General features: G+C 48.4%; 33 protein-coding genes, 28 tRNA genes and 2 pseudogenes. 57 read left to right on the top strand and 6 right to left on the bottom strand.

All coding sequences use genetic code 11. The features are described 5' to 3' along the window. Nucleotides 1-9: 9 nt before the first annotated feature. The 4 genes from BLT02_RS13465 to BLT02_RS13450 all read right to left on the bottom strand — a co-directional run bounded on the left by BLT02_RS13465 (nt 10) and on the right by BLT02_RS13450 (nt 3,148). Nucleotides 10-231 carry a hypothetical protein gene (locus BLT02_RS13465; protein WP_092996521.1) on the bottom strand — a complete coding sequence of 74 codons (222 nt, stop codon included), beginning with the start codon at nt 229-231 and terminating at the stop codon, nt 10-12. Between the two features lie 158 nt (nt 232-389). Next, complete coding sequence (locus BLT02_RS13460; RefSeq protein WP_242869816.1) at nt 390-1,343, bottom strand: DUF5131 family protein; 954 nt, start codon at nt 1,341-1,343, stop codon at nt 390-392. A 46-nt stretch (nt 1,344-1,389) separates the two neighbouring features. After that, entirely contained in the window at nt 1,390-2,142 is a 753-nt protein-coding gene (locus BLT02_RS13455; protein WP_092996518.1) for an SOS response-associated peptidase family protein, read from the bottom strand. Nucleotides 2,143-2,185: 43 nt separating this feature from the next. Beyond that, nucleotides 2,186-3,148 (bottom strand): XRE family transcriptional regulator, encoded by a 963-nt coding sequence (locus BLT02_RS13450; RefSeq protein WP_092996515.1) that lies wholly within the window; start codon nt 3,146-3,148, stop codon nt 2,186-2,188. Nucleotides 3,149-3,574: 426 nt separating this feature from the next. On the opposite strand from BLT02_RS13450, the gene BLT02_RS13445 reads away from it, so the two are divergent. From BLT02_RS13445 to BLT02_RS13415, 8 genes are all read left to right on the top strand, one after another. Continuing rightward, complete coding sequence (locus BLT02_RS13445) at nt 3,575-5,908, top strand: hypothetical protein (RefSeq protein WP_139187625.1); 2,334 nt, start codon at nt 3,575-3,577, stop codon at nt 5,906-5,908. 610 nt (nt 5,909-6,518) lie between these two features. Further along, nucleotides 6,519-6,677 carry a hypothetical protein gene (locus tag BLT02_RS17275; RefSeq protein ID WP_175453842.1) on the top strand — a complete coding sequence of 53 codons (159 nt, stop codon included), beginning with the start codon at nt 6,519-6,521 and terminating at the stop codon, nt 6,675-6,677. Between the two features lie 210 nt (nt 6,678-6,887). Continuing rightward, the gene (locus BLT02_RS13440; RefSeq protein WP_092996509.1) at nt 6,888-7,577 is read left to right on the top strand and encodes a sigma-70 family RNA polymerase sigma factor; all 690 of its coding nucleotides are present in this window, start codon (nt 6,888-6,890) and stop codon (nt 7,575-7,577) included. 257 nt (nt 7,578-7,834) lie between these two features. Next, nucleotides 7,835-15,142 (top strand): SpaA isopeptide-forming pilin-related protein, encoded by a 7,308-nt coding sequence (locus BLT02_RS13435; RefSeq protein ID WP_092996506.1) that lies wholly within the window; start codon nt 7,835-7,837, stop codon nt 15,140-15,142. A 626-nt stretch (nt 15,143-15,768) separates the two neighbouring features. Then, nucleotides 15,769-15,957, top strand: a complete 189-nt coding sequence (locus BLT02_RS13430; RefSeq protein WP_092996503.1) for a hypothetical protein — start codon at nt 15,769-15,771, stop codon at nt 15,955-15,957. A gap of 16 nt (nt 15,958-15,973) precedes the next feature. Beyond that, the gene (locus BLT02_RS13425; protein WP_092996500.1) at nt 15,974-17,122 is read left to right on the top strand and encodes a radical SAM protein; all 1,149 of its coding nucleotides are present in this window, start codon (nt 15,974-15,976) and stop codon (nt 17,120-17,122) included. Nucleotides 17,123-17,136: 14 nt separating this feature from the next. Then, complete coding sequence (locus BLT02_RS13420; RefSeq protein ID WP_092996497.1) at nt 17,137-19,275, top strand: ATP-binding cassette domain-containing protein; 2,139 nt, start codon at nt 17,137-17,139, stop codon at nt 19,273-19,275. A gap of 493 nt (nt 19,276-19,768) precedes the next feature. Then, nucleotides 19,769-19,857 (top strand) — tRNA-Tyr (locus BLT02_RS13415). Between the two features lie 199 nt (nt 19,858-20,056). Here BLT02_RS13415 and istB read toward each other — a convergent pair. Beyond that, on the bottom strand, nt 20,057-20,842 hold the full coding sequence (gene istB / locus BLT02_RS13410) for an IS21-like element helper ATPase IstB (RefSeq protein ID WP_092996494.1): 786 nt from the start codon (nt 20,840-20,842) through the stop codon (nt 20,057-20,059). Further along, nucleotides 20,839-22,419: a Mu transposase domain-containing protein gene (locus BLT02_RS13405; RefSeq protein WP_092996491.1), complete on the bottom strand. Its 1,581-nt coding sequence runs from the start codon at nt 22,417-22,419 to the stop codon at nt 20,839-20,841. Before BLT02_RS13405 ends, istB begins: the two co-directional genes overlap by 4 nt. Before the next feature lie 342 nt (nt 22,420-22,761). On the opposite strand from BLT02_RS13405, the gene BLT02_RS17270 reads away from it, so the two are divergent. The 49 genes and pseudogenes from BLT02_RS17270 to BLT02_RS13190 form a co-directional block, all read left to right on the top strand. After that, nucleotides 22,762-22,848 (top strand) — tRNA-Leu (locus BLT02_RS17270). Between the two features lie 5 nt (nt 22,849-22,853). After that, nucleotides 22,854-22,926 (top strand) — tRNA-Leu (locus BLT02_RS13400). A 4-nt stretch (nt 22,927-22,930) separates the two neighbouring features. Next, a tRNA-Ser gene (locus BLT02_RS13395) sits at nt 22,931-23,017 on the top strand. A gap of 47 nt (nt 23,018-23,064) precedes the next feature. Beyond that, nucleotides 23,065-23,153 (top strand) — tRNA-Ser (locus tag BLT02_RS13390). Between the two features lie 11 nt (nt 23,154-23,164). Continuing rightward, a tRNA-Ser gene (locus tag BLT02_RS17265) sits at nt 23,165-23,248 on the top strand. Nucleotides 23,249-23,255: 7 nt separating this feature from the next. Beyond that, nucleotides 23,256-23,342 (top strand) — tRNA-Ser (locus BLT02_RS13385). A 569-nt stretch (nt 23,343-23,911) separates the two neighbouring features. Continuing rightward, entirely contained in the window at nt 23,912-24,160 is a 249-nt protein-coding gene (locus BLT02_RS13380) for a helix-turn-helix domain-containing protein (RefSeq protein WP_092996488.1), read from the top strand. Between the two features lie 108 nt (nt 24,161-24,268). Continuing rightward, nucleotides 24,269-24,340 (top strand) — tRNA-Asp (locus tag BLT02_RS13375). A gap of 5 nt (nt 24,341-24,345) precedes the next feature. Continuing rightward, nucleotides 24,346-24,414, top strand: a tRNA-Pro gene (locus BLT02_RS17260). Between the two features lie 221 nt (nt 24,415-24,635). Then, nucleotides 24,636-24,708 (top strand) — tRNA-Asn (locus tag BLT02_RS13365). A 23-nt stretch (nt 24,709-24,731) separates the two neighbouring features. Then, nucleotides 24,732-24,802, top strand: a tRNA-Ile gene (locus tag BLT02_RS13360). Nucleotides 24,803-24,806: 4 nt separating this feature from the next. Further along, a tRNA-Thr gene (locus BLT02_RS13355) sits at nt 24,807-24,878 on the top strand. Between the two features lie 17 nt (nt 24,879-24,895). Next, a tRNA-Arg gene (locus tag BLT02_RS17255) sits at nt 24,896-24,967 on the top strand. A 2-nt stretch (nt 24,968-24,969) separates the two neighbouring features. Continuing rightward, nucleotides 24,970-25,041 (top strand) — tRNA-His (locus tag BLT02_RS13350). Nucleotides 25,042-25,107: 66 nt separating this feature from the next. Then, nucleotides 25,108-25,178: transfer RNA gene (locus BLT02_RS13345), tRNA-Ile, on the top strand. A gap of 4 nt (nt 25,179-25,182) precedes the next feature. Then, nucleotides 25,183-25,254, top strand: a tRNA-Thr gene (locus BLT02_RS13340). A 7-nt stretch (nt 25,255-25,261) separates the two neighbouring features. Continuing rightward, nucleotides 25,262-25,334 (top strand) — tRNA-Gly (locus tag BLT02_RS13335). A gap of 27 nt (nt 25,335-25,361) precedes the next feature. Further along, nucleotides 25,362-25,433, top strand: a tRNA-Gly gene (locus tag BLT02_RS13330). Nucleotides 25,434-25,435: 2 nt separating this feature from the next. Beyond that, a tRNA-OTHER gene (locus BLT02_RS13325) sits at nt 25,436-25,507 on the top strand. 6 nt (nt 25,508-25,513) lie between these two features. Next, a tRNA-Ala gene (locus BLT02_RS13320) sits at nt 25,514-25,586 on the top strand. A 47-nt stretch (nt 25,587-25,633) separates the two neighbouring features. Further along, the gene (locus BLT02_RS17250) at nt 25,634-25,771 is read left to right on the top strand and encodes a hypothetical protein (RefSeq protein WP_175453841.1); all 138 of its coding nucleotides are present in this window, start codon (nt 25,634-25,636) and stop codon (nt 25,769-25,771) included. Nucleotides 25,772-25,925: 154 nt separating this feature from the next. Next, nucleotides 25,926-25,996: transfer RNA gene (locus tag BLT02_RS13315), tRNA-Gln, on the top strand. Between the two features lie 4 nt (nt 25,997-26,000). Then, a tRNA-Lys gene (locus tag BLT02_RS13310) sits at nt 26,001-26,073 on the top strand. A gap of 11 nt (nt 26,074-26,084) precedes the next feature. Continuing rightward, a tRNA-Glu gene (locus BLT02_RS13305) sits at nt 26,085-26,159 on the top strand. A gap of 7 nt (nt 26,160-26,166) precedes the next feature. After that, nucleotides 26,167-26,242: transfer RNA gene (locus tag BLT02_RS13300), tRNA-Glu, on the top strand. A 45-nt stretch (nt 26,243-26,287) separates the two neighbouring features. Then, nucleotides 26,288-26,406, top strand: a tRNA-OTHER gene (locus tag BLT02_RS17245). A 101-nt stretch (nt 26,407-26,507) separates the two neighbouring features. After that, nucleotides 26,508-26,580, top strand: a tRNA-Phe gene (locus BLT02_RS17240). A 166-nt stretch (nt 26,581-26,746) separates the two neighbouring features. Then, nucleotides 26,747-26,818 (top strand) — tRNA-Arg (locus tag BLT02_RS13295). Nucleotides 26,819-26,821: 3 nt separating this feature from the next. Then, a tRNA-Lys gene (locus tag BLT02_RS13290) sits at nt 26,822-26,893 on the top strand. A 564-nt stretch (nt 26,894-27,457) separates the two neighbouring features. Beyond that, nucleotides 27,458-27,682 (top strand): hypothetical protein, encoded by a 225-nt coding sequence (locus tag BLT02_RS13285; protein ID WP_139187623.1) that lies wholly within the window; start codon nt 27,458-27,460, stop codon nt 27,680-27,682. Beyond that, nucleotides 27,666-27,992, top strand: coding sequence for a hypothetical protein (locus BLT02_RS13280; RefSeq protein WP_092996478.1), 327 nt, complete (start codon nt 27,666-27,668; stop codon nt 27,990-27,992). The genes BLT02_RS13285 and BLT02_RS13280 overlap by 17 nt, the downstream gene beginning before the upstream one ends. A 24-nt stretch (nt 27,993-28,016) precedes the next feature. Continuing rightward, a complete protein-coding gene (locus BLT02_RS13275; RefSeq protein ID WP_092996475.1) occupies nt 28,017-28,814 on the top strand; it encodes a phage antirepressor KilAC domain-containing protein in 798 nt (265 codons plus the stop codon). 7 nt (nt 28,815-28,821) lie between these two features. Next, nucleotides 28,822-29,370, top strand: coding sequence for a PcfB family protein (locus tag BLT02_RS13270; RefSeq protein ID WP_092996472.1), 549 nt, complete (start codon nt 28,822-28,824; stop codon nt 29,368-29,370). A 178-nt stretch (nt 29,371-29,548) separates the two neighbouring features. After that, nucleotides 29,549-30,106 carry a type IV secretory system conjugative DNA transfer family protein gene (locus BLT02_RS17570; protein ID WP_207649413.1) on the top strand — a complete coding sequence of 186 codons (558 nt, stop codon included), beginning with the start codon at nt 29,549-29,551 and terminating at the stop codon, nt 30,104-30,106. 84 nt (nt 30,107-30,190) lie between these two features. Further along, nucleotides 30,191-32,938: a recombinase family protein gene (locus BLT02_RS13260; protein WP_092996469.1), complete on the top strand. Its 2,748-nt coding sequence runs from the start codon at nt 30,191-30,193 to the stop codon at nt 32,936-32,938. After that, a complete protein-coding gene (locus BLT02_RS13255) occupies nt 32,925-33,224 on the top strand; it encodes a hypothetical protein (RefSeq protein ID WP_092996466.1) in 300 nt (99 codons plus the stop codon). Before BLT02_RS13260 ends, BLT02_RS13255 begins: the two co-directional genes overlap by 14 nt. Nucleotides 33,225-33,366: 142 nt before the next feature. Continuing rightward, nucleotides 33,367-33,567, top strand: coding sequence for a helix-turn-helix domain-containing protein (locus BLT02_RS13250; RefSeq protein WP_092996463.1), 201 nt, complete (start codon nt 33,367-33,369; stop codon nt 33,565-33,567). Nucleotides 33,568-33,600: 33 nt separating this feature from the next. Further along, nucleotides 33,601-34,257 (top strand): type II restriction-modification system restriction endonuclease, encoded by a 657-nt coding sequence (locus BLT02_RS13245; protein WP_092996460.1) that lies wholly within the window; start codon nt 33,601-33,603, stop codon nt 34,255-34,257. Next, nucleotides 34,247-35,776, top strand: coding sequence for a methyltransferase (locus BLT02_RS13240; RefSeq protein WP_092996457.1), 1,530 nt, complete (start codon nt 34,247-34,249; stop codon nt 35,774-35,776). The genes BLT02_RS13245 and BLT02_RS13240 overlap by 11 nt, the downstream gene beginning before the upstream one ends. A gap of 483 nt (nt 35,777-36,259) precedes the next feature. Beyond that, complete coding sequence (locus tag BLT02_RS13235; RefSeq protein WP_092996453.1) at nt 36,260-37,510, top strand: plasmid recombination protein; 1,251 nt, start codon at nt 36,260-36,262, stop codon at nt 37,508-37,510. Between the two features lie 77 nt (nt 37,511-37,587). Next, the gene (locus BLT02_RS13230; RefSeq protein WP_242869815.1) at nt 37,588-38,325 is read left to right on the top strand and encodes a CHC2 zinc finger domain-containing protein; all 738 of its coding nucleotides are present in this window, start codon (nt 37,588-37,590) and stop codon (nt 38,323-38,325) included. Continuing rightward, a complete protein-coding gene (locus tag BLT02_RS13225) occupies nt 38,231-39,556 on the top strand; it encodes a virulence-associated E family protein (RefSeq protein WP_092996450.1) in 1,326 nt (441 codons plus the stop codon). Before BLT02_RS13230 ends, BLT02_RS13225 begins: the two co-directional genes overlap by 95 nt. 227 nt (nt 39,557-39,783) lie before the next feature. After that, nucleotides 39,784-40,104, top strand: coding sequence for a hypothetical protein (locus tag BLT02_RS13220; RefSeq protein ID WP_092996447.1), 321 nt, complete (start codon nt 39,784-39,786; stop codon nt 40,102-40,104). Beyond that, entirely contained in the window at nt 40,088-40,279 is a 192-nt protein-coding gene (locus BLT02_RS13215; RefSeq protein WP_242869814.1) for a transposon-encoded TnpW family protein, read from the top strand. The genes BLT02_RS13220 and BLT02_RS13215 overlap by 17 nt, the downstream gene beginning before the upstream one ends. Nucleotides 40,280-40,392: 113 nt before the next feature. Then, a pseudogene (locus tag BLT02_RS13210) lies at nt 40,393-40,827 on the top strand (type IV secretory system conjugative DNA transfer family protein); the annotation flags it as partial. 471 nt (nt 40,828-41,298) lie between these two features. After that, complete coding sequence (locus tag BLT02_RS13205) at nt 41,299-43,167, top strand: recombinase family protein (protein WP_092996441.1); 1,869 nt, start codon at nt 41,299-41,301, stop codon at nt 43,165-43,167. Nucleotides 43,168-43,248: 81 nt separating this feature from the next. Beyond that, nucleotides 43,249-43,554: a DUF3847 domain-containing protein gene (locus BLT02_RS13200; protein WP_175453840.1), complete on the top strand. Its 306-nt coding sequence runs from the start codon at nt 43,249-43,251 to the stop codon at nt 43,552-43,554. Nucleotides 43,555-43,879: 325 nt separating this feature from the next. Continuing rightward, nucleotides 43,880-45,478, top strand: coding sequence for a MobQ family relaxase (mobQ, locus tag BLT02_RS13195; protein WP_092996435.1), 1,599 nt, complete (start codon nt 43,880-43,882; stop codon nt 45,476-45,478). A gap of 99 nt (nt 45,479-45,577) precedes the next feature. Further along, nucleotides 45,578-47,239, top strand: a pseudogene (locus BLT02_RS13190) (AAA family ATPase); the annotation flags it as partial. Between the last annotated feature and the right edge of the window lie 299 nt (nt 47,240-47,538).

The raw sequence follows: 47,538 nt of genomic DNA, 5'->3' as shown, positions 1-47,538 counted from the left end.
TCATTATGCCTATGACCTCCTAAACGCAAGACGGAATACTTTCGTCATAAGCAGGGGGTATGTTCCTGCAAATAAACAGGCTGCAGCTCCAATAGCCTTCTTCTTATGTTTTTCAGGAATCTTTGTCCCTGCTGCCAGTCCCATCGAGAACAGGCAAATCTTAACAAGTGCAAAATCCTTCCAAGTGCTTTCTCTTGCGTAACGATTGCCAAAATCAAACAATTTATTCATAGCCGGCCTCCCTTCCCATTCCATTCTCAAACATATTGAAAGTAAGCATCAACGCTGCCTCCACAAACTTCGATTTGCGCCTCTCTTCTTATTGTTCACATTAAATATTACTACGAAAGTATTCATCGATAATATACCTGATTAGATGAATACCAGGTTTAATTGCTTCCCTCTTCTTCTGGCTCTTTACATACAGAAGGACTGTCTGCTGAAAGGCAGGCAGGGATCTCAATTCCTCCGCCATAGTCCAGCCCTGCTTTTTCTGCCTGTGTATGCTGGTATTCCCGCGGGATCTCGTAGATTTTCTGAATGTGACCGCCATGTCCGTCCGGGACAGATCTGCGGAGCCTGGCGCCTGTCTGGTGAAAATGGAAGGGGACGCCGTATTCCACGCATTGGATGTGTGTATTCAGGACCCAGCCGTAATCACAGATACGGGCTTTGGGGCCGGATTCTCCCCCGCAGGAGACGGACTCCAGGATACGGCTGCCATTTTCATTCATGCTGTTCCCGTACTCTGCCAGATACTTGCGTATATCAATGGCTTCCAGCATCGGCTCATGCGTAATGGATTTGTGCCGGATCGGAAGCTTGAGAAAGACCGGAAGCCGGCGGTCAGCCCGGGTTTGATCTTCGCAGGTACAGCTGATATGGACATGATCCCATCCCTTGCCCCAGTCTGCAGGGAGGCATTGAAGGATCCGCTCCGGGCGCTTGGTGATCATAAAGAATGAGCAGTCAAGCCGGCGGCGGATCATATCCCAGGCTTCCGGACGCCAGTCATCCGCTTCTTCGATGAAGAAGTCGGAAGTGAAGCAGGTATAGAACAAAGATCCCGCCGGGATCCGATTGAGTCCTTTATACGGTCCTGAGCGGTACTTCCGGACCGGCAGGCTGAAGCTGGATGTCTTGTGAACATTGGTGGGATCTTTTCCGTATTCCTCATCCCTGCGGAACATGTAGCAGTTCGCACATCCGGGACTCACTTTTTTGCAGCCGTGCCACAGGTTCCACGTCACCGTGACCGGTAGACGCGGATCGTCCTGGATTGTTTCTGTAAGCGGGTCATCATTATCATGGAACAGGTCCATCTGCTGATATGTTTCCATCATGAACCTCCCGAAAATGGCATCTTAGCCTGAACTGCATGGATCTTTTTCAGCACTTCTCAAAAACTATGTTTGTCGCGGCACTGTCCATGACCCGGTCCAGTATCCAGGGCATAGTGCCGGGATTGATCCACTGCTGGATATGGGACTGCCTGTCAGCCAGAGTATCGTTTGCAAAGAAGCTTGCGGGTAATGGCTGTGCGGGGTCAAGCATAACTGGCATCCGGTCATGGATGAAGGAGATCTCTTCCGTTGCATCCCGGGTCAGGATCACAAAATGAGGGAACTTTGTGTCACCCGATTCCTCGATCCGGTAAAGCCCTGCCATGAGCATGTGGGTGGTGCCTGCCGGCTGTATCATATATTTCTGTCCCTTTCTGCTGCCGTTAGCACCCGTACGGGCACGTATAGCTTCCGGGAGCTGGCTGTTTGAAGAGCCGGCTGCAGAAGGATCCCTTGAGATCTGCAGGTGTTCGTAATCATAGTACCATGATGCCGGGATCAGGCAGCGTCTGCGCTCCCAGGAATCCCTGAACAGACTGCTCTCACTGGCGTTCTCCACCCTTGCAGTCGTAATGATCGATTTATTGCTGGTATAACCCCATACCATGGGAAAGATGGAGACCTCCCCTTTGCGGTCCGGAGCCAGCACCGGGACAATGTCCGCAGGCTTTACCCGCCCCTGGGAGACGAATGGCCTGCCGAAGAAGTTCATCATATGATGTGCCAGGCGTGTGTGGCCGGCTGTATATGCGATGTTCTCCAGGGATGGGGAATCTTCAAGAAAATAGCTGCTGCACATTTGAGAGTGTCCTCCATGCTGCTCTTTACCGGAAATTTCTTTTTTACCAGAGATACCTGTCAATAAACTCCCTGCACACTACTTCGCCATCATCTCTGCCGCCGGCCTGCAGGGAAGGATCCGGCTCATGGATCATCCTGTACATATCGATATCTTTTGCCGTTGCGATGCATTCCGGATCCAGTTTTCCCAGTACCCGCCCGATCAGATATACATCTGCTTCATCTTCAAAGCGCATCAGGGGATAACGGGGATTGAGGGAGATCAGACCTTCTTCCGAATATTCCTTGATATAGGTCTCGTTTCCCATGATGAAGGCACCGATCTCTCCTGCGTCCAGGTGCGGAGCATCCGGTATGCGCTCGACGAGCACCATGTCGCCGCTGTGGAACCTGGGTTCCATGCTGTCGCCGTTGACAACGAAGACGCAGTCCGCCCTGCGGCTGATGCCTGAACCGGCGGTATTTCTGAACCGGTCCATATACAGGAAGATGGGCATGCCACGCCCCTCGATCTCTGTGGGGTCGCCTTTTCCTGCGGAAAGGGCTTTGCGGTAAAAGAGGAGCCTGCCAATCTCGGGCTTGTCCTCCGCTTCCTGCACACCCAGCATGGTATCGATCATGGAGTCGACGACGGCTTTATTGCCCGGACGAAGCCGGTTGTATCTGTCGAGCAGGCCCTGTTCCCGCGGAGCAAGCCTGCTCTTTCCTTCCTCCGGATCTTCTATGCCGAAAAGCTCAGACAGGCTGACCTGCAGTGCTCCGCAGATCGCAGGGATAAGGTTGATGTCGGGCCTTGAACGTCCAGTTTCCCAGTTGCTGATGGTATTGGGGCTGATGCCGATCTTTTTCCCGAGCTCCTTCTGTTCGATCCCGGCAAGTTCCCTGAAATACCGGATCCTTTCGCAGATGACCGGTATGGACGGAGGGCTCACGGGCATCCCTGTCTTCATGTCAATGACGGAGCTTGTCTGTGGAACTGACCTGACTATCTTTCTGCGGGGCATGGTGTTTCCTTTCTGTCTTCAGCGGATGTCCCCGTATGTGCGGGCAGCAGATCTGCTGAGTGTATTGATAGTGGTGTAATTTCTGCGTATATCGGAATAAGATCTATACCGCTTTATAACATAAAAATACATATACATATCAAAATAACTATTTACAAACATAATAATACATGATATTTTGGTGTTTGTAAAGAACATATGTTTGTCTTATGCCTGATTCTCAGCGGCTGGAGGAAGGGAGGGGACAAAACTGACTGACTGAAATACCGCGGGAAGTCCGCAGCCGGTCGGCACAGGAGATTGCTGACAGGCCGGACGGGGAAAGGTGATCCTCCCTGCCTGACAATAACGAGAAACTGCGGACGGACCATTTTTTTGCACATCTACATTCACACAGTTATTGACTTTGAAGAAGGCTGCAGAAAGATGAAAAAAGAGAGAGAAAGAATTATATGTGCTATACCAAAAGGAGATATTTACCATAATACCGTTAATACTGACGAAAAGAGTCCTGCAGGCCAGGCAGAAAGTGATCTGCAGGCAGAACTGTCTGAGAAGGCAGCTGTACAGCCGGAAGCAGAGGACTGTTCGATCGACATCATTCCGGATGTTACAAAACCTGGTGCAGTTCCCACAGGATCATGGGAGAAAAGTGAAGGCTCGATAAAGAGCACTTGCGGAAGGCTCCTCGTTCCCGATGTCATTTCCATGACAAAATACCTGTGCAGTAACCACAGGCTGATCATATATTCCTATCTGAACCAGTGCCTGAAGGACGGGAGCCTGTCAAAAACTGCAAAGCTTGATATCAGGGATACATGGCTGAACAGGAAATCCTGTGAACTCACGGAGTTTTCCTACTGGAAGATCGACCGTATCAGCTTTTATACGGATGTACTGGTAACGCTTCATCTGAAGACCGGAAGAGGTACAGTGTCATGGCAGGGGACTGTCGCTATATGGTGCAGTTTTGAGGAAGAAGAGGAGGCGGGAAAGGAAGAGAGTGGCAGCTGGTCCTTCTACAAAAAAGAAGGGGACGATGGTTTTATATATATGGTCGAGGAACTGGTACCGAATGTCCCGGACCGCAGCGAATTTGTCCGATTGAGTCCCTTCCTTGTGCCTTATTATAAGAATGCCAGGGTGGACGAAGTGGCGGAACATATCTGGGCGAGGTTCCTGCCCGAAGCACTGTCTGATCCGGAAATGAGGGATGCCTTAACGCTTGCCAAAAGGATGGGACTGTCAATCTGGTATCTGCCGGTACACAGGCACAAGAAGATCAACAGCATCCTGTTTTTTAAGGCGGATACGATAGAGTTATTGGAAGAAGGTTCCCGCCCGGAAACTGTGCCGCAGGCTATCCGGATCCCTGCCAATACCATTGTCATCAATACGAACGCGATAAGGCAGGAATATTCGTCATTCGATATCTTCCACGAATGCATCCATTATGAGGAGCATTATCTTTTCTACTGTCTCCAGAAATTAAACAGCAATGATGTAACGAAAGTCCCTTCGATCGAGATCGATCCGGAGGAAGGATCTGCCAGGAAGCTGGCTGGTCCGGATGACACTGGGATCCGGGAACACAGCGGAACAACAGCGGATAAGACAGTTTTCCCTGACGGAAAGAATACAGGCTCTTCTGCAGAAGGAGATCAAAAAAAGGATCAGAGTGCACAGAAAAAGGCGTGGAAGGATCCGATCTATTTCATGGAAAAGCAGGCGAACCGTGGTGCAAGTGCACTGATGATGCCGGCAAGTGATACCCGCTCCCGTATCCTGGACGAGAGTATAAAGGCACAGGAAACCATCAGGAAGACTATGGGCAGGCCCAGCCGCCATCTTGGAGAGCTCTATGAAGAGGTGGGAAAACAGCTTTCAAAAAAGCTGGGAGTTCCCCACTTCCGTATCCGCGCCAGGTTTATCCAGCTGGGTTACGTTGAGGCAAAAGGATCCCTCAACTATGTTGAAAAGAAACTGATCCAGCCCTTCGCGTTTGAACCGGATTCCTGGCAGGAACCGACCCATACATTTAATATCGACAGGAGGACGCTCCAGAACCTCATGATCGCGAATGAAGATCTGCGGAAGGTCATGGAGAGCAAAAGATATGTATATGCGGACGGCCATGTTGTCAGGAACGGGAGCCGCTTCCTGGAACTGAAGAAGGACTGGATGGGGCTGGACAATCTGGTGCTCTCAGACTGGGCGAACCGCCATGTCGACGAATGCTGCCTGCGTTTTGTCCGTGTCTACATGCAGGAAGGGATCGGCCAGTACGTCTTTGGCCGGATGTACTATGACGCGGAGTTCGTTGCAAGGACAAGGTTCTATATCGATGACTTCCTGAACAGGGAAAAGATCGGGGATATCGACGACATCGAAGCCAGGATGCTGTACAAGCAGCGCTTCCCCAAAAAGTTCGCAGAAGCCTTCCAGTTCCTGCGGGTTGCAAACGGGACCAAAATGATAGAAATGGCAGATGCACTGGGACTGACTGAACAGCAGCTCAGGAGATGGCTGGATATGCCCACTAAATACAGGAATGAGGATTTCCTGACCGCTGTCGCACTTGTCCTGGAACTTCCTGATTGGATCAGCAGGCTCCTCTTCAAGCGTGCCGGTCTTGTCCTCGATGATGAAAATGCCAGGCATGTTGCCCTGGACCACATCCTCCGGGCGCAGAGCTGTGACGGGATCCCTGCGGCAAACAGCTATCTGGAAAGACACAACCTGAGTGCCCTCACTTATTAAAAGAATTTGATACTTACCGGAACAGGATATATTCCGATCATCTGTCAGCTGATGGATGGTCGGTTTTTTTATCCCCGGATATCATCCGTCCTGCCCGGCACATGTCCCTGCCATGTACTGCAGGCCAGGGAATAAAAGAATAAAAAATTTTTAGCAGCTGCGGACGAAAACTATCAAAAAATGATACTTTTTCCTGTCCTAAATGAATAAGAAAAGCACCTGTATTCACTATTTCAAGGGATATTCCGCCTGAAACATGCATATTTCATGGTTTTTATTGCAGTTTCACCTTTCAAATTTTGATAAGGAAATCGGGATCCGCCTCTGTTATCATGATCTTGCCGGCGGGAAAGAGAAACGGAAAAAACCGATCATACGGTTCTTCAGGCCGGCATCAGGACAGTCCACAAAACAATTCCACATACTGAAGCTCCCCGGGGAAAGGCGTACTTTTTTGCGACACCTTTCCCGGAGCTCCCAAGGGAGAGCGCCAACGGCACTTTTGTACCAATGGCTCTTTGCTTCAGCAGGCATGGTTTGTTTTGAAGGACTGTTTTTTTTATGCCCTTTTTCAATCATTCAACGATCCGTACAGACGAAGGAGGAAAAAATGATGGCTTCATGGAACAGAGAGGATCTTCCCTACGACGCAATGGGTGATTTCAGTACATTCGAATTTGAAGGAACGGAGGAGGCATCCTGCGCGCAGGACAACCATGCCGGTGAAATAAAACCGGCAGTAATACCGCAGATGCTTTGCACCCGGTAAAGCAATGCGGGGAATCTGTATCTGAAATCTGAAGAAAGGTCTGTGCACTGCAGCTCTGGCAGGAATGTCAGGACGGCCCCGGCGCACCGGTTTAAAAAAACGGGTGTGCCGGAGGCCTTTTTTCAGTGCCTTTCTAAAGATCCTGGATCCGAAAGCGGCCGCCCGCAGCCAATGAGGCAGAAAGGTGGTCGCATGACATTGCAGGAATTAATGGATAAAGTCGAGACAGCTCCCTGGAGGGAAAGAGTCCCTTCAGAGGTTATGATCAGGGAATCAGGATCCCCCGTCGTTGCAACGGAGCAGATGGGGAGCGAGATCAAGATCACCATTTACCAGAATGGATATGTAGTGTATCAGAACGGAGAGACGACGACAGTGTTTCCCGTCCACAAATGCGGGGATTTTGTGGAACACGACAGGACCGGACGTGAACATGTCATGCCGTATGAAGTGTTTGCAGACCAGCCGTGGCAGATGAGGATCTATCTGGAAGGGGAAAGAAGGATCTGGCACAACAAAAAGGCAGTCCGGAGGAACAGGGGGGAACTTTCATGTGATGTACTTTACTTTGAGAGGATCATGGTGCCCGAATGGGACGAGATGGATCCCCTTCAGCTGGTCGTTGATGCGGAAACTGCAAGGGAGGAGAAGCGGCTGCTGAACCAGGTACTGAACACTTTTTCGGATAAACAGCGATATATCCTGATCCAGTGTATTGTGAAGGGAAGGAAGCAGTCAGATGTGGCGAAAGAGATGGGAATGACCCGGATGAATGTAACCTATACACTCGGACAGTCCCTGAAAAAACTCCGGACTGCCTTCGGGACCGGCGACAGGGAATTCAGGGTCAACCGCTTCTGCAGAACGGAAGGAAACGAAGCAAAGGGAAATATTAAATAGCATTTGATCACGGATCAGGTTTAAAAACAGACCGCGGGTGCTTGAGGGAAGTATTGTTTCTGCTTCTGACAGGCAGCCTGTGATCTGTTTTTTTCTTTTTTGGACTTTCCTATGTGCCTGTTCTGATTGGGATATACAGAAGGGATGAATGGTGTCGTCCCGGAAAGGAGGGCATACCCATGATGACATGAGGGAATGTGCCATGCGCACACAAATAAGGAAACATGAAACCGGAACAAGTACGAAAGGAAGAGGACATGGAAAAAGAAAGATGGGCAAAACGGATGATCTCCGGCCTGCTTGCTGCAGCGATGTTCCTGTCAGTTGCAGCCATGCCGGTCTCATCCATGGCGGAAGAGCACCCGCCCGCAGAGGATATTGATGCATATGTCGCATCCCTCCCGGAGCTGGATAAGGTTATGGACCAGCTTGACAAGGATGAGGTGGTAACGGCGAAAGATCTTGAGGTAGAGTATGCGTCAAAGATCGACCTGACGAAAGACCTGACAAACATCACGATCCCTGACAATAAGAAGGTGGCGGTCACATTCTATGAGGCAAAGGATGCTTTAAAAAAAGAATTTAACACCAGCAATCCCGGCACTTATAAGGCTGTTTATTATGCGGAACCTGCCAATACAGCACACCCTGCCTACCGCTTCAGCCGTAATATCACTGTCAAAGATGAGGTAAAGGAAAAGGCACAGGAGAGCGCAGCCGTAACTACCGCCAAGGCATCTTCTGCTGCAAAGTCTTCCACCGCAGGAACTGATAAAGCAGCTGCAGAAGATCAGGGAGAAGGATCCGGCAGCGAGGAGGACGCAGATACAGAACATGCTTCAAAAGCATCAAGTGAAGATGAAAAGAAAGATGCAGCCACTCCTGAAGATAAGGCATCTGCCGCAGAAACAGGAGCTGAAGCATCTGCAACAGGAGCTTCCGCGCATACAAAGAAAACAGGTACCGAAGAAACTCCGGCAGGAGACACAGCAGCCGGGTCAAAGGAAGAACTCGATAAAATGATCGAGGGATCTGAAGACCAGGATACCTATGATGAAGATTCCGGATGGACGGTGTCAGGTGTCCTGAAATGGGCGACGGAAGAGGAAGAGATCTCCCTGGCCGAGATGGGAGTCGGTGAGACCGTTACCTTCGATATGCCCAAAAAGAAGATGGCTCTGAAAGCAGCTCCCTCAACTGGTACCATGAAGGTCGAGATCACAAAGGGTGAGCGCTATCATTTTCATGATTATGGTCTGGGGACATTCTGGACACATCCCTTTTATGTAAAATACGGGAACATCTCTGCGACTGCTTACTGTATCGAGCCTTCAAAGAGTGCCCCTGATTCAGGTACCTACACCATCACAAAGATGAAGGACAGCAAGACACTGGCAAAGGTCTGCTATTACGGTACTAAGTACTCCGGAGACGAAGGTTTCTTTGCAGAGAAGTATCCTGAACTTTCCGGACCCGAGCGCTTCATCATCACCCATCTTGCGGCAGGTTACGCAAATGAAGGAGAAAAGGCTTTCGTAGGTACGAGTGACAAGGGCAAAAAGCTGGCGATGGAAATGTACAACTACTGCCAGAGCATGCCCGACATCCCGGATGTAGATATGGAACTCACGCCCGAAACCGTAACGGCTTACGTGGACGGGACCACCCAGCGGACAAAGGAGATCACTTTCAAGGCAGATACCCTGCAGACGATCACCTTCAAGCTCCCTGCCGGTGTGAAACTCCACAATGTCACGACCGGAAAGACCAGCGCGGCAGGTGCGACCGTAGAGATCCCCGGAGGAACGAAGTTTTATTTCTCAGCTCCCCTGACACAGGCACAGAGCACAGGCAAGACCTGGTACTCAAAACTCAACGGCAGTGTCACCAAGGACTACTCAGCCTATATGATCGCAGGCGGTTCCGATGAGGAACAGGATCTCGCACTTGTCTTCGGGGAAGCCGTCGACGCAGAAGCCAAATATGTGGAACTGACCGTGACCTGGGTCGAGAGTGCAAAGCTCACCATTACAAAGGGCAATGCCGCGGGTAATAGAAATCTTTCCGGTGCGGTGTACGGTGTTTACTCTGACAAGGCATGCACGAGCCTGCTGGTAAAGATGCCTCCCACAGATGCAAACGGAACTTCCACTGTAGAGCTCAATGCAACAGGAACAGTGTATCTCAAAGAGCTGACACCTCCCAAAGGATTTAAGCTCTCCACGGAAGTCACTGCGGTCAATCTGACTGCCGGTACGACCGTGACAAAGAGCTTCAAGGATGATGAGATCATGGGATCGATCAAAGTCACCAAACAGGGTGAGATCCTGATTGGTGCAGCGTCTGACAGCAATGGAACTGCTTTTAAGTATGAAACTGGCAAACTCGCCGGAGCCACCTACAGTGTAACGGCGGGTGAAGACATCACTTCCGCAGACGGAACTGTGGTCCATAAGAAGGGAGCTTCTGTCGGCACGATCAGGACTGGAGACAATGGTGAAGGCACGCTTGCAAATCTGCACATGGGAACCTATGTAGTTACAGAGACAGGTTCCCCCGCAAATTATGTTAACAAGGGAGAGAGCAAGACCGTTACTCTCACAGCAGGCAGCACCAGCGCGGATGTGACCGGCACCGCGACGTTCAGCAATGACCGCCAGAAGGCAAAGGTAACCGTTGTTAAACAGGACGGCACCACACAGAACCCCCTCTCAGGAGGGATCTTCGGGCTTTATGCCGGGGCTGACATCAAGTCCGCAGACGGCAAAGTCATTGTGCCCAAAGACACATTCATCGAAAAAGCCACGACAGGAACGGATGGAAGCGCAGTTTTTAAGGCGGACCTTCCTGTAAACAACAGCTATTATGTAAAAGAGATCCAGGCTCCGAAGAATTATATACGGAACCAGGCAGATACTTTCAGTTTTACATTCAATTACACCAACGAGAAACAGGCGGAAGTCACTTTTAGCCACACTTTTGTTAATGAGCGTGTTGACGCCAGGATCGACCTGACCAAGGTGGACAAGGAGACCGGAACACCACAGGGTGATGCGAAGCTCGTCAAAGCGACCTATGGACTTTTTGCCCGTGAGGACATAGTCCATCCCGATGGAAAGACCGGAGTCCTGTTTAAGGCAGGCAGCCAGGTTGCGACCATGACGACAGACGCTGACGGAAAAGCCTTTGTGGAAGACCTGTATCTCGGGAAATATTTCATCAGGGAGCTGATCCCTTCCGAGGGCTATCTCCTCGATGAGACGGAGTATGACATCGACTGTGCCTATGAGGGAGACCTTGTGAAGACAGTCACGAAGGCCTGTACTTCCAAAGAACAGGTCATCAAGCAGCCTTTCCAGGTGATCAAGGCAGCTGATAATGACAAGACCGACGCGGACCTGCTGCAGGGCGTGGGATTCTCCGCTTACCTGATCAGTTCGCTGAAGACAAAGCCTGACGGCAGCTATGATTTCTCCGGAGCGAAGCCAGTCGTGCTGACCTCCGACGGCAAGACGGAGATGTTCACGGATAAGAAGGGATATGCCGTTTCCATCCCGATCCCTTACGGTAAATATATTGTCCGTGAGACCACGACACCCCATAACTTCACACCCGTCGATGATTTCAAAGTGACCATCACGGAGAATCATCCGACTACGCCGCAGCAGTGGCGTGTCCTGCTCGATGATGAGTTTGAGGCAAAGCTCAGGATCATCAAGAAGGATGATGAAACAAAGAAGAACGTCCTCATTCCGGGTACGGAATTCAAAGTTTTTGACGTTAATGCAAATGCATATGTGGAGCAGGTCACGACTTATCCTTCCGTAAAGACCCATGAGTCCTATTTCACGGATGAGAACGGCTGGCTGATCCTGCCCAACAACCTGAAGCCCGGGCGCTACAGGATCGAGGAGATCATCGCCCCCATCGGATATGTAAGGAATGCGGATACATTCGAAGTAGACGTGGACACCAACACTGCCTACCAGATCGACAAGACTTCCGGTGACGCCATCATCGAAGTTGAAGTAGAAAACCATCCTGTTAAAGGAAAACTCGTCATCACAAAGTCCGGTGAAGTCCTGACCTCTTATGACAATGATTTTGTCTATGAAGCACAGGGACTGGCCGGTGCTGAATTCGCCGTCTATGCAGCGGAGGATATTTTCACCCCGGATCACCAGAAAGACGAAAAAGGTGACCGGATTAGGATCTATGAGAAGGACGCCCTTGTTACAACTGTTGTGACTGATGAGGTCGGAACCGCGGAAGTAAGTGATCTTCCACTTGGCACTTACCGTGTCATTGAGACGAAGGCCCCCGAAGGTTTTGTCCTGAACACGGAACCGCAGGAAGTCATTTTTGCATACAAGGATCAGAAAACGCCCGTGATCGAACAGGCCATGGAATTCACAAATGATCGCCAGAAAGTGGAGATCACTGTGGAAAAACAGGATATGGAGACCGGAAAGACAGTCGAAGGAGCAGTCTTCGGGCTCTACACCGCGGAAGATATCCATACGGCTGCCGGCACTATTCTTGATGATGCAGGGATCCCCCTCGTGGAAGCGGATACCCTCCTTGCAGAAGGAGTTTCCGGTAAAAACGGGATCGCCGTCTTTAATCTTGATCTTCCTCTTGGAAAATACTATGTGAAGGAGCACAAAGCGCCTGCGGGCTATGTATCTTCGGATATAGTCCCCACATTTGACGCTTCCTGGCAGGGACAGGATGTACCGGCAGTAAAGCTGAGTGCAGTAATGAAAAATGAACCCACAAAGGTCGAATTCACAAAATCCGACATCACCAGTGCCGAAGAGATCGACGGGGCAGTCCTGACGATCCTCACCCGCAGCGGCGAGGTCATCGAGCGCTGGACCACCGTGAAAGGCGAGCCCCACATGGTGCGCTGCCTTGCTGCAGGCGAGTCCTATGTCCTGCGGGAAGAGACTGCACCGTTCGGCTATCTCCGTGCGGAGGATGTTGTCTTTACCGTGGAGGAAACCGGTGAGATCCAGAAGGTCGAAATGCAGGATAAGGTCCCTACCGCGCTCCTTATCATCGACAAGAAGGGAGAATTCCTGGACAAAGTAAGTCCAGTGGATGCCGTCAAGGGGACAGTAGAGCATTTCTTCGAATATCTCTCAGGGACTCTGACTTCCGTCACATTCGAAGTCTATGCGGCTGAAGACATCAAAGCAGCAGACGGCGTTGCGGAGGACTATTTTAAGAAGGATGAACTGGTCGGAACTATCACTACAGATGATACCGGCATTGCGAAACTGGGAGACCTTCCCCTCGGCAGATATTATGTCGTGGAAAAGGAGACTGCACACGGCTATGTCCTCGACAGTGAACCCCGTTATGTGGATCTCACCTACCGCGACCAGTACACAGCGATCGTCGTCTATGATGAGAAGTGGCAGAATGTCCGCCAGAAAGTATCCCTGCACCTGACAAAGAAAGATTCAGAAACAGAAGAAGCATTGAAAGGCGCCACGTTTGGGCTTTATGCGGCTGAAGACATCCTGTCTGTGACCGGCGAAGTCCTGATTAAAAAGGATGAGATGATCGAGATGCGGGCGACCAATGAAAAGGGTGAGATCAGCTTCACGGCTGACCTGCCCGTAGACGGAAAGTACTATCTGCAGGAAGTCTCAGCCCCGCGCGGCTATGCGGCCAGTGATAAAAAGCAGGAATTCACATTTGAATACGAAGGAGATGATAAGGATACAGTGTCCTTTGACTTTGCATTCGTAAATGAACCCACAAAAGTGGAAATCTCCAAGACCGACATCACCGGCGGCAGTGAGATCCCGGGAGCACACCTCCAGGTACTTGACTATGCCGGGAATGTTGTGGACGAGTGGGTTTCTGAAGAGAAGCCGCACCTGATCAAGTACCTCTATGCCAACAGGGAATACGAGCTTGTTGAGAGGAAGCCTGCAGATGGCTATGTGACTGCGGAATCCATCGTTTTTACCGTGAAGGACACCATGGAGGTACAGAAGGTTAAGATGGAGGATGATGTTACCAAGGTCAGGATCTCCAAGACAGATATCACCACCTGCGAGGAGATCCCCGGAGCGAAGCTTTCGATCTTTGACGAGGAAGGAAATGCTGTAAAGACATGGACTTCCGAAGAAGAACCGCACTACATCGAAATGCTCCCGATCGGAAAGTACGTGCTGCGGGAGGAACTTGCCCCGGACGGCTACGTGCGGGCAGAAGATGTGGAATTTGAGGTGAAGGACACCGGTATTGAGCAGAAGGTGGAAATGAAGGATAAGTACACGAAAGTGGAGATCTCCAAGCAGAATATGACCACCTGCAAAGAGATCCCCGGCGCCCATCTGACACTCTTTGACAAGGATGGCAAGGTGATCACCAAGTGGGTTTCCACCGATAAGCCCCACATGATCGAGCGCCTTCCTGTCGGTGATTACATGCTCCGTGAGGAGCTTGCTCCCGACGGATACATTCGGGCTGAAGACGTGAAGTTCACAGTCGAAGAGACTGGAGAGATCCAGAAGGTCTACATGAAAGATGATTATACAAAGGTCCACATCTCCAAGCAGGACATGACGACCTGCAAGGAGATCCCCGGTGCCCATTTGACACTCTTTGACAAGGACGGCAAAGTCATCGAAAAATGGACATCAACGGATCATCCGCATTACATTACCATGCTGAAACCCGGTGAATATATGCTCCGTGAGGAACTTGCCCCTGATGGTTACCTGCGTGCCGAAGATGTGAAGTTCACAGTCGAAGAGACCGGTGAGATCCAGAAAGTCTACATGAAGGATGCCTATACCAAGGTCCAGATCAGCAAGACTGACATGGTCACAAAGGAAGAGATCCTGGGTGCAAAGCTCACCATCTTTGATAAAAACGGCAAAAAGGTCACAAGCTGGACCTCCGGAAAAGAACCCCATATGATCGAGCGCCTGCCTGCCGGGACTTATACTCTTCGCGAGGAACTTGCCCCTGACGGATATCTCCGTGCGGAGGACGTAAAGTTCACGGTGAAGGAGACGGGTGAGATCCAGAAAGTTGCCATGGTCGACGACTACACCAAGGTGCAGATCTCCAAGACCTATATGGTGACAAAAAAGGAACTTCCTGGAGCGAAGCTCACGATTTTCGACAGCAACAACGAGAAGATCGAGGAATGGACCTCCGGCAAGGAGCCTCACATGATCGAAAAACTCAAACCCGGCACTTATACGCTCCGTGAAGTGACAGCCCCTAAAGGCTACGAAGTTGCGGAGGATGTGAAGTTTACAGTTAAGGAAACCGGTGAGATCCAGAAAGTCGCAATGGTCGATGCACCGAAGGAGACAAAGACCAGCACACCCTCCTCTGGAGGTAGCTCGTCTACCCCGAAGGGCGGCAGCTCGACACCGTCCTCTTCAAGCCAGAGGCAGCGAAGCAATCCTGAGACCGGTGACACCACGAATGTTGTCCTGTGGATCGTGCTGATGATAGTTGCAGGCATTTTTGTGGGGGCCTTTTGGGCTTTGAAGAAGGATATAGAAAACCAAAATTCTAAGAGAAAATGATATATACTTCTAATAGAATTGCTGGGTAAATGATTATTTATGCGTAACTACATTTCATAGCACAATGAAATAATTGCAGCCTCAAGTTACTTTCCGTGTTGGGGCTGCAATTATTATTAAGCAAAGAATAAACACATTAGAGTAAAGATATAGCCATATTCGCGCTTAATCTTCCCTCGTTTGTTATCTAAATGAAAAAGCTACAGCGTTCTTCAATAGGGGTTTTACAAGTGTTTCCTTTAGTGATGTATTTTACTACATGGAGGCATTTTATTCTTTCATCAAACAGGTAAATTGTCAGAGTAATGCTGTAGGCATCAGTGATATTACTGACTCCTTTCTTGTCTGTAGTCAAGGACTTTTAGTTATGGCCGCTTATAGGATATTACATCAATATCTTTTCGAAATGATATTAGAGAACCTTTTGATATTTGACGGGTATAATAATTGTTGTTATTATAGTTATGTAGAAATATGACTTCTAACAGTTTAATGAGCGCCGTAAGATTACTCTTATAGTTTTTGAAGGAGGTATAATAATATGGGACTGCTTAACGAGGCTATTATGTCTGCCTTACAAAATCTGAAGCCTAATTATCAGCCGGCAATGGCTGGTGAAGCATATTATGCCAGTGGATGTGGTTGCACAGGAAATTGTGGGCAGTCGTGTTCTGGCGGTTGCTTGGCTGGTTGTACTGGTAATTGCGGAAGAAGCTGCAGTGGATCTGGAAGCTAAGGCTTCGTATTTGTCTATATGTGAGAGTAAAGCTGTCTGTCTGATTATTCAGACAGATAGCTTTTTTGATAATAGATAGAAAATGTGAGGATGTTATGAATGATATAAAAAAAGGGGTAAGGTTTTCTCCAAGTTTATGTCTGACTCATAGTTGTAATTTAGATTGTATATATTGTTATCAGAACCATGATGGAAATAATCGTATGTCGTTTGAGACAGCCAAAAAAGCCATCGATTGGATCTTTGCCAATCATCCAGATGATATGCAAGGTATAGAACTGAGTTTTATTGGAGGAGAACCGTTAATTGAATTTGAATTAATAAAAAGAATATACGAGTATACTACCGCCAAATATCCACAAGAGGATTATATATTCTATGCAACGACAAATGGAACGGTACTGAATGAATCTATGAAAGACTGGTTCCGTAGTCATAAGGACAGGTTCGTATTAGGGTTAAGTTTAGATGGACTGCCTGAAACGCATAATCTTAATAGATCAAATTCATTCGGTATGATAGATATCGATTTTTTTAGGGACACATGGCCTGGACAAGGTGTTAAGATGACATTGTCTGAGTATTCACTAGACCATTTGGCTGATAATATCATTTTCTTGCATAGTTTGGGGTTTAAAGAGATAAACGGAGTCAATTTATTTGAAGGGACCTTTGACTGGAGCGATGAGAAATATATTAAAGCCATCATCCCTCAACTTCGTAAATTGGTTGATTTTTATGTTGAACATGATGATCTTGTTATAGATCAGATGTTAGGTCGGCAAATAGATGTTTGTGTAGAAGAAAATCGTCCAAAACGAAAATGGTGTGGAATAGGAACCGGGACTACTTTTTTTGATACTGATGGATCTATTCTCCCCTGTCCGTTTGTTACTCCAATGACATTTAGTCAAGAGGAGTTGAAGGAAATCTTAAATACAGATTTTAAAAATGAAGATTCTTTCATTGATGACGATTGCTTCAATAATTGCTACATATATCCGATTTGCCCAACATGTCCCGGCGCAAATTATTTAGTGAAAAAGACATTTAAGACTCGTGACAAATCAAAGTGTAGGATTCAAAAACTTATTACTCTATATGCTGCGGATTTGCAGGCTAAACGGGTGGTGAAAAATGTAGCCTCTTTTCCGGAAGACAGAGTTTATAATTTGATCACAGCTATAGAAAAGATTAAAGAGCTTTATATGCCGGAATTCGAAATGTACCGAGATATTTTGTGAGAGTGACAAATTATATGGCACGATATATAGAAATAAAGGGGATAACAACAAATAACTTAAAGGGTATCGATATCCGCCTTAAAAGAAATGGTGTTAATTTGATAGTTGGGCCTTCTGGAAGTGGTAAATCATCTTTAGCATATAATACAGTTGCTCAAATAGGGCTCCACGAACTTAGCTCCATGTTTTATGATGGTACTAATGAACCGGATTATTCCGTGGAGTCCTATTCAAACATGCTTGTCACAGTACCTATCAGGCAATTGAATAATAATAATAACGTGCGTTCTACAATTGGAACGTACTTCTCGTTAAACCCATGCCTTGCCAAAATTTATTCAGCAATTCTTAATCTTCCCTACGACTATTTTGTGCTTAATAAAACAGAAAATGTTTGTCCTCATTGTCTTGGGCTAGGATACATCAGACAGCTCGACCCGGTTAAATTAATCGATTATGATAAAACTCTTGAACAAGTTCCAATCAGATGTTGGAATAAGCACAAAGACTTTTACCGGCAAATTATAGCGAGATACTGTGAGGATGAAGATATTTCAATTCAAAAGAGCTTTCGTCAACTAAGTAATAAAGAGAAACAAAAAATATTATATGGGGAGAGTAAAAATAAATATTCGATAAAATACAAAGTCACCAGTCACTATTCTACACGAACGACTCCATATTACGGAGTTATGTCAGGAAAGCCCATGCTAAAGAGCTTTTCGCCGAGTAAAGACTTCTTTTCAGAGTTAATATGTAAATGGTGCAGAGGAGAAAAATATGAAGAAGGGCATAGAGAGAATACAATTGCAGGATTATCCATAGGAGAATTAATGACATTGTCGTTTAATGAGGTTCTCAAGTGGGTAACTGATGTAAGAGGACAATATAAAAGTTCAGATATAGAGTTTTCAATAAGTCAAATTGAACAATTTGCCCAAAAAGCCGTTGAGTTGAATCTCGGATATTTATTTTTAAATAGGACAATTCCTTCGCTATCGGGGGGCGAGCTTCAAAGACTTAGATTAATAAAAGTGTTTTCTTCTCAGTTATCGGATCTCCTTGTCGTTTTAGATGAACCGTTGTCTGGATTGTCTTTTCAAGAGAAGGAAATTGTATATCAAAACATTAAAACCTTATCAAAATCCAATACTCTTCTGATAGTAGACCATCATGATCTATTTGTAGAAGACGCATCCTCTATTATTGCATTAGGTGAAGGTGGCGGCATGCATGGCGGTTCTTTGATAGATGTTGGTCAGTATTTAAAAAAACAAAAGCTATCTCTTTCTATAAAAGTATTACCAGAAGAAAAAATAGATGTAATAAGAATCCCTACTAATGTCTATAATTTCAAAGGAGTTGATATTCGTATTGCTGCCGATAGGATGAATATCATCTTTGGACGTTCAGGAGTTGGAAAATCTACTCTCTTACGAGAATACTTAATTCAATACTATGATAGTTATGTATATATAAACCAGAAACCCATGACCGGAAGCAGTAATGCCTCTGTGGCAACAAGCCTTGATATATCTGGGAAATTAGCCAACCTATTTGCAAAAACATTTGACAAAGAAAAGTCGCTCTTCTCTAATATGGCAAGTGCAGATGGTGCTTGTAAGACATGTTGTGGATCCGGATACATTACATATGGCTCAAAAGGTCAAAGTCAAATAGTACTGAAGTGCAAAGATTGCCGCGGAACAGGATATGATAAAAAACTTAACAGGTATAAAATAGGCAAAATGTCTGTGCTTGATGTTATGGAAATGTCAATAGACGAGGCAACTCAGTTTTTTGAAAGTCTGGAACCGGGCATATATAAAAAGCTTAGTCTGGCAAAAAAACTTCTGCTAGGGCATTTACTCATAGGACAAGGCATATCGTCTCTTTCCGGTGGAGAAAATCTTAGAATAAAAATAATTAAACACATCGAAGAGAAACGAAAAGTTTTTGGAATAGATGAACCATTTAAAGGATTGAATAACGAAGAGAAATATGAAGTTGCTAGATTATTAACGGGGTTGACGCTACAAGGCAAGACGGTAATAGTTGTAGACCATGAAGATGATTGTTTCAAATATTTTTCTCGATGTATAGAATTGAAAAACATTAATGGAGTGCTATGTGACTCGGAATTTGAAAAATAATAATTTCTCCATAATATTTTGCTCTATATGGCGCCGATGAGGATTAAACATCTCTGGCGCTATTTTTTCCGAACATGAAGGGTAAGCGTCAAATAGTTGGTGTTATTTCCAGTACAGTCTGCCGGCGTTAAAATAATGGTTCATCCTATGGTATCCGCGGTAGATCTTAGACAGCTGGTGAGCCGCACTGATTACGCACTACATTTTATACCACTAGTCGAATGATTTTTCATGATAATAGGTGTATGCTCTTCTTACTAAAACCAATTAATTTATCAAAGAAAAACTGCGAGGATTACTAAGATGATGGCTATGTTTGTTTTGTTCAGCTCATACGTTCTGTATCTGTCCCTTCTGCTTTCCGGCAGCAAGGTTACTTTGGCGTGTGAGAATTCTCTGGCAAAACACTGGCTTAACTGAACTCTATCTGAGAGTGCAATGGTTATTAGGCCGCCTGCCTGGAGTATTTCCACGCAGGCGGTTTTTTATTTATGGGTCGGTACGGCGAATTGGCGAAGCCAGCGGACTGTAAATCCGTCACCCTTGTGGTAAACATTGCAGGTTCAAGTCCTGCCCGGCCCACGATTTGCTCCCGTGTCCCAACTGGATGCAAACGTCAAGCACTTTTTTACATCGTAAGGTAAAGAGTTTTTTCTTCGTACGGTAAGCAGTTTTTTACACTGTCCGGTAAGAAGATTTTACATTGTATGGTAACCAGTTTTTAACATGGCATGGTAAGGAGTTTTTTACATCTCCTGTCAGGTAGCCGGCAGGCTTTATGTCAGTCGGGAATCTTCGGGTATTTAAGACGGTATGATTCCCCCCGGAACGAATAACAGTTCGCACTTTCCAGGATCCGGTCCAGAAGAGCAGTCGTAAGTATGGGATCGCCCATCAATTCAGCCCAGTCTGTTATCTCTTTGTTGGTAGTAAGGATAATGGAAGAGGTTTCACATGTATCGCTGATAAAGGTGAAGAACCTGTTTGCCTGGCTTTTGGTGATCGGTGTGTAACCGATCTCGTCTATGATCACGAGCTGCGCCTTTTTAAGATTCCTGAGACGGAAACCGGCTGTCCGTTCTGTCTCTGCATTATCAAGGATCTTTACGAGATTTACCATCTTCTCAAAGCAGACGGTATAACCGTTGTTGATGGCATGAAGGCCCAGACCAAGAGCAACCATTGTCTTGCCCAGGCCGGGCGGCCCGGCGAACACAAGATTTCCGCTGTTGTCCAGCCAGGAAAGTTCCTTCAGTCTGTCCAGCTGCGCCTGTGAGATCCCTGATTCCAGTTCTTCGGGATTGAATTCTTCCAGCGGACGGATATTTGGCGGAAAGTGCGCTGCGGAATAGTTTCTCTTTCTCCTGCGTTCATTACGGCCTTTTACCTCGGTCTCAAGAACTGAAAGCAGAAACTGGCGGTTTGTGACATTCTCCAGATCTGCTGTTTCCAGCAGATCCGGGAGTGCCCTTGCAGAATGTTTCAGCGTAAATGTCTGGAGAAGTGACATAAGACGTTCAACAGGAATACGCCCTGTATCAATGCTTTTCAGGACTTCACGGTTCATACGGTCGCCTCCTTCCTGGTCTGGGCGACGCGTTCGTTAAAGACTCTGCCGTATATCTCCAGTGACTTGTAATCCACCGGATCGGACTTCATGGCAACAATCATGTTTTCTGTCCCAGAAAGACTACGGCCGGCTTTAGTGTATTCATAAACCACTTTGAATTGTGAGAACTGATAGCGGAAGTTCTTACAGCAGATCCTCATTACTTCTGCGACCAGGGCACGTTCCGGCTTCTCGGAATCCAGGAACTGTTCGATCGCACTGAGCTGTTTGCTGATGTGCCTTGGATTTTCTTTCTTAATACCGTTGATGAAATGCTGGAAGTCGTAGCAGTTCCACTTATCCCGCATGCGCTCCATGATGTCGATCCAGCTGCCTGATTCCCCTTTCCTGTGTTCGGGAAGCTGGTTATAACTTCCTTTTCTCTCACTGAGGAGATGCGTGCAGATGAAACTGAGATTTTCATCATAAATGTGGATCTTCCCGGTCGTGACTTTATATTTTACCGTTTTGAAGGCGAACTCTCTAGGTACGGAATATCTGCATGATTTGTATAACACATACGGCGTGCCATGGAGTTCAGTGGAAGTAAACGTATTCGGCGAAACTTCATAGACAGATGGGAGCATCGGCCTTAAAGCTTTCTTCTCAATATCCCGGAATACTGCTTCCGGAATGTGCAGCGTAGCCCGGTGAATACGTTTGTTCTTACGGTTCAGCCATCCCGGTAGAGAACGCCATACATCATCAATACAGGTGATCTTACGGGCACTGAAAAAGTTTTTCTTTACAAAACCGACGCTGTTCTCTATCGGTCCCTTGCTTTCCGGATCAGCCTTATTGCATACCCAGAGTTTTAATTCCTGCTCTGTACAGAAGTCCTCAAAGACCCTGGTCTTAATGACCTCCCCATAGGTCTCACTGGATACGAAAACTGCATCCTGGTCGATCACCAGGACAGACGGACGTCCGCCGATCCTGCAGAAGCTCTTATAGATCGCCTGGCAGGCCTCTGTAGCGTTATATTTGTGGTCCTGCGCGAATACACACAGGAACCGTGAATAACGCAGCAGAAGGCAGATAAAATGTATTGATGACTTCCTGTTCAGCGTAACTTCTCCAAAATCGATGAGCATCTGTTCGCCTGGATGAGTATCGAATACATGGTCATAGATCCGCCTGTGGTCATTTCCGGTGTTGATCTGTTCTGATTTCTCAAGGAAATGTACGTAGTTGCGGAGCGTCTGTTCATTACCCGGCAGCTGCTTAAACTCACCATTCTCTATGAACTTCTCTTCCAGAAGGTCATAAACGGAAGATACGCAAAAGTCTTTGCGGCTGTTTGCTTCAAGGATCTTCAGGATCGTCTCCTTGAATGGAGAGACATCAAAGGCTTTATCTTTGGAAAGCCTGGCGCCGGGATTATCCGGTATGACATCCATGTCATAGTACTTGGAAATGGTTGGCCGGCTTGGCGGTTTGATCCCCTGCTCCTTGTAATACTGAAGGATCTCCGCCTTGGTATAACCACGAAGTTTCAGGTCTTGTATTTCCTGCATCTGTGTCTTGTCCAACATGATTGCTTCCCTCCTGCATTCTTGTTGTTACAAGTATACAGTGGGCTGCTGCTGGAGCACCTCCTTATTATTACTCACCACTGGCAGGAATCAGTGCTCATATGTAAAAAAGTGCTTATCGCCCTGTGTGAAAAAGTCTTTACCGGACAATGTAAAAAACTGGTTACCGCACATGTAAAAAAGTGCTTACTGCAGGATGTAAAAACTGCTTACCGTAGAGTGAAAAAACTCCTTACCGTGTGGTGGCAAGATCATCTTACCGCCCACAACTGGAAGAGGAATCCGGCTTAAACCCGGTTCAGTGAGGGTTCAAATCCCTCCGGGAGTACGTCATATAGCTATGTCCCTGTAGCAGAATTGGTATATGCAGCGGGCTAAGGCCCCGCGCCGGACTAAGATCCATTGTGTGTTCGAGTCTCACCAGGGACACTTATGCGGGAGTGACGGAACGGAATACGTACTTGTCTCAGTAACATGGTTTTGAGGGTTCGAATCCCTCCTCCCGTACTAAGCCGTGATGCCACAATGGCTACTGGGCTGGTCTTGAAAACCGGTGATCCGTGAAAGCGGACTGGGGGTTCGAATCCCTCTCACGGCGCTTATCAATATCGGCAGATATACAAACCCTGATCTGCCGACTTATATGCCGCAGTCCCTCAACTGGTGGGGGTGCTGTTTGGAACACAGTTGGTCGGGGGAAAACCGGCTTGCAGGTTCGAGTCCTGTCTGCGGCGCTATCATATTTGGAGACGTGTGCTAATTGGCAGGCAGCCTGTCCCGAACACAGGTGATCCGAAAGGGTTTGGGGGTTCAAATCCCCCCGTCTTCGCTTATAAGCCGCTCTGGCAGAATTGGCAAATGCACCTGCCTGCTAAGCAGGGGCCGGTTGATCCGGCATCCGGGGTCGGGACCCGGGAGCGGCGCTCAGTCAGGGAAGTGGCAGGTTTCCCTGGCTTTTTTCTGAAAACATGTAACAAAGCCCTGAAATTATACTACGAGTATAATGACAAGGTTTTTAAACGGTGTTATAGTGAAAGTCAGAAAAAATAGAACCGCAGGTTCGGAAAGGAAAGGCAATGCTGCAGATACATATATTCAGTTCACGCAATACATATCGCCCGAATGATCTTCAGGGAACCATTATGCCCGCAGCTGAAAAAGCTGAATGGCTTAATAAGGTATGCCTTTTCAAGGCCGGATCAAGTGGATATCTGAATCCAGGTGTGTTTGCACATACTCTGGAATGAACAGACTGATCACAGCTTATGTTGCTGATACTTCCGCTTGTCCGAAAAGACAGGCGGTTTTTTATTGCATATTTTCAGGAAAATGGAGAGCCGCATTATGAAAAAGAGTTTTAAAGATCACGGTTATGAAGATCTGTTCCTGCCATCGGAAATAAAGCAGGACAGAAACCGGAAAAATGAAAGTGAATAAGGCGGTGTAACCAGCTCTCCCTGTGCCGGTTATGCTGCCGGACAGGGGGTGCAACATGATAACTGTTCCTTACATCAACGTTGTTGCGACCGGTCAGAACATCGACAGGATGCGGATCGCTGCCGGCTTTTCCGTAAAGGACATGCAGGCGGTGTTTGGCTTCGCAACTCCGCAGGCTATCTACAAGTGGATCCACGGTACATCCTTGCCTACCATCGACAACCTGGTCATATTGGCGGCAATATTGGGTGTGACTATGGACGACATCGTTGTCGTAGACATACCGGCTCGCAGGTGCGGATGACTGGATGATTCTCCGGAATCAAATAGCAAAAACAATAGAAATAACGTGTTATATTGCGTAAAGGCGGGCTGGCATCCGCTGGTCCGCCTGCAATAAAGACCATAATAAAGTCCTATAGTATAAAGGTTAGTACGCCGGACTGTCGCTCCGAAGGTACGGGTTCGATTCCCGTTAGGATTGTCATTGAGAATGTGGTGTAATGGAAACACGCTGCGCCAGGGACGCAGAGACGCGGTTCGATTCCGACATTTTCAACTTTCTAAGTGTTTCCCGTCAGAAGAAGACCATTCGGTTATGCGAAGGGCGGACGGTACAGGTTGTGACCCTCACAGCAAAGAACAATGGTAAAAAAATAGCCTGTCACGCTATCAAAGCGGTTCGAATCCGTAAAAACGCAAGGGTCATGGAGATAATCAGAAGGGTCTGAAACTGAAAACCATGTTGGCAGTTTCAGAGCTTGACAGAAGAAATATATGGGTTCATAGCTCAGCTGGCAGAGCGTCTGGCCGTTAACCGGAAGGCCGCAGGTTCGATCCCTGCTGTTCCCGCTCAAAAAAATCAACGTTTTCAATGGAGCTTCGTCCAACGGCAGGGCAGCTGTCTGATGCGCAGCCTATGTGGGTTCGATTCCCGCAGCTCCGATCTTGCTTCTCTGGCGCAATGGAAGCGCAGCTGTTTCGTAATCAGCAGGCTGTCGGTTCAAATCCGACGGGAAGCTCTCAAATTCTCAAATATGTCCCTGTAGGCTAAAGGAAAGACTGGGTGGCTACGAACCATCTGATGCGCGTTCAAGTCGCGCCGGGGATACTGTGGCTGTGGCAGAACGGCTATGCAGCGGCTTGTGGTGCCGCCTCATGCGGGTTCAAATCCCGTCAGTCACCCTGATGACTCTGGTTCAGGAATATAGATTTCTCTCCTATTCCTGATTCTATATCAATGGTTTTTAATGGAGCTTCGTCCAATGGCAGGGCAGCTGTCTTATACACAGTCGATGTGGGTTCGATTCCCGCAGCTCCGATCTTGCTTCTCTTGCGTAACGGTAGCGCAGCTGATTTGTAATCAGCCGGTTGTTGGTTCGAATCCGACGGGAAGCTTTTATATGCAGGTATCGCGTAATCGGCTAACGCACTGCTTTGCCTGAGCGGGGTTACGGGTTCGAGTCCCGTTACTTGCTTTAAAAAAGGATTATTATCTATATTTCGTCCGTGTGGTGTAATGGACAACACATCTGTCTTCCAAACAGATGATCCGGGTTCAATTCCCGGTACGGGCTCTGCGGGTTGCGTTGGAAAGGTTTCACGATGGCCTCATAAGCCATGTATACGGGTTCGAATCCCGTACCCGCTATTATATGGGGTTGTAGCTCAAATGGAAGAGCATCTGCCTTGCAAGCAGAAGGCTGCAGGTTCGAAACCTGTCGGCTCCATTTCACTCAATAAATTATTGTCTAAGAATAGCAAGGAGAATGGAAAAATGATGTACGCAATGGTCTGCAAACAGTTCAGGAAGGAAGAAGAGCGGTTCTGGTTCTGCCAGGAACGTTGTTTTGTCATGCCTGTGTCAGCAAAGCAGATCATACCCGTAACAGAAGGGATCCGTAAAGATGAGTAGCACAAACCGGATCTAAATATCTGTAATCTGGTACCGCTTTCCTGACCGGGAAGGCGGTTTTTTTATTCGTTTTTTATAGATCTGTGGTGTAAACGGATAGCATGGAGGTCTCCAAAACCTCAGATTTCGGATCATACCCGAACGGATCTGCCATAGCCCTTTGATGTAATGGAAACATATCAGATTCTGACTCTGGAATTGCAGGTTCAAATCCTGTGAGGGCTGTTTAGGGTCACTCGTATAATGGTCATTATAGCGGACTCTTAATCCGTCAGATCAGGGTTCGAATCCCTGGTGGCCCATTTTAAAATATGGCTCCGTCGTCTAAACAGGTTAGGACGCTGCCCTTTCAAGGCAGAAATGTCGGGTTCAAATCCCGTCGGAGCTGCTCATAACGCCCCATCTTACTAAACAGGTTCAGGTGGCCACACTCTCAATGTGGAGATACGGGTTCGAATCCCGTTGGGGTGATCATTGACTGACGGCACTTTCGATTATGAAGTACCTCATTCATAACCGGTGGTAGCTCAATGGGAAGAGCTCTTAATAAACAAATCCTGCTCGGGATTTTAACAGCAACTTTAAAAATTGCTATCCAAAAGCAGAGGTTATTGGTTCGAATCCAATCCACCGGGCTGTGGGACACATACAGCAATTCCAGCCAATGGCACCATGACTTTTAATCATGCGATTTTTCGTGTCCTGTTTTTCAACCGTCGGAGTAATCCGACAAAAAGGACAGTAAGCTGACTCGGTAGTAGCGGCGGACTGAAAATCCGCAGGAGTTCGGGGGGCTCGAACACTGTCCATCTTCGTGCGCAGGATCTGGTGATCAGAGTGGTCTGCAAAACCATCTGGGATGGTTCGAATCCATCTGTGCACTTGCGGCCTGTGTGAAAAACACCAGCTTCGCTGTTGTTGGAGCACACAGGACTTTGGATCCTGCGATATCGGTTCAAGTCCGATGGCCGCTGCGTCTCATTCGTTCAATGGAAAGGACAGGGGATTTCTAATCCCCCGATACAGGTTCGAGCCCTGTATGAGACATCCGGGTATGTAGCAAAACGGCTATGCACCGGGCTTTTAACCCGTGATACGCAGGTTCGACTCCTGTCATACCCATCTTTCTTTATTCCCACCATAACGGTGGGATTTTTTGTTTTGACCAAATCTCTCATGTTTCCACTACGCTCTTTCCGGCATTTCTCCTACTGCCTTTTCAGCAACAGTTTATCTCCTTCTCTTCACGACAATCTTCTCAAATTAATAAAGAACATGAAAATGATTCGTTTTCTTTTTCCTTCACCTGCAAAAAGTTTGGGATAGACGAAGGGGGAATGACAGTTCATCCCTCTCGTCATCCTTGACAATTGCATAGGCTGCTTCCTGGGTGGATACCGATGACAGCTGAAGAAATAAAGCACAGCTGTTAACGAGAAAACGTTGCGGAAAAAACGGGACAGGAACGGGCTCAGGAGGGCAGTCGGAAAATTAAAAACCATATATGGAAAAGCTGTTTAACAGCAGATTCCATGCGGCGGAGCCGTTTCTTTTCGGAGAAGGTTCCGTCGTATTCATGTGCTGTTAAAGGCTTGGCCGGAGAACGAAAACAGCGAGAAGTTCAGGATTTTTCCTGAAACAAAACAGGAACTGTTAATTGTGTTGGAAAAGAAGGAGGAACGAGAAATGGGGCATTTTATTGTCGGGGTCCTTACAGGGATCCTTATCTGCGGGGTGGTGATGCTGGTGAGGTGCGCCGCATGGTACGAACACAAGCATCCGGAGGATGACTACTGGCATCGGAGGGTTTTGCCATACGCTCATGAAAAACAGAATGCATTGCTGAAGGCGGCGAAGGACATGGCATGCAGTGATATTTCGGAGGAGGTTTTCAATGGGAAGGAAGGCTGATATTGTAAGGCTTCCGCAGTCTGAGATAGAAGGAAGAGAATATGCCTCCGATAAGCCATTTGACTGCAGGTACTGTTATTACTGGGATGTACGCAAAAGCGAATGTGTCCGTGATAAATGCTGGTATCTACTGCCATTCCCAAAGAAGACTGCAGAGAAATTCGATGACGATGGAAAGCTGATCCTCGACTGCAGGATCTGTCCGTATAGCAGGGTCAGTCCCTGTATCGGCTACTGTATTGCCAGGCTGTACAGAGAGATGAAAGAAGGAAAATCAATAGTAAGAGAAGGGGCGGAAGAGCCGCATTGACAGATAAGAAGGAGGAATCTTCCTATGACTACCACAGCACTGGAAAGAGCGGTCCATGTGGATTTCTCGGGAGATGCACCGATGATATCTGCAAGGGAGCTTCATGACGCGCTGGAGATCCAGACGGTTTTCCGTCAGTGGTTTCCCAGAATGCTGAAGTATGGATTTCAAGAGGGAAGCGATTATGTGAAAGTCTTACAGAAAAGCGAAGGATCCCGCACCGGCCAGACAGAAATAGACTACCTGGTCAGTGTGGATATGGCCAAGCATATCTGCATGATCCAGCGTTCACAAAAAGGGATGCAGTATCGGCAGTATTTTCTCGAGATCGAAAGAGCCTGGAATAGTCCTGAGAAAGTCATGGCAAGGGCTCTGCAGATCGCAAAAAAGCAGATAGAGGAACTGCAGACCAGATGTTTCTGCCTGTCTGTAGAAAACCGGAGGCAGGAAGGCTTGATCAGGGAGATAAAGCCAAAAGCAGAATACGCGGATAAAGTCCTTCAGTCCAAATCTTTGCTGCTGACGACACAGATCGCTAAGGATTATGGGATGAGTGCCGTAAAGTTCAACCGCCTTCTTTATGATCTGGGAATACAATACCGGGTCGGAGGTCAGTGGGTGCTTTATGCGAAATATCAGAACCAGGGATATACAGCGAGCACGACTGTTACTTTCCCGAAGTCGGACGGGACTTTTGATTCAAAACAGCAGACGGAATGGACGCAAAAAGGCCGGAGGTTTCTGTATCTGATATTGAAAGACCATGGCTATATCCCGTCTGTGGAACGGCAGCTGTTGGAAATGACAAGTGAAAGGAGGTGAAGGTGGCATGCAGGAAGAAGTTGATGAGAAAACGGTAGCGTTAGCCATTAACGGCGGTAAGATCTCCGGCCGGATCCTTAAGGCGGCACTGGAAAAAATGGTGCGCGGTATTGAGGAAAAGCGCAGGCTGACAGGATCGGAAATAGAAGCACGGAAGAAGGAAAAAGCAGCCAGTAAGGCTGCGCAGAAGGAGGTGAAAAAGGCAAATAAGCCGGGCAGGCGCACATTGAAGTCAATGATGGAATCCGGGAGTGAGCTGTCAAACATAGAGATTACGGATAATAACATCCGCTCTTTTGAAAAAGTAGCCCGTAAATACCGCATCCAGTACAGCCTGAAAAAGGATAAGTCAAAGGAGCCGCCCCAGTATCTGGTGTTTTTCCGTGCAAAGGATGAAGCAGTGATGACTGCGGCATTTAAAGAGTACACGGGCATGGCATTGCCTGCGACAAGGAAGGCTTCTATCCGAAAACGTCTGCAGAAAGCGATCGCGCGTTCGGCAAAGCATCGCGAGAGGGAAAAGACCCGGCAGAAAGAACGCGAACCATCGAGGTAAAAAAGCGAGGGAGGTGAGACTATCACACTGAATGAACAGACAAAATCAGGAAAACCACAGGAAGTCCGGAGGACCGGTAAAGAGGGAGGGTTTCCGGAGAAGGATTGGAAATTTGAATAAAAAGCCGGCTGGAAGAAAAAAGAAGGAAAACGTGTTGGCGAAGTATTCAGGAAAGGTTTTGGCAGACATAATCGGCAGGCTCCAGATGATGGATATGAAGAAAACCATGACCGGAGCTATTCCCTATCTCATAGTTTTTTACCTGATAGAGAAAGAGGCGTGGCTTTACCGTCACTGTACTGGAAATACCATGATCCAGAAAATGATGAATCTGGTCATGTACTTCGGGCTTGCATTCCGGAACCCTGTTCCCAGTCCTTTCTGGTGGGATGTAGTTGTGGGCATCATCGGTGCGGTATCATTTTGGGCCTTTATCCGCTACCGCCGGAAGAATGCCAAGAAATACCGACAGGGAGTTGAATACGGATCAGCCAGATGGGGAACTGCAAAGGACATTGCACCCTATATTGATCCTGTATTTGACAACAACATCATCCTCACCATGACGGAATTTCTGACCATGAACAGCCGGCCGAAGAACTGGCGGTTTGCAAGAAATAAGAACGTGATAGTGATCGGCGGATCCGGTTCCGGTAAAACGAGGAACTTTATCAAACCAAATCTGATGCAGTTATCCGATAAGACATCCTACGTTGTTACTGATCCCAACAGTTAGCACGAAATTATACTAATGGTGAGAGCAATTCTCTTGAATAGGCTCTCGCTGTTTTACATTTTCGAAGAAAGGAGGCAGTAAGCCGTGGGCAGAGAGAAAATCACAGCCCTATATGAGCGTCTTTCCCGTGACGATGAGCTTCAGGGCGAGTCGAACAGTATCCTGAACCAGAAGAAATATCTGGAAGACTACGCTCGTTCCAAGGGTCTGAGGAATATCCGGCATTTCACCGACGATGGTTATTCAGGCACTAACTTCAACAGACCGGGCTTTGCTGCCCTTCTGGAAGAAGTCAAGGCCGGTAATGTGGCCGTCATCTGCGTGAAGGATATGAGCCGCTTCGGAAGGAACTACCTTCAGGTCGGCTACTATACAGAGATCCTCTTTCCGGATAAAGGTGTCCGTTTCATAGCGGTCAATAATAACATCGACAGCAATAACCCGATGGACAATGAATTCACTCCGTTCCTGAACATCATGAACGAGTGGTACGCGAAGGACACCAGTAAGAAGATAAAGGCCGTATTCCGGAACCGTATGGAACAGGGTCTCCGGTGCAGTGGGTCCGTTCCTTATGGCTATATGCTTAAACCTGATGATAAGCAGACGTTGTATGTTGATCCGGAAGCTGCCGAGGTAGTCAAAAGAATCTTCGCTATGGCAGCCGTCGGCACTCCGCTCCGAACCATAGCCGAGACGCTTCAGGCTGATAAGGTCCTGATCCCTTCCGCATATCTGGAAAAGAAGGGAATGGCATCCAGACACCATGACTACCATGATCCTTATCTCTGGACGAACGCCTCTGTCGGTTATATCTTGGACCGTCAGGAATACTTGGGTCACACGGTTCTCGGAAAGACAATCAGCGAGAACTTCAAAACGAAGAAACGCCGCAAAGCCCGTCCTGACGAACTGCTGTTTTTCCCTGATACGCATGAGGCGATAGTCGATCAGGCGACTTGGGATCTGGCGAATAAGCACCGCAAACGCAAGCCGAGAAATCTTCATTCAAACGGAAAGCTCACACACCGGCTTTCAGGGCTAGTCTTCTGCGCTGACTGCGGGGCCAGAATGTCTTACGCCGCACCGGAATCGGCCCACAGTGACAAGGATTATGATTCCTTCAGCAACTTCCAGTGCAGCAATTACCGCAGTCGTTATAATGACTGCACTACGCATTTCATAAAGGCATCCGCGCTTGAAGAGATTATCCTGAAAGCGGTCCAGACCGTCGCTGAACATGTACTGTCAGACGAAGCGGCCTTCCTTGAAGAACTGCGTGTCCAATGGGATTCCAAACAGGACCAGGTATCCGATGAAGAGAAGAAGGAACTGGCTGCGGCCAGAAAACGGTTCCGAGAACTGGACAATCTGATCCAGAGCCTTTATGAAAGCAAAGTCAGGGGAAGCATACCGGACCGTCAGGCAGAGCGGCTGATCACCCAATACGATGAGGAACAGGCAAAGCTTGAGGCCCGTATTGCCGAGCTGAAGCAGCCGGAGGCGCCTTCCAGTCCGAAGAAAGCGGATATCGCGCGGTTCATGGAGCTGATCCGTAAGTACCGCAATATCACAGAACTGACCGATATCATGCTCTATGAGTTTATCGAGAAGGTTGAGGTCCATGAGCATACCGGGGGCCGGACGAAGTACCGCAGACAGCAAGTGGATGTGTACTTCAATTTCATCGGCCATTATCTCCCTCCGGGGACGGTTCAGACAGAGGAAGAATTCCGGGCCGAGGTCGATGCCAGGGAACGCGAACTAAAACATCAGCAATCGATCCGCAGTGAAGAAAACCGGAAGAAACGATATGCGGAGCTTAAAGAGCGCGCTAAGACCGACCCGGAAGCTGCCGCTGAGTATGAAGCTGTCCTTGAGAAACAGCGCAAGCAGAATCATAAGGATCAGGCAAAAAAGAAGGCCATACGGGAATCTGATCCTGAATATATCGCCGCAAAAGAAGCAAAGGCTCATACCGCTATGCTGAAGCGGATCACGATCGCAGAGCTGGCAGTGCTTGCCGAGAGCGATCCGGAAGCTGCCAAGATCTTAGAGAAAAGGCGTGCCTACGCTGCCGCGAAGAACCGTATCAATGCCGAAAGACGTAAACAGAAAGCAGCTCAAGACCCGGCATTTGCCGCCCATATCAAGGAGAAACAGCAGGAATATGCCGAGAACAAAAGACAGCGGAATAAGAGGCTAAAGGAAGCTGCCGCGACCGATCCTGAGGCGGCTGCCAAACTGGCCAAACAGTCAGAGAGGGATCGGGAGAAGCAGAAACGATGTGATCAGAGACAGGCTGAACGGGCCAAAGCTGATCCTGAGTTTGCAGCTGAACTGGAAGCCAGAAAGAAGGAACACAGCAGAAGGCACACGGACAAACGGAAGGCCTATCTGGCTGATCTGAAGAAGCGTGCCGAAACGGATCCTGCCGCCGCCAAAGAGCTGGCCGCTATTCGTGCGTATCATGCAGAGGCTACTAAAAAAAGCCGGAATAAGCTCTATGAAAGCGCTAAGACGGACCCGGAGGCGGCTGCCAAGCTGACACAGAGAAAAGAACATCGGAATGAACATCAGAGGCTGGCCCGTGCTGACCTTATATCTCTGGCCGAAACGGATCCGGAGGCTGCCGGGAAGCTGGCTGCCCTGAGAGCAAAGGAACTTGAAACCTCACAGCGGTATATTTCCAATCTCAAAGAAGCGGCAAAGACGGATCCCGAAGCGGCGGCAAAACTGGAAGCTCACCGTGAATACAACAGGCAGTATCTCAAAGAGTATCACGAAAAGAAACGAATTGCGGAGAAGGAGGCACAGAATGTTTCTGCTTAAACTGATTGGAAAGATCATTCTCATACCGATCATGCTTGCGCTGACGCTGATCCAGTGGGTCGGAATCTTCCTGAACAGTATATCCGGGGTGATCTTGGGAATCCTGGCATTCATCTTCGCCCTGACCGGGATAGCCAGTCTGGCCTTCGGACTGGCCTCCGGATCTGAAGCATTGAAGATGATGGTCGTCGCGTTCCTGTTCTTCATCATCCCGGTTACAGGAGAATGGATCGTGATAAAGATAGTTGCGGCAAAAGCTGAGTTGCAAAGTTTCATTAAGTCGTAATCTGGTACTATTTCATCTCAACATCAATGAATATAAAACTTCTATACCGCTTGAAAACGGCAAGATTTGATTGAAAATCAGGAGCAGTTATAGTATAATACCGATTGGGTATTTTGCCTTTTTCGTATAGGAGTGATTGAACATGACTATCAGTTACAATAAGCTGTGGAAGCTACTAATTGACAAAAATATGAGCAAGACACAGTTGGTTAAAAAAGCCAAAATCAGCACTAATGCAATGGCAAAACTCGGGAAGAATGAGGGTGTACGAGTTGAAGTGCTGGTCAAGATTTGTGGCGTTTTAGGATGTACAATCGACGATATCATGGAGATATTTCCTTGATGATATTGAAATTCATAGAATGGAGAGATGACAATGAAACCGATGTTAACAATCTCACTGCTCAAAGAAGAAGCGCGTTTGTTTTGTGAGCAAACATCAAGAGAAAACCACAGAAGCCTTATCGGTGTGACTGATGGAAAGGCTGTGGGGACTTATGTAGAGCATAAATTCCAAAACTATCTTGCAAACAAATACACTCTCGCTATCGGGAGTAGTGCAAAAGGAATTGATTTGCCGAGTGACGATATTCAAACGGATATTAAAGTCACTTCGATAACCCAGCCTCAATCGAGCTGCCCTTTTAAAAATGCCAGACAGAAGATTTTCGGCTTAGGATATAATCTTCTGGTATTTGTTTATGAAAAAAGGGATACAGCGGATTCCTGTACTCTTCATTTTACTCACTGTACATTTATCGATAAAAGCAGAACCGCTGATTTTACGATTACCAGAAGGCTTCGTGAAATGATTGATGACGGAGCTAATAAGGAAGATATAATCGGTTTCTTGGAAGATAAGAATGTTCCGGGTGATGAAATAGTTTATAACGATTTAGCTGATGAGATACTCAGCCACAAACCGACACAGGGGTATCTCACGATCAGTAATGCCTTACAATGGAGATTACAGTACGCACGTGTTATTGGCCTGCATAATACTGTAAACGGAGTCACAAACTATGAGTGGTAAAAGAGAATTTGGCGACTATCAAACACCTGAAGAATTTGCTGAAAGTGTTTGTGCGTATGTCAAAAACAGAAAAGGTGTAAACCCTGAAATTGTGGTCGAACCGACGTGCGGAATAGGGAGTTTTATCAAAGGCTCTTTAATGTTTCCTGCGTCTTCTATCGTTGGCATAGAGCTTAATCCTGAATACTGCGATATTTGCAAAACAACGATCTTCGATCCCAGAGTCACGATTATCAATACAGATTTCTTTGGCTTTGATTTAAGAAACTTAGTTCGTGATTATCAGCGCGTTTTAGTTATTGGGAATCCGCCGTGGGTAACAAACAGTACTTTGTCCGCACTGGACTCTCATAATCTTCCACAGAAGGTGAATTTCAAAGGCCTTAAAGGTATGGATGCGATTACCGGGGCCAGCAATTTTGACATTTGCGAATATATGATTCTTCAGATCATTAGTTCGCTGAGAGGGTCTAATGCAGTAATTGCTATGCTTTGTAAAACCTCAGTTGCGAGGAATGTGTTCCTCGAACTAAAAAGAGAAAACATACCATTCTCGGAATGCGAGATGCTTGAGTTTGATTCTGCAAAGGTTTTCGGCATTAGTGCAAGTGCCTGTGTTTTATATATTCATTTATCTGAGGAACATGAATCTTGTGACAGTTACAAGGTTTACGATTTTGAGAGTGGGATTGAAAAAGCATCCGTTCGATATGCGAATGGAAAGTTGCAGAGCAATCTTGATAATATCCCGGACTATAATGGCGCTTGCGAATTTGAGTGGCGGCAAGGAGTAAAGCATGACTGTTCAAAGGTCATGGAATTAGATAAGGATGGCGACGATCTGAGAAATGGTTTTAAGCAAAGAGTTGACATAGAAGATGCCATCGTTTTTCCGCTAATTAAAAGTAGTATGTTTAAGTGTCCAGTGATAAAGGACTTTAAGAAATTTGTATTAGTGACACAACACAAGGTTAGGGAAGACACTTCCTATCTTTCAAAAAGCGCTCCTAAAACATGGGCTTACTTGCAGGAGAACGCAGAACTATTTCGGAATAGGAAAAGCTCAATATACCGAGGGGCTCCGGAATTTTCCATGTTTGGAATCGGAGACTATTCTTATTCTCGATATAAAGTAGGTGTTAGTGGGTTTTATAAAACACCGTTGTTTTCTGTCTTATACTCAGAGGATGAAAAGCCTGTGATGACTGATGACACCAGCTATTTCATCTGCTTTGATTCGTACGAAAACGCCTATGTTGCAATGCTGATTCTTAACTCTGATAAAGTTCAAGCCTTTCTAAAAAGCATTGCGTTTTTAGACGCAAAAAGGCCTTATACGAAGAAGGTATTAGAGAGATTATCTATTGCGAAAGCAATAAAAGACATTGATATTTGTGATCTTGAAGAAACAGAGGCAGGGTTGGGATTAGAGCCCTTTATAACAGATGAGCATTATCGTAGATTTAAGAAGTTAGATCAATTATGCTTAAGGCAATTAAACTTACCCGTCGTTGAATAGATCCACTTGAGTAATACATAGGATCGGCCGCGCGACGATCCTGTGAAAACCGAATATGGTAAAGACCAAGGCGCGCCCTGGTCGAGCCAGATGAGGAAGCCGTTGAGCTTCGCTCCACCGCTCATTTGCGGATGGCAGCGAAACACTCAGCGGCTATTTTTGTGGGACCGTCCGGCGAACGGTTCCGCAAAAGCCGGAAGGACTGGAACGAGCTGTCGGGCAAACGGCGAGGATCAGTTCTGCCGGAGCAAGGGGTCAAGGGGAAACGCAGTTCCCTTTGGCAGAGTTAAGAGGCGGCAGTCTCTTATCTGGGTGCTGGGGCGAAGCGTCCGGCGCAGGTCGAGGGCAAGGCCCCGCCCAGTTAAGTGTTGGGAACCGACACTTAGTACTGGGTATTACCTGCCGAAAAAGACTCTTGATTTCCGGGTTTCGTGAGGCAGGGGTCACACATGATTTTCAAAAATGAGAAAGGAGCAGATGCCTATGAAAATGACAAGGCACAATGGCCGATCTGGCAAGCATGGGACTTACAATCCAAAACACAATGACCGCCGCTTCGATATCGGGAACAGTGACCACATTGATCAGGAGCGTGCGAAGCAAAACGTCTATTGGGACTGCTATCAGGGATTCCGATTTCCGTCGGATCAGGCAGACGAAGAACAGATCACTTACTCCTTCGAGCAAATCGAGCGCGCTTACTATTTCGAGCATTACGGTGATTACTGCGAGGGCCAGCATGAACGGAACAGACAGTCCGGGCATTCCGGCAGAGACAGGACGCCGGACGATCTTTGGAAAGATAAAAAGACCTGTCCGGAAGAATCCGTGATCCAGATCGGCACGATGGAGCAATCCGTCCCGCCGGAGGTTTTGGCAGAGATCGCGGCAGAGTTCTTTGAGGAATTTCAACAACGGTTCGGAGAACACATCCACATCTTAGACTGGTCACTGCACTTAGACGAGTCCACGCCGCACATCCATGAGCGGCACGTCTTCGATTGTGAAAACCGTTATGGCGAGATCGCGCCGCAACAGGAAAAAGCTCTGGAAGCTCTGGGGTTCGATCTTCCGAATCCGGACCAGAAACCCGGCAAGCTGAACAACAGAAAGATGACTTTCGATGCCGCCTGCCGCGCCATGCTTTTTGCGATCTGTGAGAAGCACGGTCTGCATCTGGATCATGAGCCGGAATACGGAGGCCGTAAGTATTTGGAGAAACAGGACTACATCCTGATGAAGCAAAAAGAAAAGATGGTGGCTCAGGACCGGGCGATAGAATCCAAAGAGGCCGAACTGACAGCCATCACGGTCCGCATCGAGGACACGGAGACTTTCGTGGATGAAGTCGCGGATACAGCCTATGAGAAAGCGGTCAAAGCTGTGACCCAGACGGTTCAGGAAGAAGTCAGAAATGAGGATTTCGAGATCATAGCTGCGCAGAGAAAAGAGGTCCTCAGTGATAGCCGTCTGAACGAAAACGGCAGGCAGTTCGCCGGGAAGATCTTCACAAATCTGATGGACCGGTTCAAGGGGATGACCAAGCACATCTCCGACAGGCTGGCGGCGATCTTCCGTTCTCCCGAAAAGAAGGATGAGATCCAACAGCCGATCAAGAGATCCATCAGGGAGCTGCTTGCCAGAAATAAAACCGAGGCCGATACCGCGAATGCCGCAAGACGTGCGGAACAGGATCCGGCCCGGAAGAAGAAACAACAGAACAGAGATAGATGATAAGCGTCTGTTTTCACTCAGATTTACCGATGAAGACAGGCGCTTTTCATGCCCGGAACAGAAAGAAGGTGATGCTTTTGGGGATCTACTCCCAGATAAAAGAACAGGTCAGCACCCGCGAAGTCGCGGAGCATTACGGTTACAAGGTCAGCCGGAGGGGCATGATGTGCTGTCCGTTTCATGAAGACAAGACGCCGAGCATGAAGGTCGATAAGAACTATGTATGTTTCGGCTGTCAGGAGAAAGGCGACGTAATCCGGTTCGCCTCAAAGCTGTTCGGTCTGCCGCCCTACGATGCCGCCGGGAAGCTCATCGAAGATATGGGCCTCACAGTGATTGCAGAAAACAGGCCGGAAGTTCAGCCTGGCATTCGCCGGAAAGCCAAACGTGAACGGACGGAGAAACAGCGGTTTGAGCAGGCAGTTGACCGGATCTACAACGTCTTCTGCGATTATCTGCATCTGCTGAACCATTGGGCCGAGGAATACGCGCCGCGCTCCCCGACAGAGGACTTCCATCCCCTGTTCGTCGAGGCGATGCACAAAAGAGACTATGTCGACTACCTTCTGGACCTTCTGCTTTACGGTTCAAGGGAAGACAAGGCATTCGTCGTGATCGACAAGGGAAAGGAGGTGGACGATCTTGAAAGACGAATCAGAGACTTTAAGTCCGGCGACGGAGAACGCGCTCCGGGCGGCGACAGCGGCCTTACAGCCGGATATGACGACGGAGGACGTGAGGGATCTTCTGGAAACGACGGAGAAAGGTCAGGTGAAAAACTGCATCACAAACGCCGAAACGATCCTGTCCTATGACCCTCTGCTTCACGGTGCGATCCGCTACAACGAGCTGACGCAAAGGGTCGATATCGTGAAGGATCTCGGATGGGAGCGCCGGAGCGGTTCCGGGTTCACTGACAACGATCTGGACAACATCCATCTGTACTGCGAACGGACCTACGGAATCACTTCCAAGAATCTGATCGAAGAAGCAATCAACATCGTGTCCAACCGGAACGCGTTCCATCCGGTCCGTGACTTCCTGAACAGTCTGGAATGGGATCAGACACCGAGAGTCCGCTATGCTCTCCGGCACTTCCTCGGGGCCGACGAGAGCGAGTACACCTATGAGATACTGAAGTTCTTTATGCTGGGAGCCATCTCAAGGGTGTTTAGGCCGGGAATTAAGTTCGACTATATCATCTGTGTGGTCGGGGATCAGGGAGCCGGGAAATCGACGTTTTTCAGGCTTCTGGCAGTCGATGATGACTGGTTCACAGATGACCTGAAGGATCTGGAAAGCGGCAAGGTCTATGAGAAGCTTCAAGGCCACTGGATCATCGAGCTGTCCGAGATGCTTGCGACGAACAACGCTAAGAGCAACGAGGCCATCAAGAGCTTTCTGAGCCGTCAGAAGGAGACTTACCGCACTCCCTATGAGCGATATCCGAAGGACAGGCCGAGGCAGTGCGTGTTTGCCGGGACGACAAATAAGGTGTCTTTCCTTCCGGGTGACAGGACCGGGAACCGCCGGTTCCTGCCGATCTCCTGTCAGGAAAGCGAGGCCGAGGTATTCATTCTGGACGATGAGAACGCATCCAGAGAGTATATCCGGCAGATGTGGGCCGAGGTCATGGAGATCTGGCGCTCAGGCAAGACCAGGCTGAAGCTCTCCCCGGAGATCGAAGCCGAGGTCCGGCAGCGTCAGAGGCAGTTCATGCAGGAAGATGTGGACTCCGGCCTGATTCTTGCTTTCATGCAGGACTTCACCGGGGATAAGGTCTGCTCCAAACAGCTTTTCCGCGAGGCACTTCATAACGAGTTCGCCCAGCCGCAGAGATGGCAGACGAACGAGATCAACGACATCATGAACCAGCTCATCCGCGAGGGTTCCCTTCCGGGATGGCGCTACTTCGACAAGCCGCGCCGCTTCACCGGGACGGATTACGGTTCACAGAAAGGATGGGAAAGGGCGTCTACGGATGATGGCTTTGTAGATCTGCCCGATGACATGGATATCCCCTTCCCCGATCCTGACACTCCGTAGACACTTTCGTAGACGGTTCGTAGACAGGAAAAAAGCAGTACCGGGAGGCCGGAAAGCCTTGTATTTCCTTGAACAGTTGCTTCAATGTCAACGAAAAACGTCAACGAGGGTAAATAAAGTAAATCCGGTGAAGAAGGGTTCGTCGGAAACTGTAAAAGTGTTAGAGGGTTCGTAGACAGTTTCGTAGACGGCCCGCAATCAATCAAAAACGAAAGGACAAATGCACTATGAAGAACGAGAACAGATTTAGTTTCGACGACGCACTGCTTACCGCGCTGTTCGGCACCCCGAACCGCCAGAACACCATTGACAGGCTTGGGGTCGTCTGCACCGCTTTCCCCGATGAAGAATTCAGGACGAGAGCCGTCATCCTGCGCGAGAGGATCCGGAAGATGGACGACTTCAGCTGGACCGCACTTTGCAAGCTCTCCAAGTGGGAGATCAGCCAGCTGTTTGATTCCGAGCGTTTCCTCTATGACTCTGAGGACGAACTGGATGAGGATGATGATCTCGATGATGAGGATCCCGACGATGGATGCAGCGAATAAGCCCGAGGTTATGAGTGAGGCTCCGGCTGCTGAACCGGAATTCTCCGGTTTTACCATGCGGTCCGGCAACACGACGTTCATTGTCGGTCTCCATTTCAGCGAGACTTCCAAAGAAACTTTGGAGGATAAGGTCAAGCGCCTTGTGAAGAAGGAAGCGGATCCTGAAACCGATTGACCCGGTTTGAACAGCAAAATGGGGCGGATCTCCGCCCCTTACATGGTTTTCATGGCTTCTGCAACCCGAAAAACCAAATTTTACTGCGTTCTACGTGCTGTTGAACCTTGACAAAAGGCACTATCATCATTGAGTGCGGAAAGATGCTTGTGAGGCACGGCTATACGATCAAAGTCCTCAACACGATTAATTTTGCCAAGTCGATGCATTACAACCCTTTCCACTACATCCGATCAGAAAAAGACATTCTGAAACTGGTGAACACGATCATAGCCAATACCAAGGGAGAGGGGGAAAAATCCTCCGAGGACTTCTGGGTCAAGGCAGAGCGCCTGCTCTATTGTGCCCTGATCGGATTTATTTACTATGAGGCTCCAGAAGAAGAGCAGAACTTTTCTACCCTGCTGGAATTTCTGAATGCTTCCGAAGCCAGGGAGGATGATGAGGAATTCAAAAATGCGGTGGACCTGATGTTTGAGGAGCTGGAGGCAGAAGATCCGGAACACTTCGCTGTCCGCCAGTATAAAAAATACAAAATGGCTGCCGGTGTTGTATGCTGATGGAGACTTTTTAGTACCCTTATCGAAGGGGGTATTAAGAAGTCTCCATCAGTTATTATACAACAAAATCAATTTTTTTACTCATCGGTGGTTCCCTTCAGCCGTTTTTTTCTGGGGTTAGTGAGAGGAAGAGATTTTTTTGAAAAATTTCTATCGAACTACTTTCCTTCGGCCCGATTTGTTTGGGGTTAGTGAGGGAAGTAATTTCTCTCACGAACCTTGACAGGAGAATACCCTGCTATTCGGAGGGATACCGGCGGCGAGTATGCATTCTGCGTGCAGCCGGATGGAAATACGTTGCGGAAGACCCGGGACAGGAACGGATCCGGATGGGCAGGCAATCAATATATGACAACAGCAGATACATGTGGCCGAGCGTTGCGGCGCAAGGGCGATCAAAAATGTTCGGCCATATTCATGTGTTGTTGGCGCCAACACAAAGGAAAGGAGGAATGACGGATGACGCAGAAAAGAAACATGACTGCACTGTACGAACGCCTGAGCCGTGACGACGAGCTTCAGGGCGAATCGAACAGTATATCCAACCAGAAGAAGATGCTGATGGAATACGCGGTATCTCATAACTTCCCCGGCCCTGTTCATTTTACTGATGACGGTATCTCCGGAACGCGATTTGATCGTCCTGGCTTTCTGGCCATGATGGAGGAGGTGAAGAAAGGAAATATCGGAGCGATCCTGATTAAGGACATGAGCCGTCTGGGACGAGATTATCTGAAAGTGGGACAGTGTATGGAGTTCCTGCGACAACAGGATGTTCGCCTGATTGCCATTAACGACAACGTGGATACGTTTGTCGGCGATGATGATTTCACGCCCTTTCGCAATATCATGAACGAGTGGTATGCCCGGGATACCAGCAAAAAGATCAAATCTGTATTTAAGGCAAAGGGGATGTCCGGGAAACACGTAGCGAGCAGCTGTCCGTATGGATATCTGAAAGATGAGAAGGACGGAAACCATTGGATCATCGATGATGAAGCAGCAGAGGTTGTACGCCGGATCTTCAGACTCACGGTTGAGGGGCATGGTCCTTATCAGATCGCGCGGATTCTGGAAGAGGCCCGGATTGAGATCCCCTCTGTTCATATGGCGCGGTACAACCAGGGCGTTAATCGGAATAAGCCGGTGAAGAATCCTTATTGCTGGAGTTCCTCCACGATTGTGCAGATCCTGCAGAAGCGGGAGTATCTGGGGCACACGGTCAACTTCAAAACGGCGAAACATTTCAAGGACAAGAAGAGCCATTATGTATCCGAAGATAACTGGCTGGTCTTTGAAAATACACAGGAAGCGATCATTGACCAGGATACCTTTGATACCGTCCAAAAAGTTCGCGGAACAGTCCGACGTTATCCGGATGGCTGGGGTGAACTGCATCCGTTAACCGGATTGATGTACTGTGCGGACTGTGGAGCAAAAATGTATGTGCACCGCACGTATAACGGTACCCGGAAAGCGCAATATACCTGTTCCGCATATGGAAAAGTCCCTGTTGGAACGCGCTGCCCTTCGCAGCATCGCGTTAGTGAAGAAAGCGTTATGCAGCTGCTTCGTGAGCTCCTGAGGGAGATTGCATCACAGGCAGATCTCGACAGGGAAGCCTTCGCGCAGGCGATCCGGGAAGCACAGGAACAGCAGGAAGCATCTGACATCACCAGGCAGCGAGGGAAACTGGAGGCAGACCGCAGACGGGATCAGGAGCTGGAAACACTTCTCTGCAGGATCTATGAAGATAATGTGCTGGGAAAGCTGCCGGAGAGCCGGTATCAGATCCTGAGTGCCCAGTATGAAAAAGAAAAACACGCATTGGGCAGAGAAATCGCGGACCTGGAGCAGGCGATTGCCAGATATAACGAAAAAGCAAAATCGACAGACCGTTTTATCAAGCTGATCGAGAAGTATGAGAACTTTGATGAACTGACCATTCCGATGCTAAATGAGCTTGTGGAGAAAGTTCTGGTTCATGAGCGGACCCGGAAAGGCAGTTGTCAGTCCGCGCAGGAGATTGAGATCTATTTCAATTTTGTCGGGAGGTATTTGCCGCCTTCACTGATGGCAGAGCCAACGGAGGAGGAACTGGAGGAGATGCGGAAACAGGAGGCAATAAAAGACAAACGGCATCGTGCTTATCTCCGGCGGAAGGAAAGCGGATGGCAGGCAAAGTATGAAGCGAAGAAAAAAGAAAAACGAAAACAGCAGATGGACAAAAAGAAGGAAATGATTCGGCAGGAGGATGTGGAGTCCGGAGTTTTTCTCCCGGTATCCATGACAAAGGGGGATGGACCCAGAGTAGCAGAAGCCGGATAACCTGATGATGATAAGCATAGCTCTCGACCGTAAAAAGTCGGGAGCTTTCTTTTGCCCGGACAACAGAAAGGGGGTGATACCGTGGCAAAGAAAAAAACACTCGAAGAACTGCAGGCAGTGCAGGAAAAAGCAGAGCGTGAACTGAAGATTGCAAACCAGAATCTGCGGATCCTGAAAAGCGATGAAAAGAAGCTAACCCGCAAAGAGCGCACTCATCGTCTTTGCAACCATGGCGGATTGTTGGAAAAGTATCTTCCGCCGGACAGGTTCACAGATGAACAGATGGAAGAAATCTTAACAACTCTCTTCCGATGGAATGATGTGATTGTCCTCATCAATGACGTTGCAAAACGTTCAAAATTTTCCGAGGAACCGTACACAGGATAGGTCCCTCCGGTAGGAGGGCGCTGGACATCCAGGGATGTCCGCTTAGCGCCGACCGTAACAGAGTGTAGACCCTGGTCGGAAGGGCGGACTCCAGCTTGGCATCAGATAGGATGCCAGGCTTCCGTCTCAGGGGACGCTACACTTCCCCTGCGCTGTCTTAGCCAGCTACCCTTTTGTGTACTTGCGGCAGACCCCGATTCTGGAAATCGGCTCCAGCCTGCAAGTCTGAAAATCACATACTACTATGGCCGACCGTTTTGCACATGCAGGCGGTCTTTTCTTTTTCCCAAAAAAGGGAGAAAGTCCGGAAAGGAGTTGATCCAATATGCCATGTCCGCACTATGACATTACAATCGTTAAGCATGGCAAAGCAAGTGCTGTCGCAAAAGCTGCTTATCAATCCGGCGAACGATTGTATAGTGAGCGTGAACATCGAACGAAGAAGTACAAGAAGGAAGAAGGCGAGGTTGTTTATACGGAGATCATGCTTCCACCACATGCTCCGCCGGAATACGCCGACCGCAACATTCTCTGGAATGCGGTTGAGGCCGTGGAGCCGAACTGGAACTCCCAGCTTGCGAGACGATTTATCATCACGCTGCCGATGGAGCTTTCTCTGGAAGACAATATCGCCCTGATTCAGGAATACTGCCGGAAAGAGTTTTTGGAAAAAGGCATGATTGTTGATCTCTGTGTTCACGATCCCGCCCCGCCGGGCCACAATCCCCATGCCCACATCCTGCTGACCATGAGGCCGATTGATGAGCATGGACATTGGATGCCGAAGGCAAGGAAGGAATATATCCTCGATGAGAACGGCGAGAGGATCCGCACGGCGAAGGGAAACTGGAAAACCCGAAAAGTGAGAACTACCGATTGGGACGATAGAGGAAACGCGGAGATGTGGCGGCATGATTGGGAAGTCATTCAGAACAGATATCTGGAAATGGCGAACCGACCGGAGCGTGTCAGTTTGAAATCCTATGAGCGTCAGGGAATCGAGCAGATCCCGACTGTACACATGGGGCCTGCTGTGGCAGCGATGGAACGAAAGGGAGTTCAGACCGATATCGGAAACCTGAACCGTGATATCCGGAAAACCAACAAGCTGATAGCATCGATCAGGAGGACGATCACCGGATTGATGAACTGGCTGTCAGAAATCAAAACCGCGATTGCGGAGATCGAAGCCGCGTCAAAGGAAGTCTATCTGGTTGATCTGCTGATCGAGCGTTTTGATGAAAGACGTACTGAGCGCAGCGAGTGGACAAGCAGCAAGGGAAAGCTGAATGCCACCGTGAAGGACCTGCAGCGTTTTTCTGATATCACTTCTTATCTGAGAGTTCACAAGGTACTGACGGTCGCGGATCTGGAATCTTACATGGCCGAGATCCAGTCTGCAGCTCTTCCTCTGAAAGAAAGGATCAAAAAGGCGGAAGCCAGAGTTGCCCAGATCGGGAAGATCAATGAATACGCGGAGCAGTACAAACGGACGGACGCGGTTCATGCGCAGTATCTGAAGATCCACTGGAAGGGCAGACAGCAAAAGTTCGCGCAGGCACACAAGAAGGAACTGGACGAATGGAAAGAAGCCAACCGGTATCTCCGGAAGAATCTGCCGGATTTCGTCTATCGTCCCAAAGCACTGGCCGCCGAAGAAGAAGCACTGACCACAGAACTGGATTCCCTGAAAGAGCAGCTTGCGCCGCTTGATGAAGAGATACGGATGATGAAGGATGTCCGTTATTTTGTGAAGGACTTGCTGCCGGAACTGGTGCCGGAGGAAAAACCGATTACACCGGAGCGCAAGGCTGAAAAGAAATCTGTGCTGGACAATCTTCACAGAAAACAGGAAATTCTGCGTCAGGAAAGAAGTGATCTGCCGCGCGGCACACAAAAGAAAAAACATGACATTGACCTGTAAGCGTCTGCATTTATCCGGGATCTCCGATAGAAGCAGGCGCTTATTTCATTTCAAGGCGTACCAGAAATGAGACGCCTTACGGAAAGGAGGATTTCGCGAATGTTTTATTCACAGGATCAGATCGACCGCGCGAATGCAGTCAATCTGGAGGACTTTTTACGAAGCCGGGGCGAGGCGCTTGTACGCAGCGGAAAGGAATACCGTTGGAAAGCGCATGACTCTCTGACGGTCAGAGGAAACAAGTGGTTTCGTCACAGCAACAGCACAGGCGGCTATCCGGTTGACTTTGTGATGGAGTTTTGGGGAAAGAGCTTCCCGGAGGCCGTGGAGCTTTTGATCGGCGAGAAGGGCGAAGGCCAGCATGAGGCTGTTCCCGCCCCCGCGCCGGAGTTCCATTTGCCGATACGGAATGTGACGAATGTGAACGCGAAGAAGTATCTGGTTGAGGCAAGAGGACTGGATGAGCGGCTGGTCGATCTCTTCCTGAACGCCGGAGACATCTATGAGGAAACAAAGCATCACAACGTTGTTTTTGTCGGAAGGGATCTGAAGAATCTGCCGCGCTATGCACACTGTCGGGGAACAGTTGACAGGTTCCGTCTGGACGCTGCCGGATCTGACAAGTCTTATGGATTTGGCTATCAGGGAACAGGCGATCAGCTCTGCGTGTTTGAAGCGCCTATTGACCTTCTCTCTTTCATCAACCTGTTTCCGAAGGACTGGAAAACGCGAAGCTATCTCTCCCTTGGCGGAGTGGCCTATAAGGCATTGGAACGATATCTGGCAGAGCATCCAGGTATCAGCCGCGTCTATCTCTGCCTTGACAGCGATCAGGCCGGGGAAGAAGCCTGCGTGAGAATAGCAAAAGCCCTGCCGGATGGGCTGACCATCACCCGCATGAAGCCGAAGTTGAAGGACTGGAATGAAGTGCTGGTTCATAAGAATGAGATCCCCGCCGGGAACCGCTATGAAGTAATGGACATGACAAAGTACTGCACGACCGCAGATTTGGTGGAAATGATCCGCATGAGCGATGTGATCCAGACCGAAGTATCTTTCCTTTGGAAGCCCTATATCCCATTTGGCAAGCTGACGATCCTTCAGGGAAACCCGGGCGAGGGAAAGACATATCTGGCCATGCAGCTTTGCGCGGCCTGCACAAACAAAGTGCAGCTGCCGGGCATGGAAGTTCTGGAGCCGTTCAACGTGATCTATCAGACCGCCGAGGACGGGCTGGGCGATACGGTTAAGCCGCGGCTGATCGAGGCCGGAGCGGATCTCGACAGGGTGCTGGTGATCGCGGAGAACGAAGCGAATCCGCTGACACTTTCGGATGATCGTATCGAAAGAGCGATCCGCCAGAATCATGCGAAGCTCTTAATCATTGATCCGATCCAGGCATTTCTTGGATCGAAGGTCGATATGAACAGGGCGAACGAAGTCAGGCCCATCTTCCGGAAACTGGGAGACATCGCCCAGAGGACCGGATGCGCCATCCTGCTGATCGGACATCTGAACAAAGCGGTTGGAGTCCAGAGCACCTATCGCGGTCTCGGCTCTATCGACTTCACGGCTAGTGTCCGCAGCCTGCTTTTTATCTGCAGGGGGAAGGACGATCCGAGTCTCCGCGTGCTGACCCATGAGAAGAGTAGCCTCGCGCCGCCGGGAGCTTCTCTCGCCTTCATCCTCGGTGATGATGAGGGCTTTCGCTGGCTGGGCGAATACGAAATGAGCGCAGACGAGATGCTGTCCGGTGCCAACGTGGTCAAACGAGCGTCAAATTAGGGAAATTTCACACTGAAGCCTGAAAATGGGTACAAAGAACCAGACGTATCTGCGATTTTTCTTTAAAAATCGCCAATACATCTCTTTTGAAAGCGTAATCAACCGGAGTGATTACCAGTTTCCAGGTACAGCAGGAGAAGAGCCGGTGCACCTTTGAGGCTATGCATGCAAATTCAGCAGACGAGTGTGCCAAAAATAAGTGGTGTGCCAAAAATCAATGATTTTTGGCACAATGGATTGGTAATTAAATCCACTTGCTGAAAGGGGTCTCCGGG

Origin of the sequence: Sarcina sp. DSM 11001 (assembly GCF_900101015.1) — a bacterium.
Lineage (GTDB): Bacteria > Bacillota > Clostridia > Lachnospirales > Lachnospiraceae > CAG-791.
Note: the sequence above shows the minus strand (reverse complement) of the source record. Positions and strands in the feature narration are given on the sequence as shown.

Bases quoted from the DNA above. Each gene is read 5' to 3' on its own strand.
- BLT02_RS13425 (WP_092996500.1), top strand. From the start codon at position 15,974: ATGAATGATATAAAAAAAGGGGTAAGGTTTTCTCCAAGTTTATGTCTG.
- BLT02_RS13435 (WP_092996506.1), top strand. From the start codon at position 7,835: ATGGAAAAAGAAAGATGGGCAAAACGGATGATCTCCGGCCTGCTTGCT.
- BLT02_RS13465 (WP_092996521.1), bottom strand. From the start codon at position 231: ATGAATAAATTGTTTGATTTTGGCAATCGTTACGCAAGAGAAAGCACT.
- BLT02_RS17250 (WP_175453841.1), top strand. From the start codon at position 25,634: ATGATGTACGCAATGGTCTGCAAACAGTTCAGGAAGGAAGAAGAGCGG.
- BLT02_RS13445 (WP_139187625.1), top strand. From the start codon at position 3,575: ATGAAAAAAGAGAGAGAAAGAATTATATGTGCTATACCAAAAGGAGAT.
- BLT02_RS13240 (WP_092996457.1), top strand. From the start codon at position 34,247: ATGAGTGGTAAAAGAGAATTTGGCGACTATCAAACACCTGAAGAATTT.
- BLT02_RS13225 (WP_092996450.1), top strand. From the start codon at position 38,231: ATGACGACGGAGGACGTGAGGGATCTTCTGGAAACGACGGAGAAAGGT.
- mobQ (WP_092996435.1), top strand. From the start codon at position 43,880: ATGCCATGTCCGCACTATGACATTACAATCGTTAAGCATGGCAAAGCA.
- BLT02_RS13440 (WP_092996509.1), top strand. From the start codon at position 6,888: ATGGATAAAGTCGAGACAGCTCCCTGGAGGGAAAGAGTCCCTTCAGAG.
- BLT02_RS13250 (WP_092996463.1), top strand. From the start codon at position 33,367: ATGACTATCAGTTACAATAAGCTGTGGAAGCTACTAATTGACAAAAAT.
- BLT02_RS13235 (WP_092996453.1), top strand. From the start codon at position 36,260: ATGAAAATGACAAGGCACAATGGCCGATCTGGCAAGCATGGGACTTAC.
- BLT02_RS13405 (WP_092996491.1), bottom strand. From the start codon at position 22,419: ATGTTGGACAAGACACAGATGCAGGAAATACAAGACCTGAAACTTCGT.
- BLT02_RS13420 (WP_092996497.1), top strand. From the start codon at position 17,137: ATGGCACGATATATAGAAATAAAGGGGATAACAACAAATAACTTAAAG.
- BLT02_RS13270 (WP_092996472.1), top strand. From the start codon at position 28,822: ATGCAGGAAGAAGTTGATGAGAAAACGGTAGCGTTAGCCATTAACGGC.
- BLT02_RS13460 (WP_242869816.1), bottom strand. From the start codon at position 1,343: ATGATGGAAACATATCAGCAGATGGACCTGTTCCATGATAATGATGAC.
- BLT02_RS13430 (WP_092996503.1), top strand. From the start codon at position 15,769: ATGCCAGTGGATGTGGTTGCACAGGAAATTGTGGGCAGTCGTGTTCTG.
- BLT02_RS13455 (WP_092996518.1), bottom strand. From the start codon at position 2,142: ATGTGCAGCAGCTATTTTCTTGAAGATTCCCCATCCCTGGAGAACATC.
- BLT02_RS13215 (WP_242869814.1), top strand. From the start codon at position 40,088: ATGGATGCAGCGAATAAGCCCGAGGTTATGAGTGAGGCTCCGGCTGCT.
- BLT02_RS13220 (WP_092996447.1), top strand. From the start codon at position 39,784: ATGAAGAACGAGAACAGATTTAGTTTCGACGACGCACTGCTTACCGCG.
- BLT02_RS13255 (WP_092996466.1), top strand. From the start codon at position 32,925: ATGTTTCTGCTTAAACTGATTGGAAAGATCATTCTCATACCGATCATG.
- BLT02_RS13285 (WP_139187623.1), top strand. From the start codon at position 27,458: ATGGGGCATTTTATTGTCGGGGTCCTTACAGGGATCCTTATCTGCGGG.
- istB (WP_092996494.1), bottom strand. From the start codon at position 20,842: ATGAACCGTGAAGTCCTGAAAAGCATTGATACAGGGCGTATTCCTGTT.
- BLT02_RS17275 (WP_175453842.1), top strand. From the start codon at position 6,519: ATGATGGCTTCATGGAACAGAGAGGATCTTCCCTACGACGCAATGGGT.
- BLT02_RS13280 (WP_092996478.1), top strand. From the start codon at position 27,666: ATGGGAAGGAAGGCTGATATTGTAAGGCTTCCGCAGTCTGAGATAGAA.
- BLT02_RS13380 (WP_092996488.1), top strand. From the start codon at position 23,912: ATGATAACTGTTCCTTACATCAACGTTGTTGCGACCGGTCAGAACATC.
- BLT02_RS13450 (WP_092996515.1), bottom strand. From the start codon at position 3,148: ATGCCCCGCAGAAAGATAGTCAGGTCAGTTCCACAGACAAGCTCCGTC.
- BLT02_RS13275 (WP_092996475.1), top strand. From the start codon at position 28,017: ATGACTACCACAGCACTGGAAAGAGCGGTCCATGTGGATTTCTCGGGA.
- BLT02_RS13245 (WP_092996460.1), top strand. From the start codon at position 33,601: ATGAAACCGATGTTAACAATCTCACTGCTCAAAGAAGAAGCGCGTTTG.
- BLT02_RS13205 (WP_092996441.1), top strand. From the start codon at position 41,299: ATGACGCAGAAAAGAAACATGACTGCACTGTACGAACGCCTGAGCCGT.